Raw genomic sequence first — 54,883 nt, 5'->3', positions numbered from 1 at the left:
CCAGCGCGAAGACTTACACTCTCCGTAGCCCCGGAAAAACACCAGCTGCACATCCAGCGACCCAACACGCCCCGCTTCAATGAACATCTCCTCCTGCAGATGACAGGCCTGATCCCAGGTCGGCTGGCGACTCATTGTGGCGTCTAGAGCAAAGATCAAACGCCCTCTTTCGCTCCCCTCAGGCGCCGCAACGGCACCTTTGGCAGCCGCAAGAAAACTGGAAAGTTCGCTTTTGTCTTCCGCATGCTTATTCAGAAATCCGGTCTTTTTGGAAAGCTTGTCTGACATAGGCACACCTGTGTTCGCTTCACATAAGGTTATGAAGGCATATTATTCCAACAACTTAACAAATCTTGGGACAGATTATTTAATTCGCTCGCTAAAGACCAATACCCACTATTGGTGCAGTGAGAATAATCACAAAATCTGCTAAAACTGGTTATATCAGTTTCTGCTTGCAATTGGGTTCAACAGTTTCTGGGCAAACCCATTACCAACAACAGATAAGAACAGCTGCAAAGCCAAGAAATAACGGGATGTGTTCCCACATGGAGACGCCTATGAGAAATCTCCCAGACGTATACCGCGGTGTAGACGACCTGCGGGCTGCACTATTACCTCTGAGACGAGAAGGCAAAACAATCGCTCTGGTTCCAACCATGGGGGCTCTGCACGCAGGTCACCTGTCACTGGTCGAAAAGGCCCGGGAACTGGCAGACATCGTGATTGTTTCAATCTTTGTGAATCCTAAACAGTTCGCGCCGGGCGAAGATTTCGAAAGCTATCCAAGAACGGAAGCCTCCGATCTTCAGAAACTGGCGGAACATAATGTGTTTGGCGTCTTTGCTCCAAACGCAAAAGAAATGTATCCAAACGGCTTTGCCACATCCATTCAGATTGAAGGCCCGGCTCTGGGACTGGAAACAGATCACCGCCCGCATTTCTTCAACGGCGTAGCAACCGTGGTCGCCAAGCTTCTGCTGGCTGTCCTGCCAGATGTAGCTGTCTTCGGTGAAAAAGATTACCAGCAGCTGCGCGTCATCAAGCAGCTGGCAAGAGATCTGCACCTGCCGACTCAGATCGTTGGGGCACCTACCGTACGTGAAGACGACGGCCTCGCCATGTCCTCGCGCAACGAGTATCTGGATGACAAGGAACGCGAAACCGCGATCACCATCTCCCAGACGCTGACCACTGCACGCAACGCGCTTCACAACGGCGAAAACTGGATTGAAGTACGCAAGAAGGCTCTGGCGGTTCTGAAGCTTTCAGGCTTTGCCACAGACTACTTCGAGCTGCGCCACGCAAAACACTTGGGCACCCCGGTCGACGCCAAAGGCTCCCGCATCTTGGTCGCCGCCAAAGTCGGCGAAACCCGCCTGATCGATAATATCGAAGTTTAAAATTGCTTTCCGGGCAAGTGAACGCATTTGCCCGGAAGCCCACCCACTCTGAAACCTCCCAGCAGCTCTGCTAGAAATACCCGACATAGCTGAGATAAGCGCCCGTTGCGGTAAAGGCAGCACCAGTGGCAAGAACGCCCGTCTTCCCCATTTGCTGCGATTTTGTCATGTAATCAGGAATGACAATAAGGCTTGCCCCCTTCAGCGCAGCAGCGGCACCAACCAGAGTTACGAGTGCACCAGCCACGCTGGACACTGTGAAATGATTGGCAAGCACAACCATTCCAACCACAAAATGCACAGCACCGGATAAGTTGAGCAGAATCGGATTTGCATCTGATTGGGCAGCAATCATCCGCTGGTAAAAGCTGCTGGAAACAAAGAAACCAAGACCTGTCACGAAAAGATATGGCCCGGCAATCGACGCAATAAGCTCGGTCACAGCATGATCCCCCAGACAGACTACCGCCTGAAGAGTTTATCTCATCCAGCAATCACAGATGCAATCCGCAAAAGGGGAACGATTAAATCAGACAGAGTTCCTGCAGCTCGCGGCGCATCGCCTCTGGCATTTCGGCAAGTTGATCGCTGTCGAGCATAGGTCCGGTCACATCCGGCGGAGCATCTGACGCTTTCAGATAGCGCCAGCCCTGAAACGCACGACGTGGCTGGAGCTGCGTCTGATGTAGATACGGCTCCATCACAAGATCACAGCGCTTCTTGCCGGAATCATCTTTATGAACACGGATGTCGATCAGTTTCTGGCGGACCTGAACATTGCCTTTGATCACCCAGTACAGCGAACCACCATCCAGCAGCTCATCAATACGAGTCGGCACCATACGGGTCGTATGGATCTGCTCATCACTCAAACCGTGGGACAGCGCCAGAATCTGTCGCTGTTCAATGTAATTCCGCAGCTGGTCAACGCTTTCCACGCCAACACAGAGTTTCACCAGATGTAACGTCATAGCGCTCAAATAGCAGGTCACTCAGCCGATTGCCAGAGATAGCACAGCGCATACCTAACGCATTGCACAAACATATCGGTGATCACCACCTGCACATTCGCAATTGACTCGATAGAACGATCATTCTACCAATTTAGCATGACTGATCTGGAACACTCAATCTGCACGAAGCTGGAAGGCGTTTTTGCGGCCCGTGGCTTCACCGCACCCGGCGTTGCCGAACTGCGCAAAGGCGCTGATGTGAGCCTGCGCACGCTCTACAAATACTTCCCTTCTAAAGAAGACATGATCATCGGCGCGCTGGAAGTCCGCCACCGCCGATACCTGTCCCTGCTGACGGAAGCTGCAGAGACCGCACCACAGGACCGCCTCACAGCCATCCTCAGCACCATTGAACACTGGATGCAAACCAACGCCCCGCATGGCTGCATGGACAGAGCAGCGCTCTCAGCCTATCCGGAGAGCGAGCAGGTCTCTCAATGCGTCACCAGACACAAGCAAGAGACGCAGGATCAACTGGCAGCCTTATTGGGGCTTCAGCACAAAGCAGGAGAGCTTTTCCTTATCCACGAAGGCGCCGTCTCCACCTATCCCCTCAACGGCTCTGAGGTCTTCAGCTGGGCCAAGTCCGCAATTCTATCACTCACACAGGAGACCGCATCATGAGCCAGCTCCCCACCACCATGACCGCAGTCACACTCAATGGCCACGGCGGCCCGGAGATGCTGGAGCTGCGAACCGATCTCCCTCTCCCCAAGTTCGGACCTGAAGACGTGCTGGTGCAGGTTCTGGCAGCAGGCGTGAACAACACAGACATCAATACCCGCAAGGCGTGGTACTCAAAACAGGAGAGTGATGCAGAAGACGCCAGCTGGGCCGGGCAACCTCTCCACTTCCCCCGCATTCAAGGCGCCGACGTCTGTGGCCGGGTCATCGCTGTGGGGGAAAACGTCACTCAGGATCTGATCGGCCAACGCGTCCTTCTGGAACCCTGCCTGCAATACGCCCATGGCACCAAGCTGGAAGCACCGTGGTACTTGGGCTCAGAATGCGATGGAGGCTTTGCTGAATATGTTTCAGTCGATCACCACCACGTCTACCCAATCCAAAGCGCTCTGAGCGATCAGGAGCTCGCCTCGTTCCCCTGCTCCTACTCAACAGCAGAAAACATGCTCACCCGCGCCAATGTGCAATCCGGTGAACAGCTGCTCATCACAGGCGCCTCAGGCGGTGTCGGCTCTGCAGCAGTCCAGCTGGCCAAAGCACGCGGCGCCAACGTCGTCGCCGTCTCCTCCGCTTCCAAAGCCCCACTGCTGCTGGAGCTGGGCGCAGACCGTGTTCTGGATCGCAAGGACGACCTCACAGACAGCCTCGGAACCAACAGCATTGATGTGGTGATTGATCTGGTGGCCGGAGAGCAATGGCCGTCCTTCATGGAGGTACTCAAGCCCAAAGGCCGCTACACCGTTGCAGGCGCCATCGGCGGCCCACTGGTGGAGCTGGACGTCCGCACGCTCTATCTGAATGATCTGAGCTTCTTTGGCTGCACAATGCTGGAGCGCAAGTGTTCGGCAATCTCGTCAGCCATGTCGAAGCGGGCCGCATCAAACCACTGGTCTCACAAACCTTCCCCCTCTCTCAAATCAAAGAGGCACAGGAGGTGTTTGAGCAAAAGAAGCATCTTGGGAAGATCGTGCTGCAGGTCGCTAGCTAAGCCGCAAAAGCGAGCCAAACAAAAACTGCCCCAACGTACAGAGCGTGATCAGCAGCACAGTATCGATTTTTGATAGGGGGTAGGAACACTCAAAGAAAAAGGGATGCAGACGTCACATCTGCATCCCCGTCAAAATCCGCGTTTCAGGCAGTTGTCTTGGGATTAACTGCCGGCACCTGCAAATACGTAAAGCAGCGCCATAACGCCGCCGAGGGTTGCTACAGTCCACATAGTGAACCCCCAGCAGGACTTCTGAATTTCGTGATCCATAAAACACCGTTTAATGGTTGATAGATGCGCGCCGAGGAAACCTCGTCAGCACAGGGCGCACGGAATATTCCTTTTCCAATGAAAGCGCAACAGTAAAACGGCAAAATTTGGCTGGCCGCACCATCGCACCATGCTACGTAAAATTATCTACCTATTACCCAGTCAGATATACCTACCCAATAAAATCCCATAGCCCCAACAAGTTAGAGCTCTTTAGAACTGCTAAAATTATCGATAACCATAAAAAAATTCAGCCAAATTTTTTCGAGAAAAATTCGTTCAAAACTCGACTTTATTGAGAACCGGGTGCCGTATAGGACAACTCCAATTGTGTTTTTTGCGTACCTTGAGTCTGTTTTCGCTCGAAAATAGCTGGGCTCACACAGCTGCATGTGGCGCTCCGCCTCTAGCCCCTTCCCCCAAATCATGCCAAACATATAAAAACCCGCGCTCAAAACGCAGGCTGATTTCCGGACACAGGCTTAAAAACAGAAAGATCAATGCTTCAGATCCAGCTTTCCAACCTCATAGCCATCCTCTTTTTCGTCTTCTCATGGGGCTTGTACAGTTGGCTAGCCTATCGCAGCCCGTGGTCCAAACACACTCTCTCCCATGCCATGGACGCGCACCGCTACCGCTGGATGCGCGCTATGCTGAGACGGGAAGTCCGCATCGCAGACACCAACATCGCCTCCGGCCTGCAACAAGGCACCGCATTCTTCGCCTCTGCCTCCCTGCTCGCCATCGGTGGCACAGTCACGCTTTTAAGCGCCATGGATGAGGTCACGGCCCTCGCCCAGGCACTCAACTTGCCATTTTTGGACGATCCGCTTCAGAACGAAGCCAAGACGTTTGGCCTGATGGTAATCCTCGCCTACGCCTTCTTCAAGTTCGGCTGGGCATACCGCTTGTTCAACTACACCACCATCGTCATGGGCTCTATTCCCGACGATTGCCATGAGGATAATGAGGAAGCCGTAGATGCCTCCCTGCGCGCAGCACGGCTCGCAACCCTGGCGGGCCGCCACTTCAGCAGCGGCCAACAGGCGCTCTTCTTTGCTGTCGGATATCTGGGATGGTATGCAGGGCCGCTCATCTTTATCGGAACGACCCTGATGGTCACGCTGGTACTGCTGCGCCGTCAGTTCTTCTCAAAGGCAAGAAAAGCCGTATTGCCAGGTCCAAATGCACAGGATCTGGTCAATTCCGGCGCCTGATAAACCTTCACCGGTGTGGGGAAGCCCTTGAGCGGGTATGTCCCCACATAGGTATCTTCACAGCAGTTCAAAATTTCAGCCACGGACTGTGACACCAGCATTTCCTGATTAAGGCGCTTGGAAAGGTCTGCAATGCGCGCAGCCTCATTCACCACCGGACCAACAACCGTAAAGTCCAACCGCCTTTGACCACCCACATTGCCAAAGAACACGCGGCCTGAATGCACACCCATGCCCACATGGATGGCCGGCAGATCAGGAAACCCGCGCGCATTGGCGGCGGCCAGATCAGACATGCTCTCACGCAAGGCAGTCATGGCTTCAAACGCAGCAATCCTGGCGCTCTGTGCATCCGTATAAGGAAACACCGCCAGAACCTCATCACCAATAAACTTCAGAATCTCGCCGCCATGCTGCTCCACCCGTGAGGTGACAATGCCGAAATACTCATTCAGCAACTGCAGCAGCGCTGTGTCCGGCAGGTAATTGGAGAAGCCGGTGAAGTTGCGGATATCGCTGAAAGCCACCACCGCGTTGATATGCTCCCCATCACCCCGGCGGATCTCACCATTCATCACCCGCCGTCCGGCACGTGTGCAAGATAGGTGTTCAGAATGCTCTCAGAAGCCTGCCGCGAGTTGAACAGCTCACAGATCAGCGACAGCGGAGCGGAGATCTGATCAAACAGCGCCACATCTTCATCTTTAAAGCCATCCGGCGCACGGGAGGCAAACGCCAACCCATGCACTTCTCCATCTGAGAACGTCATGGGCACGGCCACATAGTCCGTGTATCCCTGATCCTTCAGCTCCTGAATGATCATCAGTTGATCAAACTCATCATGATGACCAAACTTATGCCGGATCGTTTGCCCGGTCTCAATGGATCGCTTCCAAAGGCTTTGGTTATAAGACTCGCTTGTATCAGGCGTGCGCTCAAAGTAACGCACCCGCGGGCCAACCCCACGTTCCCAGATCAAGCCCTCGCCGTGATAATTCGGATCCAGAATGGAGATACCGGTGGAGATCCGGTCCACCTCAATGCCCAGCGCCTGCAAATGCTCACCCAACACCGCAAAGATACGGCAGGGACGACCCAGCATTTTTGCGTCCTTGGAAAGCCACGCCATTAAATCGCAGAGGGAAAAAGACTCGCTATTAGACATTTACACCCCAGAGACGAGCGAAAAAGAAGACCACGTAAAATTACCCTGCCCGCAAGCAAACACGGTAAAAATTCCAATATTTCTCATCATTTACTTTTCAACTCAGACATTTACAGGAATACCCTCAAGAAACCCTCGCCTTTTTTGCTAGACTTTCTCCACAATTCAACACACGCAGGACGTGTAAATGCTTCAAATTTTAGAAATTTGTAGCCAACAACCTGCCCAACTCATATTTTCGCTCAAAAATATGAACGCAGCACGCATCTAGTGATGACCCATCCAGTCACTGCGCACTTAATCGAGAAACCCAGCAATGTTAGATCGCTTCTATCTGATCATCGATGGCACCCAGTGGCTGCCACGTGTCCTTCCTCTTGGTGTCAAATTTTGTCAGCTCCGTATCAAAGACAAGTCCGAGGATGAAATCCGATCTCAGGTCCGCGAAGCAAAGCAACTTTGCGACAAAGCCGGCGCAGTGCTTGTCGTCAACGATCACTGGCAGGCAGCGTATGACGCAAACGTGGGCTATGTGCATTTAGGACAAGAGGATCTGAAAACCGCTGATTTCCGCGCACTCCGTTCCGCGGGGATCTACTACGGCATTTCCACCCATGATGAAGCCGAGCTGGACACAGCTCTGGCATTAGATCCTGAATATGTGGCCCTTGGCCCGATTTACAATAGCACCTCAAAAGAAATGCACTGGCAGCCACAGGGTTTGGAAACTCTGAAGAAATGGCGCGAGCGCACCAACAAGCATCTAGTCGCAATCGGCGGCATCACTCTGGAACGTGCCAGCGACGTCTTCTCCGCCGGTGCCGACTCCATCGCCACCATCTCCGACGTCACCACCGCCACCAACCCCGAACACCGCACCGCCCAATGGCTCGAAGCTCCAAGAACTGGTAGCGGTAGGCATCCTCTTCCAAAACGCTCTTCCCTTTCCAAGAGAAAGAGCGCTTGCCCGTCGCTGATCCTGACCCGGGCAACAAAAAAGGCAGCCAACCGGCTGCCTTTTCTAATTCATGTAAGCCAGCTGTTAGCTAAGCTCGGAGACGTTGTTGATCACTTTGCCAACAAGACCGTACTCTATGCCCTCATCTGGGCTCATCCAGTAATCGCGGTCGGTGTCTTTTTCGATGCGCTCCAGCGGCTGGCCGGTTGCGTCTGCGAAAATCTGGTTCAGACGATCGCGCATCTTGAGGATTTCTTTGGCCTGAATTTCGATATCAGTTGCCATACCGCCAGCACCACCAGATGGTTGGTGAAGCAGGAAGCGGGTGTTCTGGGTGCAGAAACGACGTTCTTTAGGCACAGACACGTAAATCAGAGCACCAGCGCTCGCCACCCAGCCCATGCCGAGAATACGAACTTCCGGCTGGATGAACTTGATCATATCGTGGATCATGTCACCGGATTCTACGTGGCCACCCGGAGAAGAAACAATAACGGTAATCGGGTCATTGCTGACCTGGGAAAGTGCAAGCAGACGGGAACAGACATCCTGAGCCATCTCTTGTGTCACAGGTCCTGTAATCAGCACTGTCCGCGCATCAAAAAGATGCTTGTCCACCGGGATGGACTTTTCAGGATTCTTTGGCGCGTCCTCATCACCTTCAAGGCGAATTGACGTCGAAGCACAATAGTCCGTCATGCGAATGACATGCTCCCTTTTATTCGCTACCGCCCCACGCGGCAGACTCTGATCAAACATAACTAAAAGATACTGCGGCAGACCGCAAACACGCAAAGTCATAGCCTAACAGAAATTCCCTAGGAAAAAGAGGGTGTTCTCCCCTCACTTTTGGTAGGTCCTTCGCTAGACCGCCGTTTCTCCACCTCTAAATCAATGCATTTTGCACATTTTCAGTTCGTTTGTTCCAACTTAAAGGCAAAGGAATAACGTTTTAATAACCTTGCAACTCACATAATCGGTAAAAATAACGATCTACCTATAGCTGATATAGACATGCAGGGGATGGTGTCTAGTCCTAGGACACAGCACAAAGGGATTTTCAGGTTTGACTGGTTTTATTGAAACGCTGGATGCCAACGTCCTATATCACTCGCCTGTCCCAACAGAAGACCAACGCGCCTTCGCCCGTGTCGACGTCCCTATGTATATTGTCGACGTCTCCCAGACCAAACTCGTTTGGGCCAACGCCGCAGGTCTGACGTTCCTCGGTCTGTCTCTCAAGAATTGTATCGACCAGACCGGCGCCTTCAGAATTGAATTGCCTGCCCCTTTTGACGATCCCTCTTATGAGCGACAGCTGCAGTCTTATCTGACCCGCGTACGGGAAGAAGGCCGCATCACCGAATGCATCACCGTCATCCCAAACGCTCAGCCGGTCTCCGTCTACTGCTCCATATCCCCTCAGCCACTCGTCTCGGGCAATCCGGGCCTGCTGGTTCAGGTTATCTCTGAGGTCGGCAACGAGCCGGAACAGGTGCGCAGCGCGCAGGTACTGCTCTACACCACCTCCATGATCAGCATGTTTGATGAGAACGGCAAACTGATTTTTGAAAACCCGGCAAGCCGCCTCAACCGGCCTGATGGCTGCGAAGACCTGATCAACCGCATGTGCAACCGCCGCGATTTTGATGCGCTGCTGGATGAACTGCGCAAAACAGGCAAGGCAAACCTCGTCGCTCTCATGCACTCCTCTCAGGGAGAACGCTGGTTCGACCTGAACGCCCGCAGCGGATACGATCCGTTTTCCGGTTCCAGAGCAATCCTGCTCAGCGCCTCAGATGTCACCAAACGCCTGAAAGCAGAACACGAAGTCCGCTACCTGGCCCACCACGACACGCTGACCGGCCTTGCCAACAGAACATTTCTTGAGATTGAAGCCGAGCGCTATCTGGATGAGACCCGCATCACCGGCAACCCCGGTGCGCTCATCTTCATTGATCTCGACCGCTTTAAAACAATCAACGACACCCTCGGCCATCTGGTGGGCGACGACCTGCTCGTCGTCATCGCCAAGCGCCTGAAGGAAGTCGTCGAAGGCATCGGCTTTGTCGCCCGCCTTGGCGGGGATGAGTTCGTTGTGCTCATCGCCAACTTCGCAGATTAAGACCTGCTGGACGACATCAGCAGAGAAATCAGAACAGCCCTGTCCAAACCCTGTAAAGTGCGCGGGCACATGCTGCAGGTCACCCCATCCATTGGCGTGTGCACCTATCCGGAACACGGCGTTGATCTGGACACTCTCATGCGCAAGGCCGACCTTGCCATGTATAAAGCCAAGGATTTGGGCCGCGACCGCATCTGCTTCTTTGATATCTCCATGTCTCGGGAAGCGGAAGAACGCGTCAGCCTGGAAACTGCCCTGCGTCAGGCTCTGCGCAACAAAGAGCTCGCCGTTCACTATCAGCCACGCGTCTGCGTCGCCACCAACCGCATTGTGGGCGCAGAGGGCCTGCTGCGCTGGCATCATCCAACCCGCGGCCTCGTTTCAGCTGCAAGCTTCATTGAGATTGCAGAGGAAGCAGGCATGATCGATGAGATCGGTGATTGGGTTGCCCGCGAAGCCATGCTGCAGCAAAAGCAATGGGCACAGGCTGGCCATGACATCGCGATCTCCATCAACCTGTCCCCGGCCCAGTTCCGCCGTGGCCGCATATCCCAGCGCCTGCACCGCATTCTCATTGAGACTGGCGCGTCGGCCAGATCAATCCGACTGGAGATCACCGAAAGCGCCCTGCTCAGCGACGCCAATGAAACGCTGAAAGAACTCAACGCCCTGCGTGATCTTGGCTTTACGCTGGAAATCGACGATTTCGGCACAGGCTACTCAAACCTGGGCTACCTCCAGCGCTATCCGGTAACAGCCCTGAAGATCGACAGATCCTTCATCGCCGACACCAAACGCTGGCCAATTGTACAGATGATCGTCCAGATGGGCCGCCTGTTGAACCTCACTCTGGTGGCAGAGGGCATCGAGACCAAAGAACAGCTTCGCCAGATCCAGAAGTTGCAGTGCCACGAGTATCAGGGCTATCTGTATTCCCCAGCCGTCGCCCCCGAAACCTTCGAGTGCCTCCTAAACGGCCAGCAAACCATAGCCCCACCCCCAAGAACCCCAGCCTCCCAACTCGGCATCCTGGCCTAAGCCAACCCAGCCTTCGCAGAGCGGCTCAACTCTTCCAGCGCAGCCATCGCATCTTCCGCCTTCTCTTCCGGCACGAAGATGTGGTCATGGTAATAGGCTGCGACGACGTTGGCAGAGATACCGGCTTCGGCGAGGGCTTTGGAGAGGGCGGCGGTAAGGCCGACGGCTTCCAGAGAGCTGTGAACCGCAAGCGAGATACGGCGGAAGCAAGGTTCGGTTTCAACGCCAGCTTTACCTGCATTTTCAATGGAAAGGATCGCCGTCAGGCCTTCGTTTTCCCAGAACAGTCCAAGCGGGGAATGCTCTGCCAAAGCCTCAATGCTGCCATTGGGGAAAGTACAAAACACAAAGCTTTCTTCGGAAAGAGAAGCCTCCATGGACGCCAGCAGTTCCTGCAAATCCGTTCCACCACGCTCTGTCATCTGTAAAAAACCTCTCTCAGCACTCAAAACATTTCGTAGTAAATCCTAGCATATCCCAGTAAACACTCAGGGAAACAAGTAAGCGTAACTTCCAGCAATAAAAAGCCCCACGAAGTGCTCGTCGGGGCTAGTTAGATTTAGCTTCGCATCAAAGCCTTACACAAAGGCAAAATCATCCTCATATAGATTGGAATGGGTAACACCCTCGGCCGTGAGCGAAGTGTCAAAACTATCCCGCAACACACTATCGGAGACTGTGTTTTCTCCCTCTTCGATGGCTGCTTCGCCCCTGCCATTTACGGTCACATTAACCGTTTCTGTAGAGGTCGCGCCAGATTCGTCGGTGACCGTATAGGTGAAGCTATCAAACCCAAACTCACCTTGATCCAAATCGTCAAACTGCCCGTTTGGATCATAGATAAAGTTGCCATCCTCATTGACAGTCACGGTACCAAGTGTACCGTCCGTCTCAACGGTAATAGTGTGGCTGTCGTTGGTATCAGCATCACTAAAATGTGGCGAGATGACAACAGCAGCATCTTCAACGGTACCTGAGTACACGGAGGATGCCACTGGTCCGTCATTCTTGCCGATAATATTGATAGTTACCGTAGAGGTGTCGCTTGCCCCGTGTTGGTCAGTGATTGTGTAGGTAAAGCTGGTGGTGGCTGTTTCCCCTTCTGCGAGGTAATCAAACTCTGTACCGGGGTCGTACAAAAAAGCATCAAACAAACCTTGGTCAGTCAACGTCAACGTCCCTTTTAGACCCTCCGTGTTGAGAGAAGTCGTGTGCGTGTCGCCCCAATCTTGATCATGAAAGATCGCACGCCACACACCTGGTTGGTTTTCGTGTCTGGTAAATTCATAAGGGAAAGTAACTGGTGCGTTATTGGCCATGCTCTACACTCCAAGTATATAAAAACTACAACTACAGCCTATGAGTGTAATCTTATCTGAAGCTAACCACACCACATTCGTTTTCATACATATATCAGAACAAGTTAGGCGGGTTTAGGAGGCCGCGATCAAGCCTATTGTCATGACTTTGCAGATATGAGCGATACCACCGCCTCATACTCACTTCATAGCTCATATGGCGATAGTCTTAAGTTTTCGGCATTTGCAGCAATTGTTTATTGAGAAGTCACTCTAGAGGACAGTTCTGTAAAATTGAAAGACGTAAAACCCACGGGCCTGACTTAACCTATTTCTATTTATGATCTTGTACTCTTGACTAAAACTCTGTCTTTCGACAAAACCCTCACGCACCATTCTTAAAACTGGCACTACACAAAGAGCCTTCATCGCGGACAAAATCTTTTCAGCCAAGAGCGTAGGAAAGTATCGCCAGAAAGCGAGTTACGATTAATCCTGATAGTTCGGCCAGAGACCCGGTGTGGCCAGCTCCACCACATTGCCAAAGGGGTCATGAAAGAACAGGCTCACCCCGCCTTGCGGCCAACGAACTTCACTGCTGATCGGGATCTTTTTGTCTTCCAGATACTCCCGCCACTCAATCAAAGAACTGCGGGAAATGGCGAAGGCGAAATGCGAAGGCCCACTCGTGCTGTGTCCGGGAACCATACCGAAAGGGCTGTCTACATCATCACCACACACATCGCGCCGGAAGACCAGAAGCATCTGGTTGGGGCCCGCGTCATAGCCATGCATACGCTCCCCCTCAACGACACGGTTCAGCCCTAAAAGGTCGCCGTAGAACTGATGCGACTCGGCAAAATTATCAACATAAACAGCAGTTTCGACAATTCCATTGATACCCGGTGCATCCATTCTAACCTCCTGATTGGCTAAAACGGCAGACCGAACCACCATGCAGCCAGGAACAAAAATGTAAAGAAGCCAACAACGTCCGTTATGGTGGTCACAAAAACTGAAGAAGCAATGGCAGGATCCACTCCAATTTTCTCTAAGCCCATTGGAACCAGCAATCCAAACAAACCAGCGCAGATAGAGTTAATCAGAACTGCACTGCCAATAACCACCCCAAGTTCTGGGTTGAGGAACCAGCCCCCCGCAATAGCACCAATCAGTACTCCAAGGCCCACACCGTTGATGATGCCCACCAACAGCTCACGCCGTAAAACCCTGAGGATGTTACGCCTGTTCAGCTCCTGAGTGGCAATCGCGCGCACGGTAACGGCCATGGTCTGCGTTCCAGAGTTCCCTCCCATGGACGCCACAATCGGCATCAACACAGCCAGCGCCACCATCTGCTCAATGGTGGCCGAGAAAATAGAGATAACAAACGCAGCAAAAATGGCGGTGAACACATTCACCGAGAGCCAGGAAATGCGAGATCTGGCAATCTCCAGAACGCTGTCAGAGATCTCCTCATCACCCACACCAGCCATCGCCAACATGTCTTCCTCAGCCTCTTCTTGAATGACGTCAACGATGTCATCAACCGTCACAATACCAACCAAGCGCTCGGAGGTGTCGGTCACAGCAACAGAAACGAGGTTATAGCGCTCAAACAAGCGCGCCACATCTTCCTGATCATCAGTCACCAGAACAGAATGGCGGGTCTCCTCCATAATCTTGGAGATCTTCCTGGAGCGTTTGGTGCGCAGCAACCGGTCCAGCGCCACAGCACCCAACAGGCGGAACCCCGGATCAACCACATAAAGCTCATAGAAGCTGTCAGGCAGATCTTTGGAGCTGCGCAGATGGTCAATCACCTGCCCCACTGTCCAGAAGGGTGGCACCGCAATAAAGTCAGTCTGAACAATACGACCAGCAGAATCTTCAGGAAATTCAAGCGCCCGCTTAATCTGAACCTGATCCACATTGGGCAGCTGAGCAAGGATCTTCTCCTGCTCTTCCTGCTCCATGTCCTCAAGCAGATAAACCGCATCATCGGACTCAAGCTCGCCAATGCCCTCAACAACATCCCCATCCGGCAATGCATCCAAAACCTGCGCACGCACAGGCTCTTCGGTTTCGGTCAAAGCGGCGAAGTCAAACTCTTCACCCAGCAGCTGAATAAGAAGAACGCGATCATCCTCGCGCAGCATCTCCAGCAGGTCACCCATATCCGCTTCGTGCAGATTACCCGCCAGCTCGCGCACAACAGCAGCATCACGCGTATCAAGAGCTTCTTCAACGCGCGTTACAAAGTCCGTATCAAGGTGTCCACTGGCATCTCGAACATGTGGTGGAGGGGGCGCAGCATGAAGCGCACCGGGATTTTCCGATTGGGTCACGAGACCTCCACTGGTTGTTCAGTCAAATGCTTAACGTGAGCATCGTCCTTCAGTATTGCTGAAAATTGAAATGCCTCTGGTACCAAGGTCCCTGTGCACAGGTTTGTGTTTATAGCGACCTTCTCTGACCGTGCAATCCTTTTGCGAAGAATTCACGATTTACATCAAACTGCGTTCTTTTTGGGGTAGGCCCGTGCGCCCTTCAGGAAATCCAGAGGAAACATAAGAACGCACCCAAACCATAAAAAACGCAAGCAGACGCACAAAAACGCAAACCAACGCAAAACACATGATCCCTCGCCTGATAAAGCGATCCTGCATTTTTATATACTGAGAAAAAACAGAGGCTTAGATAGCAAAAAACCCCGGCTCTTAAAAGAGCTCGGGGCTTTTGGTGCGGCCGAGAAGACTCGAACTTCCACGGGAGTTACCCCACAGCGACCTCAACGCTGCGCGTCTACCAATTCCGCCACGGCCGCAAAACCTTGGCTTGCCGTTGGAGTGTCTGGCTTGTTTGCCTCGCCCCGTCGGCCGGTGAGCGGTGATATAGCCAACCCCTCGAACCTGCGCAAGTACCCTTTTTCAAAAATTCACAGTGCAGAGGAAAAAAATCGAAAAAACCTCTTTTGGACGGGGACTTATCCACTGCACGCGATATTTCAGATGCGATCTTCCATGTTTACGGGCCGCATTTCCACAGCACGCTGCAGAACCTTTGTAATAACAATGCCAACTTTATCGCCAACCACAGTCACCTGCCCTTCGGCCACTGGTGTATTGTTTGCCAAAATCGTCACATCATCCGCTTCATGGGTGTCCAGCTCAATCACCGCTCCACGTCCCATGCGCAACAACTGGTGCACTGGCATTTCAGATTTACCCAGCACCACCGAAATATCGACGGAGATATCATCGAACCTGTTCATCTCTGTCCTGCTCCATCAGAGGGAATAAAATGCACCAGTCCCTACTCTGTGAGTTGGTGCCCTGTTATTTTTAGTGTAGACGCTTACATCTCATTAGGGCAAACCAACTAACCGAAATCCGCAGATCATTTTGGGATAACAACATGGCTGATCGTCAAACCCTTAAAACAGACTTCTTCCCCTTAGAAGGATCTCCCCCTGTTGAATGGGTGATCGATGACGAGCTGATCCCCTATGAAGTTGCACAGAAAGAAATGGAAGAGCGCGTTGCCGCAATCGCCGCTGGCGAAGCCAACGAACGCGTCTGGCTTCTGGAGCATCCGCCTCTTTATACCGCTGGTACCAGCGCTGATCCTGTTGACCTGATCGCCAAAGATCGCTTCCCGGTTTATGAAACGGGCCGCGGAGGGCAGTATACTTATCACGGTCCGGGACAACGTGTTGCTTATGTTATGCTCGATTTGAAGCGCCGCCAGCAAGACGTGCGCGCGTTCGTAGCTGCCCTTGAACAGTGGCTCATCGACACCCTGTGGCAACACCACGTACGCGGGGAAAGACGGGAAGATCGCGTTGGCGTCTGGGTTCAGCGCCCGGAAAAGGGCAAGGATGTTGAAGACAAGATCGCAGCCATCGGCATCCGCCTGCGCAAGTGGGTAACATTCCACGGCATCTCTTTGAATGTAGACCCTGACCTGGAACACTTCACCGGCATTGTCCCCTGCGGCGTGCAAAAGCATGGCGTCACCAGCTTCGTTGATCTGGGCCTGCCGCTCACGATGCCTGAGGTGGATATCATTCTGCGTGAGCAGTTCGAAGAGATCTTCGGCCCTACGCATTCCATCGGTCCATCCGGTCTGGCGCAAAAGCCAGAGGGTGAATAACTAGTACTCGATGCGGAACGAGCCCTTCTCTTCCGGGGCTTCGCCCAAAAGTGTGACCGCTTCAACTTCTGCACCAACAGGGCCTTGCTGAACAGCCATCAGCAAGGCATCTACCTTTTCCGGATCACCGGTAACAACTGCCTCCACTGATCCGTCTTCATTGTTCTTGCACCAGCCCGAAACACCCAGCATCCCGGCCTTTTTATAAAGCCAGGCCCGATAGCCAACACCCTGCACCAATCCCGTGATGGAAAAGTGTGTGGTCTTCATTGCTATCTCCCGGTGCGCTTAAAGCCTTCACAAACAAAGCTTTTTCGTTTCAGACGATAAAACCGGCAACACTGCTCAGTCTCACCACAGCCTTAGATTGCAAGCCATAAAAAAAACATCAATTCCCATATCTAATAGGTAGACCTTTAGGAGAGATTTTTTGAATTTTCTCAAATCCCGCCTGACTGCACTTTCTTTATCCGCAGCCACAGTACTTCTACCGACGCAAGCCCTCTCACAGACTGATTATACCAGCGATTTCAATGCGATCATCGAGACAGCGGACTACCAGACCGGCATTGCCACATTCAGCAAAAACACTGCACAGAACCCTGAAAACAATCAGGCCAAACTCGCTTTAGGCGCCCTGCAATTTCTGAACGCCCTTCAAGGCCTGCAGCAGGATCTTTACAAATACGGTGCAGGAAATACCTCCCCGAACAGAAGCCTACGCGCATTCCTCCCGATTTTCCGCGTTCCAGTCGCTCCTAATCCAACCCCAGAGCCGGTTACCTATCAAAAAACGCGGGAGATGCTGGAACGGTTCGTCGCTCAGCTGAAAGAAGCCAACGACACTCTGGCAGGCATCTCTGATCAACCAGTCAAACTGCAAGTTGACCTTCTGAAGATCAATCTAGATGCTGACAACAGCGGCACCGTTGAACCCTACGAAAACCTCGCAGAAATCCTCTCAAGCCTTTCCAGAGGCAGCCCATTCACACTTGAGGATGATACAACAAGGTTTCCTATCACCTTTGATCGGGCAGACGCAAAGTGGCTGCAAGGCTACTCTAACCTCCTCATGTCAGTAGGCAATTTCCTGCTCGCATTCGATTATGAGAGCACCTATGACATGACGTTCCATAGCGTCTTTGGCCCAGACGCCACCACCTATGGCAAACAGCTGCAGGAAAAAGGAAAAGCAGGCGGTCCACGCGATTTGGGCGCACTCGCCACTCCAATCACCTTCCTGCACTCCATCAACTGGACTGTAGAGAACCCCGATCGCCTCAAAGCGACCCGTCAGAACCTTCTGCAGGTTATGCAACTGAACTATGAAACCTGGGAGCTCATTCAGAAGGAAACCGACAACGACCACGAATGGCTCCCCAACCCTAACCAGACCAGCCCGTTTCAGGCTCTCCCAGTCACACAGCAAACCATCGACAGCTGGCTGGAAGCAGTGAAAACCTCAGAAAAAGTGCTGAATGGTGAAGTGTTGATCCCTCACATGGTGTTTGACGGCGGGATCAATATGAAGTCGTTCTTTGACACAGCAGAGAGCTTCGACCTTGTTCTCTTCATCACCGGACCAAACGCCGTGAATTACATCGAGCAAGGTGAAGTCTGGGATGGTGACTTCATGCGCACCTTAAGCCGCCCTTTAAGCAGAAACTTCGGTGCGTTCGCTGTCTGGTTCAACTAGCTCATAAACAAAAGAAAAGCCCGGCAACTTGGCCGGGCTTTCTGATTAGTTTCGCTCGCGCTCCACATGCACAATGTACAGCGACGCGCCGATGATCAGCGCTGCTCCCAGCCACAAGTTGCCCGGAGGCACCCAGCTGAAGACGATGAAGCCACAAAGAACATTGAGCGGCAATTTCAGATGATCAAACGGCTGGAGGTAAGCCGCGTCCACCTTCTCATAGGCCATCGCCAGCGAGCCCTGTGCAATCGCACCCAGCAGCCCTGCCAGAATGATCAACCACCACATGTTCATGCCTTCAGGTATTGAGAGACCACCTGGAGCCAGCAGCGCCAGAACCAGATTAACTGGCGTCAGCAGCAGAAGCAGATAGAGCGTAACCGACTGAGGACTTTCACTTTCTTCCAGCTTTTTCATGCAGAGGATGGAAGAACCCCATAGCAGCGCGGCGATAATTGGCAGGAATGTAACCAGCTGGAACGCTTCATCCCACGGGCTGAGAATGATCATGCCGCCCACAAAGCCAACAGCCGTCGCAACCCAGCGCTGCCCGCTCGCTTTTTCACGCAAGAAAACAGCGGCACCAATCGTCACGAAGAACGGGGACGTCATCAAAAGTGCGATGCCCTGCCAGATCGGCACACCATTTGCCAAACCAGCAACCCAGAACTGCACGCCCAGCGCAGCCAGAAAAACGCGGAAGAGGTGAAGAGCCAGTTGCTCGGTGTGCAAGCCATCGACACCAATACGCCAGATCACCGGCACCATAGCAACAAGCGAAATCAGATACTGCCAGAAGGTTGCACTGGTGGAGCTCAGCCCCTGCACCATGGTTAGATACTGCATGGCAGAGTTGGTCACCGCAAACGCGGCACCAGCAAACACCATCCAGCTTGCGCCCACAACAGCAGCAGACGCACGTGTTGAACTGCGTGATGTACTCATACACGCACCTCGTAATCACTATTCAAAAACAGATTAAACATAAGAAATCTTTCTGATCCAAAGGACGGCAAACCGCCAAGTTTCATTGAATCAGGACGCGCAAGCAAACAGCGTTCATCAGAACACCCCTCACCTACATTCTCTTCCATCCGGACTATAACCGTCGGTCCCGGAATCTCACCGGACCTGCTGACCCTTCCCAATACAAAGAAGGCGCTCGCGGACTTATGCCCCTAAGGACAATCACCACCGGTAGGGAATTTCACCCCGCCCTGAGAATTATCTCCCAACTTTGGGAGACTTGTTTTCTAACAGATTCTCAGGAAATTGCGAGTTGTCTTTCAGTCTAACTGAAAACACATTTGTGAACGATCTGTCACCCACAAATGCCCCTTTTACAGTTTGCAAACTCTAGCGCAGATCCCACTTTCGCAGTTCATCACGATAAGTCTCTGGGAAATCCCAGTGCTCTGCTGCTTCCATCACACCTTCCCACGCTTTGGCGTGCGGCTTCCCAGTGTTGGCAGTCCGGCTCAGGTAGATGATCGCTGACTTGTTCTGCCCGCCACTGCGCACGGGAAGGAAGACTTTGTCGAGCCCTTTGCGGAAAAGCGCCTCAGCTCCATCAACAACGGTCACATCACCGATACGGCAATCCCACAAGACACCATGCACGCGCTTGCCTGGAGCCTTCACCATGGAAGGGACACCTTCAGTAGTGATGATAAAGCGATAGCCATCCATGGAAGCTGGCCCCAGCGGTTTGGCCTGCGGGCAGCGGCTTGCCATGATCTTCGGGTTCATCAGACGGCCATAAGCAAAGTAAATCGGCATCAGTTCAACTCATAACAAAAAAGATCAGGCAACAAGGGTGTCGGCAAGGTGAGCAGCCAACTCTTCACGAGAGGACACAACAGTGTCAGCACCGCAATCAGCCATCTCTTCTTCAGAACCATAGCCCCAGAGCACACCGATAGACTCCACACCATTTTCCTTCGCAGCAATAATATCATGCTTGCGATCACCAATCATAATGCAATGAGATGCATCCAGACTTTCCTGTTCCAGCAAGTAAGCAAGCAAATCCACTTTGTTGCCGCGGGTCATATCCAGCTCGCAGCCATAGGTCTTTTCAAACAGACCATCCATCTCAAAATGAGCAATGATCTTTTCAGCGTAAACCCAAGGCTTGGAAGTGCAAACGAACAGGCGATCTCCACGGTCTTTGGCAGCCTGAAGGAGTTCAATAATCCCCTCATAGCGCTCGTTTTCGTAAAGACCGACAGTCGTAAAACGCTCCCGATACAAGCGAATGCACTCAAGGATCAGCTCTTCATCTTCTGTATTCAGAAGCTGGCGGAACGTTTCTGTAAGAGGAGGGCCGATAATAAAGGCGAGGTCTTTAGCTGGAGGAACATCGCGGCCAAGCTTTTCAAGCGCATACTGAACGCTCGTTACAATGCCGACAAAAGGGTCTGTCAGCGTTCCATCCAGATCAAAAAGCAGAGTGCGCAAAGCCAAATCCTCAATATAGGAATTGGCTTCGCGCCAACTCCTTATTCAAATTCCATGATAACGGCATCAACCGCCAGACTGTCGCCCGGTGCAGCTTGATAGCGCTTACCACACAATCGCGTTCTGCCCGAAGCACATTTTCCATTTTCATGGCTTCAACAATCGCCAGCTGCTCACCAGCTTTCACTTCCTGCCCCTCTTCTACATGAAGCGAGACAACAAGACCCGGCATTGGGCAGAGCAGCAGGTTGGATGTATCCGGAGCAACCTTCTCAGGCATTAGAGAAGCAAGTTCAGCATTACGAGGTGTCATCACCTTGGCAACAACTGAATAGCCCTGCCAGTCCAGCTGGTAGCCGTTTTCAACCGGACGCACCTGAACACTCACATTGCGCTCACCAACCTGCCCTTTCCAGAGCATGTCACCAGGAACCCAGGAAGAAGCGATACGGGCACGTGGACTGCCTTCGACACAAACATCGATATCAAGCGGCGTAACAGCCATGCCTTCAATCAGCTCAGCGTCCAGCTTTTCACCATTGATCAGCACACCCCACTCACGGCGCACACCGCATGATGCGGACGCAGACGGCCCGGCAGATGATCCAGACGCTCACGCTCAATCAGATGCATGGAAAGCGCTACAGACGCCAACACACTGCGGGCTTCCGCATCTGGTGTTGCTGGCTCAAAACCATCCGGATATTCATCAGCAATAAAGCTCGTAGCCAGTTGGCCAGAACGCCAGCGTGGGTGCTTCATCAAGGATGCAAGGAACGGTACGTTGTGCTGAATGCCGTCCACCTGGAACTCATCAAGCGCAGTGCTCATTCCCTCAATGGCTTCTGCACGGGTCGGCGCATAAGTCACCAGTTTCGCGATCATAGGATCGTAGAACATGGAGATCTCGGAGCCTTCAACAACACCAGTGTCATTACGAACCACATAACCGTCATGCTCACCTTCAACAGGTGGACGATAACGTGTCAGACGACCAATAGACGGCAGGAAGTTACGGTAAGGATCTTCCGCATAAATGCGGCTTTCAACTGACCAACCGTTCAGCTTCACCTCATCTTGTTTGATGGAGAGCTCTTCCCCAGCAGCAACACGGATCATCTGCTCAACAAGATCTACGCCGGTGATCAGTTCTGTCACCGGATGCTCAACCTGCAGGCGGGTGTTCATTTCAAGGAAATAGAAGCTCTTGTCCTGCCCTGCCACAAACTCAACAGTACCAGCACTGTCGTAGTCTACAGCCTTGGCCAGAGCAACGGCCTGCTCACCCATCTTGCGACGAGTTTCCTCATCCAGCAACGGAGACGGCGCTTCTTCGATGACTTTCTGGTTACGGCGCTGAATAGAACATTCACGCTCGCCCAGATAGATCGCATTGCCATGCTTGTCGCCCATCACCTGAATTTCAATGTGGCGCGGGTTTTCGATGAACTTTTCAATAAAGATACGATCATCACCGAAGGAGCTGACAGCTTCTGACTTGGCGCGATCAAAGCCATCCATGGCTTCTTCATCGTTCCAGGCGATACGCATGCCTTTACCACCACCACCGGCGGAGGCTTGATCATCACCGGATATCCGATTTCAGAGGCAATGCGCTTGGCATCTTCCGGGGTTTCAATCAGGCCCATGTAGCCTGGCACGGTAGAAACATTAGCATCAGCGGCAAAGCGCTTAGAGGTGATTTTGTCTCCCATCACCTCAATTGCTTTCGGGTTTGGTCCGATAAAGACAATACCTTCCTGCTTCAAGCGCTCGCAAAACTCTGCGCGCTCGGAAAGGAAGCCATAGCCCGGATGAACAGCTTCAGCGCCGGTCTGTTTGCATGCATCAATAATTTTGTCGATTACGAGGTATGATTTGGCTGCAGCCGGCTCACCAATGTGAACAGCCTCATCAGCCATCTCCACATGAAGCGCATCCCGGTCCGCATCAGAGTAAACAGCAACCGTTTTGATCCCCATCGATCTCGCCGTTTTGATAACACGGCAAGCGATTTCCCCACGGTTTGCGATCAGAATCTTTGAAAACATGCCCATCCCACATACACACCTTCTTTATTTACAGTGCAGGGTTGTAGGCATCTCTACGCACTTCCGCAACCTCACAATAGGGCGAAGAACCATCGCACTTTCGTAGGGCAATAGATGCTATCAAATCGCAAATTGAACTGCTCTTTCATCTATATGCAGCGCATTTTCCAAGGAAAGGCGTTGTATTTCTGCGACAGCTCTGGCAACACAGATTCCCAACAGTAAAGATCCCCTCAGGAGCCAAACAATGAATGAAAACAAGATATTTCTGGAAGGCCTGTCATTCTTTGCATTCCACGGCCTGCATGATGAAGAAGCCAAGTTGGGTCAACGCTTTATCATCGACCTCACCTGTTGGGCAGACTTTGAAAACGCAACCGTTTCAGACGATTATGAAGACACCATCTGCTACGGCACACTGGCCAAAACAGTAGAGGATGTTGTGACCAACTCCCGCTTTAACCTGCTGGAACGCCTTGCAGGAGCCATTTGCGAAGCAGTGTTCGCTATGGATGTGCGAATCTCCAAAATCACTGTCAAAGTGAACAAGCCATCTGCTCCGGTGCCCGTTCATACCGGTGGCTTTGGTGTAGAAGTTACCCGCGCCCGCCCTGCCGCAAACGGTTAAATCAGTCATTTCTTCTTTAGAGCCGGCTAACCACGGCTCACCTTGATACTCGCAGTTTTGGGCTTTTGCCTGCAAAACGGATGGAACGCGGCTTGATTATCAGCCTCTCTTTATCTGCTTTGTAAGGCAAAAGACCCCATGCGAAATGCCTCCGCCACTATTATTGCCGGTAGCCTCATAACCCTGATGTGGGTAGGCTCAGCCAACGCACAGGCCAGACCGGATGCCCGCAACCTGACATGTGAACAAGCTAAACAGCTGGTCAACAGCCGAGGTGGCGTTGTCCTGACCACAGGGCCACGCACCTATGAGCGTTTTGTCAGTGACATCAGATACTGCCTACATAATGAAGTCCTGCGCCGGGAGTGGGCTCCGACCAAAGATAGCAACGCCTGCCAGATCGGTTATCGCTGTTCACCACGCACACGGCAGAACCAGTAAAGAAGGAGGAAGCTATGAGAACATCGACCCTACTCGTATTAACGAGCACTCTGGCCCTTATAGCTTCCACCACTGCATTTGCCCGCCCAGACACGCGCCAAATGTCCTGCCTGGAAGCCCGCTCAGTTGTTCAGCGAGCTGGCGGCATCGTATTAAGCACTGGTGCCCGAACTTACGATCGGTTTGTAGCAGGCTTACAATTCTGCCAACCCTATGAGCGCTTAATGAGCCGATGGGTTCCCACCAAGGATCAGAAACGCTGCTTCATCGGCTATTCATGTGAACCCGGCTACAACAGCGGTGAAGGCCCCTTCGGCTCCGACATCTTCGATTAAGAACGGCAAAACATCCGCACATGGAAAAGAGGCGGCTTTCCCGCCCCTCTTCTAATGCTGTCGAATCCATAATCCACATCCCCAAACTTGCCAGACACACCCCGCACGCCACCAACATGTGGTTGCGACAACTTTTTTGCACCACCCACAAGCAAAAGTGTGAGCTTGATCACAGACATGCAAGTAATCCCCAAGAACACGAAGACACGAATTCGTTACCGACCAAAATTCAAAGTTGCGAAAAGATAATTTTGTGTTTCAGAACACATCTTACTCAAAAAATTCCAGTAAACATACAATCATCAACGAACAACAACACACACCAAGCAAACGATTTAGAGTAAAAACTCAAAAATTAGCTTGATAAAGAGAACAACAACTAAAGACAGAAAGATGTAAGAGGGCAAGAAACTGCCTTCCATCAGTCTAAATTCAAAAGACGCGCCGAAATAATAATGAAGATCGGCAAAATCCCATCGGAAAGACTGCTCCTCCCAGTCTCTCCCTCTGAACAATGACCAAAACTGTATAAATTCGAAAGTAAAACAAATGAAAAAGATCGCTCTGACCCTTTCCGTACTCGGCCTCGTTTCTGCTGCTTCCATCGCTCAGGCAGCTCTGGTTAACACAGGTGACCTGACCACTTCTGAAGCAAAGGCACTCGTTCAGGACAAAGGCGCAATCGTGCTCGCAACCGGTCCAGGCCTCTACGACCGCTACGTCGCAAATGCTTCTTATTGTGCCTCCCACGAAGAAACACAGCGCGCTTACGTCGTAACCAAAGACTCCAACAGCTCCCTCATCGGCTACACCTGCGTAGTTGAAAACAGAGACAACTAAGCCTCTAACCCGCCTCAAGTTAGAGAGCTCCCCCATCCCCCCCTTGGGAAAGACTGTTCCTCCCCAGTCTTTCCCTCTCAAAAACAACTCATATTGTAAAAATAGAAAGTAATCCCAATGAAAAAGATCGCTCTGACCCTTTCCGTTCTCGGCCTCGTTTCCGCTGCTTCCATCGCTCAGGCAGCTCTGGTCAACACTGGTGACCTGACCGCTTCTGAAGCAAAGGCACTCGTTCAGGACAAAGGCGCAATCGTACTGTCAACTGGCCCTGGTCTCTATGATCGCTACGTTGCAAACGCCTCCTATTGCGCAACCCACGAAGAAACAGAACGCGCTTACGTCGTAACCAAAGACTCCAACCATTCCCTCATTGGTTACACCTGCGTGGTCGACAACAAAAACAGCTGATTTTCTAACTCGCCCCAAAGTTAGAAGCACGCCCATCACAAAGCCCCAGGGAAAGGCTGTGCCTCCGGCCTTTCCTCCCCAAGTTCCCATAAGAATTAAAAACCGAAAGCTAATACAATGAAAAAGATCGCACTAACCCTTTCCGTTCTCGGCCTCGTTTCTGCTGCTTCCGTTGCTCAGGCAATGAATGTTCCCCTCACAAGCACAACTGACCTCACAGGCTCCCAGGTAAAAGCTCTGGTTCAGGATAAAGGCGCAGTCGTTCTGGCAACCGGTCCAGGTCTTTACGATCGCTACGTTGCAAATGGCTCCTTCTGTGGCCCACACGAAGAAACACAGCGCGCCTACGTTGTGACCAAAGATTCCAACCATTCCCTCATCGGTTACACCTGTGTGGTTGAGAACGACGAAAACTAAGACCTAACTCGCCTCAAGTTAGTCCCCCTCTCCCCTATCAACAAAACCCCGACCTTTTCACGAAGGCCGGGGTTTTCATTTTTCAGAAATCACAAGCTCTGTCTTAGAGCGGAATATTGTCGTGCTTACGCCATGGCATCTGCTGGTTCTTGGTCCGCAGCATTGCCAGCGCACGAGAGATCCGCATCCGGGTAGACTGAGGCATGATCACCTCATCAATGTACCCACGCTCTGCAGCCACAAACGGGTTCGCGAACCGGTCTTCATAATCCTTTGTCCGCTCGGCAATCTTCTCAGGATCATCCAGTTCATTGCGATACAGGATCTCAACCGCACCTTTCGCGCCCATCACAGCGATCTCAGCAGATGGCCAAGCGTAGTTCACATCACCACGGATATGCTTGGAGCTCATCACGTCATAAGCACCACCGTAAGCCTTACGTGTGATCACAGTGATCTTCGGAACAGTCGCCTCACCATAAGCAAACAGCAGTTTCGCGCCATGCTTGATCAACCCGCCATATTCCTGCGCTGTACCCGGCAGGAAGCCCGGAACATCCACAAAGGTAACCAGCGGAATGTTGAAGCAGTCACAGAAGCGCACGAAACGCGCAGCTTTACGACTCGCATCACTGTCCAGAACGCCAGCAAGAACCATCGGCTGGTTGGCAACGATTCCAACGGTACGCCCTTCAACACGACCAAAGCCTGTGATGATGTTTCCAGCAAAGCTTTCCTGAATCTCGAAGAAATCCCGTTCATCCACGGTCTTCAGGATCAGTTCCCGCATGTCATACGGCTTGTTCGGATTATCCGGAACCAGCGTATTGAGGCTCTCATCCAATCGGGACGGATCGTCATAAACGGATAGCTCAGGCAATGGCGCCTGATTGTTCATCGGCAGATAATCCACCAGACGGCGGATCTGCAGCAGCGCTTCCACGTCGTTATCAAACGCACCATCCGCAATGGAGGACTTGGTGGTGTGAATGCTCGCACCGCCCAGCTCTTCAGCCGTCACAGTCTCATTGGTCACGGTCTTCACAACATCCGGACCAGTCACAAACATGTAGGAGGTATCGCGCACCATGAAGATGAAATCGGTCATCGCTGGGGAATACACATCACCACCAGCACATGGCCCCATGATCACGGAGATCTGCGGAATAACACCAGACGCCTGAATATTGCGCCAGAACACTTCGCCGTATCCACCAAGTGCCGCAACACCTTCCTGAATACGAGCACCACCTGCATCGAAAATACCAATGATCGGCGCGCGGTTCTGCAGCGCCATATCCTGGATCTTCATGATTTTCTCTGCGTGGGTCTCAGAAAGCGAGCCACCAAATACCGTGAAGTCTTTTGAGAAGAGGTAAACCGTACGGCCATTAACCGTACCCCAACCAGCAACAACACCATCACCCGGGAAGTGCGTCTCCTCCATACCAAACTCGGTACAGCGGTGCTGCTTGAACATATCGAATTCTTCGAAGGAACCTTCATCTAGCAGAATTTCAATGCGCTCTCGTGCGGTGAGTTTTCCGCGTTTATGCTGCGCATCAATTCGGCGCTGTCCCCCACCAAGCCGCGCTTCATCACGTCTTTTTTCTAATTCAGCTAGAACTTCCTTCATAAGATATCTCAGCTCCCAATCTAACTGAGTTATCTCCTAACACGCCCCTAAGCAAAAAAACTAGTAAGCCGTTGGATTGAGAAGCTTCTTACGATGCAACCACGAACCACCTCAACCCAACACGCCATAACCCTTGGGAAACCAAGCATTCTTTGCCGATAAATCAGCAAATCTCACTCGGCCTCATCCGCACTGCCCGCATTGAGCAATCCATATTTTTCTTCGCCTATTTGCTCAAGAAGCTCCAACTGAGTCTCAAGAAAATCGCAGTGTCCTTCTTCATCAGCCAGCAAACTGTCAAAAAGTGCCATGGTCACGAAGTCCCCTTGCTGCTCACAGAACACACGGGATTCGCTGTAATACTCAATCGCCTCACGCTCTCCAGCCAGATCAGCCTCCAGCACTTCTTTCACAGATGTGCCAATACGCAGCGGAGCAATGGTTTGCAGGTTCGGATGACCTTCCAAAAACACAATGCGCTCAACCAAACGGTCAGCATGCTGCATTTCTTCAATCGACTCGGCCCGCTCTTTCTTGCCAAGCTTTGTGTAGCCCCAATCTTCAAGAAGCCGGAAATGCACCCAGTATTGATTGACAGCCCCGAGCTCCATGGAAAGGGCTTTGTTCAAACGTTCAATGACACCGTCTTTTGCTTTCATGAGATCTCAGTGCGCGCACTGCTCCTTTGGGAATGCAGATGAAAATGCAACTCGTTCAGAACCGTCCCCCAAACGAGTATTGACCCCATAAACATAGTTCAGCCCAACACACCGCCAACCCAAATCCCCGATCGTTCCTAATGAAGCCTAAAGCATGCCGCATTCATTTAAATTCACGCGCCAAGCTTTAAACTATTGCTTTACGCGTATTCTGATTGGAAACTGGGAGCGCTTTTCGGCAGTTCGCTCGAAAACACCTATAGCACCGCGCTGGTAACAGGCGGTGTTGGAGAGTTAGAGTTCCCGCTAAAACGGGTGGAGCAAGGCGAACAGGCTCTGCCTGCGCTACTTGTTAGAAATGTTTCTTCGGCATTGGCTGTTCGCCTCGCCCAGGCCTTTTCTCATGAACACGCGGGCTCCCTCTCGAACAGACGCGACAGGCACATCTGCGCATCTTTGATACGCTTTTGTACCATCGGCAGTTTCCTGCCACCACCGGACGCCCTTCGGAACGACCCCAAGCTCCCTACTACCACTGTGGTCTCAATAGGGTATGGCGCTTCACCGGACCTCCCGACACGATACGTTACCTCATGCGGTAGCCCAACCCCGCCCACGCCACGGAATGGGCGGTCCACTCCTGCCCGAATGCGTGGGCACGAGAGTTAGGATAGGGTAGATTTTGGGAAGGGGGATAAGTTTTTTGCGAGTTCTTGCTGGAAAAACAACTCTAACCCAACAAAAAAGAGCCACCCAATGGGCAGCTCTTTCAAATCAAAACAATCGGTTAGCGCGATTATTCGCTCGCATCAGCCGAGTTAGCATTCAGCGCACCGTAGTGCTGCTCGCCAATCTTCTCAAGAAGCTCAAGCTGTGTTTCAAGGAAGTCGATATGCCCTTCCTCATCTGCCAGCAGATCATCAAACAGCTTCATGGAAACATAGTCGCCTTCGGCGTCACAGATCTCGCGGCTCTTCTTATAAGATTCACGCGCTTCATGTTCACCAGCCAGATCAGCTTCCAGAACTTCTTTCAGGTTTGTGCCGATCTTAAGCGCACCAACTGTCTGCATGTTTGGGTGACCACCAAGGAAGAGGATGCGCTCAATCAGCTTGTCCGCATGTTCCATCTCTTCAACGGATTCCTCACGCTCCTTTTGCGCCAGTTTGCCAAAGCCCCAGTCATCCAGCAGGCGGTAATGCAGCCAGTACTGATTGACGGCACCAAGCTCAAGCTTCAGAGCCTCGTTAAGCCGCTCAATAACTTTCTCATTATGTTTCATCGGCGGAGTTCCTCAATTTTTGTGATTATGACCGTGTTTGGCGATGTGTCGTTTTAAACATTATTCTTATGCCGGATGGCTGCAGCACACAGTTGAACAGATTCGACAGTAACACGGCAATTAAAATCCCATTACCCACATACTACAAACTATTGATTTCTTTCTACGATAAGTAGAAGCCACCCAACAAAAAAGCGCAGCCACTGACTGCGCTTTTAGAGTTCAGATCTCAATCAGAAACCACTTAGCTTTCTTCTGGTGCTCCCACCAGAATAAGAGCAGCAGCATTGAACTCATCATTCTTGAACCGACGAATGCGGGCAGCCTCTTCGTCCTGTCCCCACTGCTCGATGTTCCAATCTTCATCCACGTGAGCAGCTGACCAGACAGCATCTGCATCAAACTCTTTTTCGGCCAGAGCCAATGCCAGAAGAGCAGAGCCGCAAATGGATGTCACCGTATGGATCGCAGCCAACTGCAGTGCGTCATACTTGTCCAGCTCAGCACGATAAGCTGCCGTCACAGCTTCATCCTGCGCAACATGCATGATCCCTTCAACCAACTTGAAGCGACCACCAAGCAACTTCTCTGCCCAACTCAGAACAGGATCCCACTGCGCAGTCTGACGACCAACAAGTTCAGCAGGAGAGTCAGCACGGTAACAGAGATGGTCATTCCCGGCATAACGGGTGATCTCATCTGCAACCTCGGCAAATTTTTCTTCAACGGCATCAATCGCGGAATGGGCAATGCGGGTTAGCGGCATTGTACCCGGATCAATCTCTTCTTCCTGCAGCTCCCATTCAGCAGCCACACCTTCCGCAATCACTTCATCTTTGAACACCAGAGCATTTCGGCCAGGCGTTTTGATGGAACGACCATCCAGCAAAACAGCAAAAACATCGTCTTTCAACTCAACACTGACGCGCTCATAAAACCGCTTCGGCAGGTTCCGCTTTGTGTGTTCACGTGCAGCCTGAACAGCATCAACAGGCCCTTTTGCAATGTCATCTGCAATCTGCTCAAAAATGTCACGCATTATGCGATTTCCTTATTCCACTTAAAGTGCTCACTCAGCACCGGAATGAGTTCCTTAAAGTGATTGATGACATAGGTTGCCCCAGCGCTCTTCACATCCTCAGCACTGTGGTAACCCCATGTGACCCCAACAGATTTAACGCCTGCATTGCGGGCCATCTGCATATCGAAGGTCGTATCACCAATCATAATCGTGTTTTCAAGATCGACGCCGGTTTCGCTCATCGCCTGAAAAATCATGCCTGGGTTCGGCTTGGACGGCGCAACATCCGCGGTCTGCATCGTGGTGAAGACACCTTCCAGCTCATGCAAACTGATCAGATGCTTCATTCCGCGGGAATGCTTGCCAGTCGCGATACCAAGAAGCACGTCTTCCCGGTCCGCCAGTTCCCTCAAAGCCTCAATTGCGCCCTCATAGAGCGGATCATAATCCCGGCCCTTGGAGCGCATTTCCCAAACAACCTGCTGGTATCCTTTGACCATTCTGTCGATCAGCTCAGGATCTTTCCGGCCCAACAGCTTTTCAAAGGCGACATGCAGCGTCAGACCAACCGTTTCAAGAATCTCATCACGCGATGGCAGCGGCAGATCGACAGAGCGATATGCTGCGGTAAAACCAATCATGATATTGTCCTGGCTATCCGCGAGCGTGCCGTCGCAGTCGAACACAATGAGATACATGAAGATCAGCCCGTTATTTTGCTATTGCTTATTCTGGTTCATTCACTTCAGGATCATAGTCCTTCACATCCATACCAAGCAAGTTCCAGGTCTGCTGCATATGCGGTGGCAAAGGCGCAGAAACATCAATCACACCATTGCCTGATGGATGCGGAATAACAATCCGGCGTGCCAGCAAGTGCAGCTTGTTCTGAATGCCGCCCGGCAGCTCCCAGTTCTGAATGTTGAAGTATTTTGGATCACCAATGATCGGATGACCAATATGAGCTGAATGCGCGCGCAGCTGGTGCGTACGACCTGTCACGGGCTTCAGGGTCACCCATGAAAGCTTCTGACCGGACTGCTCAACCACGTTGTAAAGGCTGACTGCGTGTTGCGCCTCATCATCCCCATGACGGACAACGCGCATACGCTCTTCACCTTCGTCACGTGCCAGATAAGTCGAGATGCGGCCCTGACGAGGCTTCGGCACACCAGCAACCATCGCCCAGTAGATCTTGCGTGTGTTGCGGTGACGGAATGCTTTCGTCAGCTCCTGCGCCGCACGGCGGGTCTTCGCAACCAGCAGAATACCAGAGGTTTCACGGTCCAGACGGTGAACCAGACGTGGCTTATCACCTTTCTGGTTGGTGAAGGCGTCCAGCATGCCATCCACGTGACGCTTAAGACCGGAGCCACCCTGCACGGCCAGGCCAGCAGGCTTGTTCAGCACCATGACGTGAGAATCTTCAAAGAGCATCATCTGCTCAATGGCTTCACGATCACTGTCAACCAGCTTACGGGCACGTGGCTTTGCGTTCTTGCGGTCATCCGCAGCAAGCTCAACACCAAGAGGTGGAATGCGGATTTCCTGACCAGCTTCCAAACGAGTGGAAGCTTCAGCACGTTTGCCATCAACACGAACCTGTTTTGTCCGCAGCAATTTCTGCAAACGGCCAAAGCCAAGTTCAGGGAAATTTTCTTTGAACCAACGGTCCAGACGGATGCCTGCGTCGTCTTCATCAACGCGGCGCATCTCAATCTTGACGGGGCTGCCACCCTTGTTCTGAGGCGCTGCTTTTTTCTGGGAGCCACTCATGAGTGAAGGTCCTGACCTTTATCGCGGCGGCAGCACAAAGGGTGCGCCAGCCGTTCCTATTAAATCTGTTGGCGCTCATTTGGCAGGTGCCGCCCAAACATGCAAGCCTTTCACGCTGTTTCAGCGCGTCAAAAACGAAAAACCATCAAGTTTCTATGAGTTTTTGCCGCCAACTTGCAAAATCAGGCGAGAACCTGCCGCGTGATGTAAAGACCAGCAAACAAGGCCGAGACAGACAGGATCACCGAAACCAGCACATACGCAACAGTCGCAATCGGCTCGCCCCGCTCCCACAACACCGCCACATCCAGCGAGAACGTTGAGAAAGTGGTGAAGCCTCCAAGGAAACCCGTGGCAATCAGATAACGCAGTCAGAAGAAGCATTCAGACGCTGTGCGAGAACCTCAACAAAGATCCCCATCAGCAAAGAACCAAGAATGTTTACGGTGACAGTGCCCCAAGGAAAAGAAGGCCCCAGAAGACGTAGGCCGGCCATTGAAACCAGATGCCGGCAAACCGCTCCTGCCCCGCCGCCAAGTGCAATCAGGATGAGATTTTTCATGCCTCTTCCCTATCGGATTTTGGTGAGTGTGTCTTGTACAAAGTGCTGTGTAGCTAACATCCCTTAGAGAAGACCTCGTCAACCTTGTCACGGCATGCCTGCACCAGCTCCGCATGATCCTCCAGATGTCCCTCTTCCTCCTCAAGGATATCAAGAAAGATCGCCCGCAGGTTCATATCATCCCCCGGAGCGATGGGACGCTGAACCGTGGCACTGCTGATAAACATCACGCAGCAACCGCACCAGACGCTCAGCGGCATTCAGTCGGCCCCACAGATAGTCATGCTCACGCCACCCCCGATTGAAGAACGCGCCAAACATCTGCAGCTGCGCCCCTTTCAGATCGATACCACCCGGGCTCAACAGCTGCGCATCCTTAGGGCTGATCCGCCCCACTTCAATCTTCCGCAGCTCAAACGCATCAAGCGCCTGTTGAACCGGGAACATGCTGGTATCGAAGAAGGGGAAACCGATATACCCTTCCAAAATTCCTTGCGCGGCTTTCAGATCCCCAAGCTTGCCAACGCCTTCAAACACAATGGAATCTGTCAGCTTGTCCAGATCAGAGAGCCCCATACGCAAGCTGAGCACACCTAACACCTTGCGCACAGTCTCCAACTGTGGAGACGGCTCTTTGAGCAGTGTGGCCAGATGAATGGTCTCAGTGCCATAAAACTCCTCTGACCACCGGTTCCGTAAGTTGGCAATCTGCCCATACAGCTCGCGTTTAAATACATCCAGATGGCGGGCAAACTCAACAGAACCCGCAATCTCTTCATGATGATAGAATTTGTTAATCTGCTCAATCAGGAAGCGAAGCTGACGAATACGATAGTCAACATCGAGGCTCTTCAGCTCATTGAGGATCTTGGCCTGATCTCGCTGCGCTTCCCCGTCTTCCTCCTTGGAAAAGGTCAGCGCATTGACCACAACCTCTTCCACACTCTCCCAGGACCATTGAACGACCTCCGCCCCTTTCTCAACACAGCCTTCCTGCTGCACTCCAGAAAGGTTGGAGATCAAAGAAACAACACGATGCGCAAGATGCCCCAGTCGCAGCTGCAAATATCCCGCATTGGCAAAACCAGACTGCTCCATCGCACTCAGCTCAGCCCCTTGTCGCACAACAGAAAAATCGCCCTCTGTTTCAGGCAAGCTGCCGTGCTTTTCAAGCAGCCTCTGTACTTCTCGGCGCACCATAGGCAGAGCTGCATCAGCCACTTCCTGAATGCGCCGCACCTTCATGTTGATCTGCTCAATCTCCTGCAGTTCATCACCAATCGGCTCATTGCGTGGAATATGTGCAAGTGAAGCAAAGATACTCTTGAAGAACCCCGGAGGTTCAGGATCAGTAGGAACATCACGATGAGAGAACGGTAACGGATCCAGATAAAGCAGTCGCCGCACCACCTCACGCGCTGCCGGTCGCTGTGCGATAGATTCAATCAGAGGCTCAAAAGGCTTGTTCATCACCAGAGAGCCATCAATAAAAATTCGCTCCCCTTCCGCATCACAATTGGCATGAAGCACATTCTTCATGAATGCCTCCCGCCCACTCCATTCCAGCCCCTGACGTTCCAACACTCCATCCATCTCCGCCGCACTCATGGGCGGGAAAGCACCGGGAAAGCTGGAGGTCGCCCGTGCAGCAAACACCAGATCAGGAATAAACTCCGCACTCATCTGGCTGTGCAACCCGCTGGACACGCGATGGATGGCATTGAAGTTCACGATCCGGCGGTGATCCAGCTCCTCAATGAACTCAGGATCATGCAGCGCAATCCGGCGCAACACACCGTGAAAATCCGTCAGCGTTACAAACAGCTCCAACCGCTGACCGAATGGGATCAACGTCTCACCGCGATCGTACTCATCCATGGCACGGCAAGCATCCACCAGCCAACCGGAGTAACGTTCCCCTGAAAACGGAGGCGTAAACCAGCGGGAGCTGATGAAATCCCGCAGCTTGGTGCGTGTCTCTTTGTTGTGCGGAACATCCGTACCAAGAAACACCAGCAGCTTATCCAGAATAGGCGCCAGCACACGTTTGGCATGCTTGCTTACCCCGGAGGTTTCATTGGCCAGCTTGTCCACATCGGCAAGCGACAGCCACAAATCGCTATGGTGCTTGAGTGGAAGATCATGCGCCAGCGCCCGCGCCAGCATGATGGCATTGACACCACCAGCAGAAGCACCCGAGATAGCATCAATCACAACCCGCAGATCCAGCTGCGGGCCAAAACTCTCCAGAAGATCGAAGTAGGATTTCGCGGAGCCTTCCAGCTCAACGTCGCTCTCCACACCGCGCTCACGGTCACGGCGAAACTGGTGCAAAGCATGGGAGGCACGTTGCAAGTTGAGCAGCTCACGAGTAACGCCGTGCATGTAAATGGCAAGCGAAACCCCGCCATACAGCACCAGTCCAAGTCTCAGTTCAAGCTGCCTCATTCCACACACCAGATTCTCTTTCATGTCAGTGTGCGAAGAAGGATGCCCGATTGCAAACGGGAAACCCAAACAAAGTTACGTGTAGTTTATGTGTTTGCCTGCAAAGTGCTTTTGGCCCTCGCTAAAACAAGGGGCCAGCCTTACTGGTTGCCGCGTTCTTTTCTCAATCGATCCCAATAGCTCAAGCGTTTCTGGATATCACGCTCAAACCCACGGGCATTCGGCTCATAGTACTTCTGCCGGCCCATCTTCTCAGGGAAATAGTCCTGACCAGAGAACGCATCCGGCTCATCATGGTCATACCGATAACTCGCACCGTATCCCATCTTCTTCATCATGGTCGTTGGCGCATTGAGAATGTGCTTTGGCGGCACCAGAGATCCATGCTCCCGCGCATCCATCCGCGCGGCTTTATAGGCCAGATAAGACGCATTGGATTTGGGAGCTGTCGCCAGATAAACCGCAGCCTGCGCAAGCGCATACTCTCCTTCCGGAGAGCCGACCAGCTGATAGGCATGACGCGCAGCATTCACCTGCACCAACGCATTCGGATCAGCCATGCCAATGTCTTCAGAGGCCATCACTGTCAGACGGCGGATGATGTAAAGCGGATCTTCCCCGCCCTCCAGCATACGGCACATCCAGTAAAGCGCGGCATCCGGATCAGACCCGCGAATGGATTTATGCAGCGCAGAAATGAGATTGTAGTGACCATCCTTGGTCTTGTCGTAGATCGGCGCCCGGCGCTGAACCACTTCGGCAAGACGTTCAGTATCAAACACCTCATCATCACCAGCTGTCCGCCAGACATCTTCGGCCAATGTCAGCGCAGAACGACCATCCCCATCGGCCATACGAACAAGTGAAAGACGCGCTTCTTCATCCAGAGGCAACTCACGGCCCATCTCCTCTTCAGCCCGCTTGAGTAGGTCAATCAAGGCATCTTCATTGAGGGATTGGAAGGTGAGCACATGAGAGCGTGAGAGCAACGCTGCGTTCAGCTCAAAGCTCGGGTTCTCGGTAGTCGCCCCAACCAGTGTGATGGTGCCGTCTTCCATCACAGGCAAAAAGCTATCCAGCTGAGCACGGTTGAAGCGATGGATCTCGTCTACAAACAACAATGTCCGCTTGCCAGAGATCCGCCGCCCTTTGGCGCGTTCAAAGCATTTCTTCAGATCCGCAACACCGGAGAAGATCGCAGAGATCTGTTCAAACTCCAGATCCGTTGCATCAGCAAGCAATCGGGCCACCGTGGTCTTACCAGTCCCCGGAGGCCCCAGAAGATGAGAGACCCAAGAGAGCCGGAACGCAGCATACGGCTTAAAATACCATCTTCACCCAGCAGGTGGCCTTGCCCGACAACATCCTCCAGAACACGAGGCCGCATGCGGTCAGCAAGCGGCCTGTCTTCCAGTTGATCCATCCCATTGGCGGAAAACAGATCACTCATGGTCTCTCAATATTCCTCTGCGCAAGCCTTGAAGCTAACGATGCTTCAGGACTGCATTATCGCAAACTTACCTGCCGCAGCTGACCATCACGCTTGAAGGTGATGTTCCACGTACGCTGACGCTTGGCTGTCAGCTTGGAAAGGTCTTTGGTGCTTGTCACTTCTGCACCATTGATCTCAACCACGATATCACCGGGTTTAAAGCCGACATAGGCAGCATTACTACGCGCCTGAATATCAGCAATCACCACACCAGAGAACTCGTTGTACATACGCAGCTCTTCAGCCACCGCTGGAGAAAGATTCATAACCCGAACACCCGTAAATGGCGAGTTCCCTTTGATCTCCCGTGTGTCTCTTGCCACAGTTTCCGGCGCACGCTCCAGGCTGATTTCAACCATGAACGGCTCACCACCGCGCATCACCTCAAATTTGGTGGTGCCGCCAACCTTCTTGGTGGCAAGGCGATAGCATAAGCATCCGGATCATCAACCTCAGTGCCGCCGACAGAAAGGATCAGATCACCAACGCGAATCCCAGCACGGTCAGCCGGGCTACCATCCTGAATACGCGTCACAAGCACACCGCTCGGACGCTCCAGACCTAAGCTTGCCGCAATATCGGAGCTGACAGGCTGCACGCTGGTGCCAACCCACGGGCGCCGCACGATACCGCCATCATCCGCAGCAGAGGCAACCACTTCCACCATGTTAGCTGGGATCGCAAAGCCGATACCGTTAGAGCCACCGGAGCGAGAGAAGATTGCTGTGTTCACACCAACCAGACGCCCTTTCAGATCAACCAGTGCACCACCGGAGTTACCTGGGTTGATAGCAGCGTCGGTCTGAATGAAGAACTGATAGTCAGAGACACCCACCTGATTGCGTGCCACGGCAGAAACAATGCCTTGCGTCACAGTCTGACCAACCCCAAACGGGTTACCAATGGCAAGCACAAGATCACCAACCTCAAGGCCATCAGAATCAGCGAATGGGACAACCGGGAAGGCACCATCAGGATCTCGCACCTTGAGCACAGCAAGGTCAGTGCGCTCATCCATGAGGATGATGTCCGCATCAAACTCACGGCGATCAGAAAGCGCGACACGAACCTCATCAGCGCCCGCAATCACGTGATGGTTGGTGATGATCGTTCCATCCTCAGAAACGATTACACCGGATCCCAGAGAGCTCTGAACACGGCTGCGGGAACGCGGGGCAAAGCGATCTGACTGTTCCCCAAAGAAACGGCGGAAGAACGGGTCATCAAAGAACGGAGAAACTCTGCGACGTTCCTGAACAGTGCGGCTGGCATAAACGTTCACCACTGCCGGTGCCACTTTCTTCACAACTGGGGCGAAGGAAAGCGAAATCTCAGCTTGTGATGTGGGAACAGTCTTCTCATTGGCCAGTGCGCCTGCACCTTGCGACGCAACCACGCCAGATGCACCAAGAACCGCACAAAGAACCAAGTGAGCAGCAGACTTCCTGATTTGACCCATTCTTAAATCCCTTCGGCAAGAGCCCCCACGTCAAAATGATTTTCTTTCAAAAAATTCGGGAGCAGCAGGTTACAGATAAGTCTGCAATATGGAAATGAAAAGGCCAATCTGTCGGTTTTAGGCAGCCAGCTCGTATCCCCGAAAACTCCATGTGGATTTACGGCTTATGGCATTTTGCTTGGCACCAATCACCCATGCCTCCATAAACGCAAAACGCCGGGTCTCCCCGGCGCTTCACTAATCTTCATCAGAACTGGCAGGTGTTACGCTGCTCTGATGTTCTCAAGGTACTCTTCAACCATCACCTTCAGCTCTTCAGACTGATGAGTCAGCTGGTTTGCAGCACCAAGAACATTCTCCGCTTCATGACCAGCATCACTTGCGATCATGCTCACACGGGTGATGGCCTGAGCCACTTCAGAACTACCAGAAGTCACCTGCTGAATGTTGCTGGAGATATCAGTTGCAGTCACTGCCTGCTCCTGAACAGCACCAGCAATCGCGGTCGCCGCTTCATTCACATCAGCAATAACGGTGCTGATTTCCTTGATGGCTTCAACAGCCTTCTCAGTTTCAGCCTGAACAGACTGGATCTGAACACTGATCTCGCCAGTCGCCTGACCAGTCTGGTTCGCAAGTCCCTTAACTTCAGATGCAACAACCGCAAAGCCCTTACCAGCTTCACCAGCACGTGCAGCCTCAATGGTCGCGTTCAGTGCCAGCAGGTTGGTCTGATCTGCAATGTCATTGATCAGGGAAACAACTTCACCAATACGCTGAGCAGCTTCCATCAGACCGTTAACAGAGACCTCAGCCGCAGCAGCCTTCTCAGCCGCCTGCTTGGACACATCAGCGGAACGACGAACCTCACGGTCAATCTCACCAACCGTTGCAGAAAGCTCTTCAGCCGCGCCAGCAACAGCCTGAAGGTTCATCAGAGACTGCTCAGAAGCAGAAGACACGGTCTGCGCTTCAGTGTTGGTCTGCTCAGAGATGCTTGCCATGCTCTTCGCAGTGCTTTCCAGATTGCCACCAGCATCAGTCACAGTGGTCAGGATATCACGAACGCCCACATCGAAGCTCTCATTGAGAGCATCAACACGCTTCACACGTTCTTCCTGTTCCTGCTGTTCCCTCTCCTGCTTCTCATCCAGCTCTTTTGCACGAACCAGACCAGCCTGGAAGGATTTCACTGCACGGCCAATATCACCAATCTCATCCTTGCGCTGAGCAGAGATGATCTCAACATCCAGATTACCGTTAGCGATCTGCTTCAGGTTGAAAGACAGACGATTGAGCGGAGTAGACAGGCTACGTGCCATGAAGATGCCGATCGCAGCAACAACAGCCAGAACGATCAGGCCACTGATGATGATCTCTTTGGCAAGTGCATGAACCACAGCCAGCGCTTCGCTCACGCTTGTCTTTGCAACAATAACGGTTGGCAGTTTCTCGAAGCCAAGTGGCAGCGCCAGAACGAACTGCTCCTGAACTTCAGCAAAGCCCACATTGGTTTCTGGGTTCGCACGCAGATCTGCCACAACCTTCTCAACAACTTCAGGGTCGTCTTTCTTCACCAACGCAGTTGGAACATCAGAAAGAGCCTGGTTGGAAAGGATGGTGCCATCGATGCGCGCCAGATAGGTCTGACCAGTCTCACCCATGTTCTCACGATTTTGCAGAACGCTATCGAAGAACGAGGAGTCCAGACGAACAGTGATCACGCCTTTGAAGACCACCTGACTGAAGTCTTCGACAAACACTGGTGCAGAGATCAGAAGGGAAGCAGCATTTCCATCCGGCTCATACTGAGCAATCTCGGAATAGATCACATCCCCTTCAGATGCTTTCGCCGCCTTGTTGAACTCCTGGCTCAGCAGAGACCCAGAAAGCTTTCCTTCTTTCACACTCTCAAGAAACTCTGAGGACTTGGTCGCGGAATAGATCACCAGACCATTTGCGTCCATGATCAGAATATCCGCATACCCGCCACCGGTAACACTGGCAACGAAGTCTGGGTGAACCACCGCATGACGCCATGAGTAAAGCGTCTTGTTACCGTTGCCGGTCAACTGCAAACGCTCAGCTGCTGAAGACCCACTCTTCTGGAAGTAGCCAAGGATGTCTTCCTTGTCAGCACTCAGAGAGTCCATGGATGCCAGTAGGTCCGTCATCGCAACGCGCATGGCGTTACTCTTAACCAGACGCTTGATATCACTATCAACACGCTCAAGCTTCTCATCGAGTGTATCCCGACGAGCCTGAGCCACAAGAACCAGCTGTTTCTTGCTTGCTTCAGTCAGCGCGCTTTCCGCACGCGTATACCCAAGGAATGCCACGACGGCACTCGCAATAATTGCAAGTCCAACCATGATGAATGGAAGACGAACAGCAATACGATTAAAATAATTTTTGACTCTTGGTGAGGATACAGAGCCGCTCTCATCAGATTTAGAACGCATATTAGCCCCCGAGTAATACGTTGAGCATAGTCAGGCCATAGTGTTAATCTCTGCTTAAAACAAATATTTAAAATGCTTTTCAAATCGAAGAAATCTTAAAATACCAAAGCCATTTAGCCGAATTTCTTCACGCAACTAGTCTCTTTCCCTACCAGCCTAAGTTGCAATGCCTAGCGCACAGTGTGCACCACATGCTGATCCCGTTCCACCTGATAAAACTGCCCTAACGCGACCCTGTGATCCCTTCAGGATTCTCGATTTCAGCCGTCCTCAAGGTGAAATTCGTTCAGGCAATAAAAAAGGGTGCCCGGAGGCACCCTTTTTAAAATCGCTTATGCGAAAAGCTTATGCAGCAGCTTCAGTTGCTTCCGCAGCTTCTTCTGCTTCAACGCGTGCACGGTCTGCAGCGCCTTTAGCTTCTACGTCGCGGTCAACCAGCTCGATAACAGCCATTGGTGCGTTGTCACCATGACGGAAGCCAGCTTTCAGTACGCGAGCGTAACCACCCTGACGGTCCGCATAACGCTCTGCGAGGGTATCAAACAGCTTGGATACCATTGCAGTGTCGCGGATCTGGGAAATTGCTTGACGACGTGCATGCAGGTCGCCGCGCTTGCCCAGAGTGATGAGCTTTTCGATGATTGGACGCATCTCTTTTGCTTTCGGAAGCGTCGTTACAATCTGCTCATGCTGGATGAGCGAAGCTGCCATGTTAGCGAACATCGCTTTACGGTGGCTTGACGTCCGATTGAGCTTGCGGCCGGATTTACCGTGGCGCATGGCCCTCTCCTTTGTTAAGTCAATTGCGATCTGCTTCAGACCGCCGGAACCTCATGCAAAGCACTCGGCTCCTGTTCCTTTAATATTGGTGGTCTTCGTAGCGCTTAGCGAGCTCATCGATATTTTCTGGTGGCCAGTTTGCCACTTCCATACCGAGATGCAGGCCCATCTGCGCCAGAACTTCTTTGATCTCGTTGAGAGACTTACGACCGAAGTTCGGTGTGCGAAGCATTTCTGCTTCTGTCTTCTGAATGAGATCGCCAATATATACGATATTGTCGTTCTTCAGGCAGTTTGCCGAACGTACAGACAACTCGAGCTCATCAACCTTCTTCAGCAGTGCTGGGTTGAACGCAAGTTCTGCAACTGTGTCTTCCTGAACTTCACGCTGTGGCTCTTCGAAGTTCACGAAGATAGACAGCTGATCCTGCAGGATACGAGCAGCAAATGCTACTGCATCTTCAGGGATCACAGATCCGTCAGTTTCAACAGTCAAAGTCAGCTTATCATAGTCAAGAACCTGACCTTCACGGGTGTTCTCAACCTTGTAAGAAACCTTCTTAACCGGAGAATACAGGCTGTCAACCGGAATCAGGCCGATTGGAGCGTCTTCTGGGCGGTTAGCGGCAGCAGGAACATAACCCTTGCCGGTGTTAACAGTGAATTCGATGCGAACTTCCGCACCTTCATCAAGGTTACACAGCAGCAGACCTGGGTTAAGAACCTCAATGTCACCTACAGTTTCAATGTCACCAGCGTAGACCGCACCTGGACCCTGCTTACGCAGAACCATACGTTTTGGTCCCTCGCCTTCCATGCGAAGCGCTACTTCCTTGATGTTCAGGATGATGTCGGTCACATCTTCACGAACGCCAGGAATAGATGAGAACTCATGGAGAACGCCATCGATCTGAACAGCGGTCACTGCAGCACCCTGAAGGGAGCTCAGCAGAACGCGGCGCAGTGCGTTGCCAAGAGTAAGGCCGTAGCCACGCTCAAGCGGTTCTGCAATCACAGAAGCTTTGAAGCGTGCATCATCGCCAGCACGAATGTCGAGTTTGGTTGGCTTGATAAGCTCTTGCCAGTTTTTCTGAATTGTCACGTTTAAATACCCTCTGGCTATCCCGTAGCCTAATGGCCAACAATTCCTTGCCTGGGTGGAAAACTTGCCTAACGAACTGTTAGACGCGGCGACGCTTGCGTGGACGGCAACCGTTGTGCGGGATCGGAGTTACATCACGGATAGATGTAATAACGAAACCTGCAGCCTGAAGCGCACGCAGAGCGGATTCACGTCCAGAACCTGGACCACGTACTTCTACTTCGAGAGTACGCATGCCGTGTTCAGCAGCCTTACGACCAGCGTCTTCGGCAGCGACCTGTGCAGCATAAGGGGTAGACTTACGAGAACCCTTAAAGCCGAGCGCGCCGGCAGACGACCAAGAGATCGCGTTGCCCTGAGCATCGGTGATGGTGATCATGGTGTTGTTGAACGTAGAGTTCACATGCGCGACACCAGAAGAAATGTTCTTCCGTTCGCGACGACGCACACGCGTCGAATCTTTAGCCATTCTATTTCCTAACTTCGATATCTTCACCGCCGTAGTGCGGCGGCTCCACCGGATAACCGGCTAATTACTTCTTCTTACCAGCGATCGCTTTTGCAGGACCCTTACGGGTACGAGCGTTGGTATGAGTGCGCTGACCACGAACAGGAAGACCACGACGGTGGCGAAGGCCACGGTAGCAACCAAGGTCCATGAGACGCTTAATGTTCATTGCAGTTTCACGACGAAGATCACCTTCTACGGTGTACTCAGCGTCGATTGCTTCACGGATTTTCAGAACTTCTGCGTCAGAAAGTTCGTTAACACGACGTTCAGCAGCAATACCAACTTTGTCGGTGATTTCCTGCGCAAACTTCGCGCCAATGCCATGAATGTACTGCAGCGCGATAACTACGCGCTTATTCGTCGGAAGGTTGACGCCAGCAATACGTGCCACGTTTATTTTCTCCAATTACGAGGGAACGGTTGTCCCCTCTCCCATTTTTTGCCGATAACACACCAACAACCTGGCAGGTTGAAGGCGCACCATCACACAGCAAAAAGATCAGCCTCGGTTTCCCAAGGAAAACCGGCGCCAATCGATTATGGTGTCGATGTGCGCCGGCTATACTTTATTATAAAGGCAAGCGCAAGCGCCTGCCTTCAAAAAGCACGGATTAAACCGTGCTCAAAATTGTATCGATCTCTGCAGCGACTTCGTCAACGGACTTCATGCCATCAACGGTCATCAGCATGTTCCGCTCACCGTAGTACTGAATGAGAGGAGCTGTTTGCTCGTTGTACACTGCAAGACGCTTCTTCAAAGACTCCGCATTGTCATCGGAACGTACTTCAGCACTCTCACGAGCACGGGTTTCGATACGTTCAAGAAGGATACCTTCATCAACTTTCAGCTGAACAACAGCATCAAGTCTCTGGTTCTTCTTCTCAAGCAGTTCGCCGAGAGCGTCAGCCTGAGCAATGGTGCGTGGGAAACCGTCAAGGATAAAACCTTTTGCGCAATCAGCCTGATCAATACGATCAGAAATGATGGAGCAAATCAGGTCATCAGATACCAGTTCGCCACGTGTCAGAACATCTTTGACCTTCAAGCCGACTTCGGTTTCAGCCGCTACAGCTGCACGAAGCATGTCGCCAGTGGAAAGCTGAACAATACCATGCGCCGCAACAAGTCGACCTGCCTGAGTGCCTTTACCAGCACCAGGAGGGCCAAGAAGAATCAATCTCATCTACGTTTCCCCCTCAACTTCGTCTTCTTCACCAAGCCCTCGTACTGATGAGCAAGAAGGTGTCCCTGGATCTGAGAAACGGTATCCATGGTGACGCTAACAACAATGAGCAGAGACGTACCACCGAAGTAGAACGGCACACCCGTTGCTGAGATCAGGAACTCTGGCAACAAACAAATGAGAGTAATGTATATTGCACCGACAACCGTAATGCGAGTTAGCACATGGTCAATGTACTGCGCAGTACGTTCGCCTGGACGGATCCCTGGAATGAAGCCACCATGCTTCTTGAGGTTGTCTGCAGTCTCCGACGGATTGAAAACAATCGCAGTGTAGAAGAAGCAGAAAAAGATGATTAGTGCTGCATAAAGAACCATGTAGGCTGGTTGACCGTGACCCAGCAACGCAGTGACAGTCGTCAACCACGCCATAGAACCAGTGGAATCACCGGTCTGGAAACTGGAAACAGTCGCTGGTACCAGCAACAAGGAGCTTGCAAAAATCGGTGGAATAACACCTGCCGTATTGAGTTTGAGTGGCAGGAACGAAGTGTTCCCCTCAAACATCTTATTGCCTTGCTGACGACGTGGATACTGAATCAGCAAACGACGCTGTGCACGTTCCATGAATACGATAACGCCGATAACCACGACTGACAGAATAACAACTGCCAGAATGATCGGAGTTGCAAGAGCGCCCTGACGACCAAGTTCCAAAGTGGAAGCAATCGCAGAAGGAAGCCCGGCAACAATACCGGCGAAAATGATCAAAGAAATGCCGTTACCAATGCCGCGAGAGGTGATTTGCTCACCCAGCCACATCAGGAACATAGTACCACCAACAAGGGTAAGAACTGTTGCAATACGGAAGAACCAGCCCGGATCGATTACAATGTTCGTGCCGGCTTCAAGACCAACGGAAATACCGTAAGCCTGGAAGGTCGCCAGAATCACTGTACCAAAACGTGTGTACTGGTTGATTTTTTTCCGGCCCTGCTCACCCTCTTTCTTCAGCTGTTCCAGTGTAGGAACAACGGAAGTCATAAGCTGGATGATAATCGACGCAGAAATGTAAGGCATGATGCCGAGGGCAAAAATAGCCATACGCTCGACAGCACCACCGGAGAACATATTAAACAGGCCAACAATGCCAGTCTGTACGTTTCCGAAGGCCTGTGCGAGCGCGTCAGGATTAATTCCAGGCAGAGGGATATAGGTTCCGAATCGATAAACCAAAAGCGCGCCTAGCGTGAACCAGATTCGCTTCTTCAGTTCCTCGGCTTTAGCAAAGGCAGAAAAGTTAAGGTTTGAAGCAAGTTGCTCGGCTGCAGAAGCCATTCCGCGCTCCGGTCAGTTTGGATACACCCCGAAAAAAAGACAAGGCTGTTAAGCCTTGCCTTCCTTGATTACGACCTTGCCGCCTGCTTTTTCAACTGCTGCAACAGCAGTTTTGGAAGCGCCAGCAATTTCGAATGTTACAGCGGTTTTCAGTTCACCGTCGGACAGCAGACGAACGCCATCCAGAACGCGGCGAACAACGCCAGCTGCTACAAGTGCTTCAACAGTAACCGGTGCGGAAGCGTCAAGCTTGCCTGCATCGATAGCTGTCTGAACACGACCCAAGGACACAATGTTCAGGTCCTTAGCAAAGATGTTGGTGAAGCCGCGCTTAGGAAGACGACGATGCAATGGCATCTGGCCGCCTTCAAAGCCCTTGATAGCAACACCCGAACGGGACTTCTGACCTTTGACACCACGGCCACCGGTCTTGCCCTTACCAGAACCGATACCGCGACCTACGCGGGTACGATCCTGACTTGCACCCGGGTTATCCCGGAGTTCGTTGAGCTTCATGATAGTTCTCCCGGTCCGCTTATGCTTCGTCTACAACGCGAACCAGATGCTGAACCTTGCGGATCATGCCACGTACTTCTGGAGTGTCCTTCAGAGTACGACGACGATGCATCTTGTTCAGGCCCAGACCAACCAGCGTTGCGCGCTGATCAGCAGGACGGCGAAGCGGGCTACCGATCTGTTCGACTGTTACAGTCTTTTCAGTATTAGCCATGACACTAACCCTTGTTCTTCAGTCAGCAAAGCTAAGGCTTACGCCTCAGCCTTTACTGGTGCCGCATCATCGTTGTCACGACGACGAGCCTGCAAGGAAGATACCTTGAGACCACGACGTGCTGCAACAGAACGCGGGCTGTCTTCTTTTTTCAGCGCATCGAAGGTTGCACGAACCATGTTGTACGGGTTGGAAGTACCGAGGGACTTCGCAACAACGTCCTGAACACCAAGTGTTTCGAACACCGCACGCATTGGACCACCAGCAATGATACCGGTACCAGCAGGAGCTGCACGAAGTACAACTTTACCTGCGCCGTGACGGCCTTCAACATCGTGGTGAAGAGTACGACCTTCACGAAGTGGTACACGAACCATAGTACGCTTAGCAGCTTCAGTTGCTTTGCGGATGGCTTCAGGCACTTCGCGAGCCTTACCGTGACCAAAGCCTACACGGCCCTTCTGGTCACCTACTACTACAAGAGCAGCGAAGCCGAAGCGACGGCCACCCTTAACTACTTTAGCGACGCGGTTGATGTGAACAAGCTTATCGACAAATTCGCTGTCGCGCTCTTCACGATCCCGATTATCCTGTCTCGCCATAATAATGTTTCCCGTTCTCTAGGAGCACCTACAGGCGCCGATCAGAAGTTCAGACCGCCTTCACGTGCTGCATCTGCCAGGGCCTTTACACGGCCATGATAGATGTAACCACCACGATCAAACACGACTTCTTTAATGCCAGCAGCAATAGCGCGTTCAGCAATCAGCTTACCAACTACAGCAGCAGCATCTTTGTTGCCGCCGTATTCTACTTTTACGTCTTTCTCAATGGTAGACGCAGAAGCAAGGGTCACACCCTTGGAATCGTCGATGATCTGAGCGTAAATCTGCTTGGATGAGCGGAAAACGGACAGTCGAGGACGACCATTCGCTACCTTTTGGATCGAACGGCGCACACGGGCGCGACGACGTTCGAAAGAATTTCCATTCGCCATGGTCCGTACCGTTACTTCTTCTTGCCTTCTTTACGAACGATGAACTCGTCCGCATAACGAATACCCTTGCCTTTGTATGGCTCAGGTGGGCGATATTCACGAATGTTCGCGGCTACCTGCCCAATCTGCTGCTTGTTAATGCCGTTGATGACAATTTCTGTCGGCTTCGGGCATTTGATTTCTACACCCTCAGGAATGTCGAACTTGACATCGTGAGAGAAACCAAGAGCAAGATTAAGAGTTTTGCCTTGAACCTGTGCACGGTAACCAACACCGGTAATCGCCAGCTGCTTTTCGAAGCCGGAGGTCACACCTGTGATGAGGTTAGCGACCATGGTGCGGGACATACCCCACATAGAACGCGCAGTCTTGGACTGGTTGCGCGGATCAAGACGGATACCATCATCCGTCATTTCGACCGAAACGAGATCGTTGACCACGAAGGAGAGTTCCCCCTTCGGGCCTTTTACGATAACATCCTGGCCGTTGATCGTTGCCGTTACCCCGCTAGGCACAGGGACTGGCTTCTTGCCAATTCGAGACATAAGATCAACCTGTCTGTTATTTTGTTAAATCGTGCAATGCCGCGTCAGAAGACGCGGCAGAGTACTTCACCACCCACATTTTTCTCACGTGCATCGTGGTCTGCCATAACGCCCTGAGGAGTTGACAGAATAGATACACCCAAGCCGTTTGCAACGTGTGGGATGTTCTTGACTGAAGAGTACACGCGACGACCAGGCTTAGATACGCGCTCAATGGTGCGGATCACTGGTTCGCCATCAAAGTACTTCAGTTCAATTTCAAGTTCGGACTTGCCTGCGCCGAAGTCAACAGCGGTGTAACCGCGGATGTAACCTTCAGAAATCAGAACGTCCAGGATGCGAGCGCGCAACTTAGAAGCAGGTGTGCTTACTTTAGATTTGCGACGCATCTGCGCATTACGGATGCGCGTGATCATATCCCCGACTGGATCGGAAATCGACATAGCAGTAACTCCTTACCAGCTCGACTTCACGAGACCCGGGATCTTGCCCAGGGAACCCAACTCACGAAGCGCAATACGCGACATCTTAAGCTTGCGGTAGTAACCGCGTGGGCGACCTGTGACTTCACACCGGTTGCGTACCCGTGTAGGCGCGGAATTGCGCGGCAGCTTAGCAAGCTTAAGCCGTGCATTGAAACGCTCCTCAAGGGACAAGCTCTCGTCTTTGGCCATGGCCTTCAGGGCAGCACGCTTGTCAGCAAATTTGCTAACAAGAGCTACGCGCCGCTTGTTTTTCTCGACCGCGCTTTTCTTCGCCATCGTCTGTCCTCGTTCCTTTCCCGTATACCGCTATTATTTGCGGAACGGGAAGTTGAACGCGCGCAGCAGTTCACGCGCTTCGTCATCGGTTTTCGCTGTGGTACAAACAACAATGTCCATACCCCACATCTGATCTACTTTATCGTAGTCAATCTCTGGGAAGACAATGTGTTCTTTAAGGCCCATAGCGTAGTTGCCACGTCCGTCGAAGCTCTTCGGATTCAGGCCGCGGAAGTCACGTACGCGCGGAAGCGCGATGGTGATCAAACGATCCATGAATTCGAACATCTGGTTACGACGAAGTGTAACTTTAGTACCCAGTGGCATATCTTCACGAACCTTAAAGGTCGCGATAGATTTTCTAGCACGGGTAATAACCGCCTTTTGACCAGCAATCAAGCTCAGATCTTCAGCAGCGATACGAGCCTTCTTGCTGTCACCAACAGCTTCACCAACACCCATGTTCAAAACGATCTTTTCGACCGAAGGGATCATCATTGGGTTGGTGTAGTTAAACTTCTCCTGAAGCTGGCCACGCACTACATCATTGTAGTGCGCTTTCAGCCGTGGAGTGTAAGTAGCGTCAGCCATCAATCACGTCTCCTGAACGCTTGGCAACGCGTACAGTGTTGCCTGCTTCATTAGTCGTGAAACCGACGCGGGTCGGCTTGCCATCCTTAGGATCAGCAATGGCAATATTGGAAAGCTGAATTGGAGCTTCCTTTGTGATGATGCCACCCTCGCTCTGCTGGGTCTGGCGCTGGTGACGTTTCACCATGTTTACGCCACGCACGACAGCGCGGTTTTCGGATGGGATCATCTGGAGAACTTCCCCAGTCTTTCCTTTGTCACGACCGGCAATTACGACGACCTTGTCGCCCTTTTTGATCTTCGCGGGCATCAGAGCACCTCCGGCGCAAGCGAAATGATCTTCATGTGATTCTTGCCACGCAGTTCACGAGGAACTGGGCCAAAAATACGTGTTCCGATCGGTTCTTTGTTGTTGTTGATCAGCACAGCCGCGTTGCGGTCGAAGCGGATCACACTGCCGTCTGCACGACGGATGTCTTTAGCCGTGCGCACGACGACCGCTTTCATCACGTCGCCCTTTTTAACACGACCCCGCGGAATTGCTTCTTTGACGGAGACAACAATGATGTCGCCAACGCCAGCATACTTCCGTTTGGAGCCGCCGAGCACTTTGATGCACATGACACGACGCGCACCGCTGTTATCGGCAACGTCGAGGTTTGTTTGCATCTGAATCATGACTCGTCGCCTTGTTCTTTCTCAGCAATCTAAAAATTAGAAATGCTGGATGCGTTCACTAGCTCGCTGCTTCCGAAGAAACAACGGTCCATTTCTTATTCTTAGAGATTGGAGCACACTCTTCAATCTGAACTGTGTCGCCAACCTTGTAAGAATTATTTTCGTCATGTGCACGATACTTCTTCGTACGGCGCACAACTTTTTTCAGCAATGGGTGGGTAAAGCGACGCTCTACCTTAACCGTTACTGTCTTTTCGTTCGCATCGCTAACAACGACACCCTGCAAAATACGCTTTGGCATCATTAGCTCCTTATGCGTTGTCAGACACGCGCTTCTCGCGCAGTACTGTCTGGATCCGCGCGATGTCCCGGCGAACCTGACGAACACGAGCGGTGTTTTCGAGCTGACCGGTGGCCCGCTGGAAACGCAGGTTGAACTGTTCTTTTTTCAGTTCTTCCAGGTTTGCCTTGAGCTCATCAGAGGTCTTAGCTCTTACATCGGTAGCCTTCATGGCCTTTTCCTTTCGATGTCCGATTACTCGCCAATGCGCTGGACGAACCGGCACTTAATTGGGAGTTTTGCAGCGGCCAGACGCATTGCTTCACGAGCAATTTCTTCAGACACACCGTCCATTTCGAACATGATGCGACCAGGTTTAACCCGGCACGCCCAGTACTCAGGAGAACCTTTACCCTTACCCATACGGACTTCAGCCGGCTTGGAGGATACAGGAACATCCGGGAAGATTCTGATCCACACGCGACCCGCACGCTTCATGTAACGGGTCATTGCACGACGGGCAGCCTCAATCTGACGAGCGGTGATACGCTCTGGCTCCATGGCCTTAAGGCCGTAGGCGCCGAAATTGAGGTCCGTACCACCCTTGGCGTTGCCATGGATGCGGCCCTTGTGCTGCTTGCGGAACTTAGTACGCTTTGGTTGCAGCATAGCTTTTCTCTCGCTTAACTAGTTTAGCCGTTGGAGGCGCAGCTTATGCTGCGCGCTCACGACGACCGCCACCTTGGCGTTCGCTCTTGCCACCACCTTCGGTCGCACGACGTTCGGAAGCCATTGGATCATGCTCAAGGATTTCGCCCTTGAAGATCCAGACTTTCACGCCGCAAGCACCGTAAGCGGTGTGTGCAGTCGCGGTACCATAGTCGATGTCTGCACGAAGAGTGTGCAGTGGCACGCGACCTTCACGGTACCATTCGATACGTGCGATTTCCGCACCGCCCAGACGACCACCGCAGTTAATACGGATGCCCTGAGCGCCAAGACGCATTGCAGACTGAACTGCACGCTTCATGGCACGACGGAATGCTACACGACGCTCGAGCTGCTGAGCGATAGATGCTGCAACAAGCGCTGCATCTGTTTCCGGCTTGCGCACTTCAACGATGTTGAGGTGTACTTCGGAGTTAGTCATCGCGGACAGCTTCTTACGAAGACGCTCGATGTCTGCACCTTTTTTACCGATAACAACACCTGGACGACCAGAGTGGATAGTTACGCGGCACTTTTTGTGCGGACGTTCGATGACAACCTTAGAAACAGCAGCCTGCTTCAGTTCTTTGAGCAGGTATTCGCGAATGCGGAAATCTTCATGAAGAAGATCGCCATATTCGTTCTTGCTCGCGAACCAGCGGGAATCCCAGGTCCGGTTGATGCCAAGACGAAGGCCGATTGGATTAATCTTCTGACCCATCAGGCTGCCTCCTCAACTTCACGAACCACGATGGTCAGGTTGGAGAACGGCTTCAGAATCCGTCCAACACGACCACGGGCACGTGGCTGGAAACGCTTCATTACAAGCGCCTTGCCAACGAATGCCTCGGCGACGACAAGGTTGTCGACGTCGAGATCATGGTTGTTTTCAGCGTTTGCAATAGCAGACATCAGGCATTTCTTGACATCGCCAGAGATACGCTTGCGTGAGAAGGTCAGGTCAGCAAGAGCAGTACCAACCTTCTTACCGCGGATCGATGCAGCAACGAGATTGAGTTTCTGTGGAGAAACGCGCAGCATACGAGCTACTGCTTTAGCCTCATTGTCGGCGAGCGTCCGCTCATGCTTCTGCTTGCCCATCTTTATTTCCTCTTCGCCTTTTTGTCAGCGCCATGACCGTAGTAGGTGCGGCTTGGAGCGAATTCGCCCAGCTTGTGACCTACCATGTCTTCGCTGATCAAAACAGGAATGTGCTTTTGACCGTTGTAGACGCCAAAAGTCAACCCCACAAAGTGCGGAAGAATGGTGGAGCGGCGGCTCCAGGTCTTGATGACCTCGTTACGGCCGGACTCGCGAACCTTTTCCGCTTTCTTCAGGAGGTAACCGTCAATGAACGGCCCTTTCCAGATCGAACGTGCCACGATCCGTTCCCCTTACTTCTTCCGCGCATGACGTGAGCGTACGATAAACTTATCGCTAGCTTTATTACGTCGTGTGCGCTTACCTTTGGTCGGTTTACCCCAAGGAGTAACCGGATGACGTCCACCGGAAGTACGACCTTCACCACCACCGTGCGGGTGGTCGATCGGGTTCATAGCAACACCGCGAACGTGTGGGCGACGGCCCAGCCAACGAGAACGACCTGCTTTACCCAGGTTGATGTTAGCGTGATCCTGGTTTGATACTGCACCAACTGTGGCCATGCAGGTGCCGAGTACACGGCGCTGCTCACCAGACAGAAGACGGATTACAGTGTAACCAGCGTCACGACCAACGATCTGAGCGTAAGCACCAGCGGAGCGAGCGATCTGCGCGCCTTTACCTGGCTTCATCTCGATGTTGTGAATGATCGTACCGACTGGGATAGAAGCCAGTGGCATAGCGTTGCCCGGCTTGATGTCCACAGCTTCACCAGCAATGATCTTGTCGCCAGCAGCAAGACGCTGTGGAGCCAGGATGTATGCCTGCTCACCATCATCATAAGTGATGAGAGCGATGAAAGCGGTACGGTTTGGATCGTATTCCAGACGCTCAACAGTACCGACAACGTCGAATTTACGACGCTTGAAGTCGATCAGGCGGTAGGTACGCTTGTGACCACCACCAATGTTGTTTGCAGTCTTACGACCGTAGTTGTTACGACCACCGGACTTGGACAGACCTTCAGTCAATTTCTTGACTGGCTTGCCTTTCCAAAGATCAGAACGGTCTACCTGGACCAGCTGACGACGGCCAGGAGATGTCGGATTAAATGTCTTAAGTGCCATTTTGTCCTACCCCTTAAAGACCGGTCGTCACGTCGATGGACTGACCATCTTCCAGAGTGACCACAGCTTTTTTGAAGTCGTTCTGCTTGCCGACAACACCTTTGAAGCGCTTGGTTTTACCCTTGCGAACCAGTGTGTTGACTGCTTTGACTTTAACGCCAAACAGAGATTCAACAGCTGCTTTGATTTCCGGTTTAGTTGCGGTGAGAGCAACTTTGAAAACAACCTTGTTCTCTTCAGAAGCAAAAGTAGCTTTCTCAGTGATCACCGGAGATACGATTTTGTCGTAGTGAACGAGCTTGCTCATTAGAAGCGCTCCTCCAAAGCTGCAACTGCCGCTTTGGTCAGGACAAGCGTATCACGACGAAGAATGTCGTAAACGTTGATACCCTGAACTGGCAGTACATCTACGAGTGGAATGTTGCGGGTAGCCAAACCGAAGTTTGCATCTACTTCTGCACCGTCCACGAACAACGCACTGGTCAAACCGAGAGAACCGAGCTGTTCTTTCAGAGCCTTGGTTTTGGCTTCTGCTGCTTTTGCATCTTCAACAATATAGAGATTGCCGGAAGCTGCTTTTGCAGACAGGGCATGTTTCAGACCCAGAGCACGAACCTTCTTAGGAAGATCGTGAGCGTGTTCACGCACAACTGGACCAAATGCCTTACCACCACCACGGAACTGAGGAGCTTTACGGTTACCGTGACGTGCGCCGCCAGAGCCTTTCTGGCGTACGAATTTTTTGGTGGTACCGTTTACCTCTGAGCGACCCAGAGATTTATGAGTACCAGCCTGGCGCTTTGCAAGCTGCCAGCGAACAACGCGCTGGATCAGGTCAATACGTGGCTCGAGACCAAAGATCTCGTCAGACACTGTGATCGAACCCGCAGCTTTGCCGCCGAGGGTTTTAACCTCGAGTTCCATCACTCACCTTCCTTCCCAGCTTCAGCCGCTGCAACAGCAGAGTTCTGACGGAATGCACCTGGTACAGGAGCGTTCTCTGGCAGAGACTTCTTAATTGCATCACGAACCAGGATCCAACCGCCTTTAGAACCAGGAACGGAACCTTCAACCATGATCAGACCACGTTCTACGTCAGTACGTACAACTTTCAGGTTCTGAGTGGTGACGCGTTCTGCACCAAGGTGACCGGCCATTTTCTTGCCTTTGAACACCTTACCTGGATCCTGACACTGACCGGTAGAACCGTGCGCACGGTGTGAGATAGACACACCATGAGAAGCGCGACCACCACCGAAGTTGTGACGCTTCATCGCACCAGCAAAGCCCTTACCGATAGAGGTGCCGGTTACATCCACAAACTGACCGTTAAGGAAGTGGTCAGCAGTAAGCTCAGCACCAACTTCGATCATGTTTTCTTCAGAAACACGGAACTCAGCGAGTTTGCGCTTAGGCTCAACCTTTGCAACTGCAAAGTGGCCACGCATTGCGCGGTTCGTGTTCTTAACTTTTGCTGCACCTACGCCCAACTGAAGCGCAGTGTAGCCGTTCTTTTCTGCCGTCCGGTGAGCAACAACCTGACAGTTGTCTAGACGCAGTACTGTAACGGGCACGTGTTCACCTGCCTCGTTATAGATACGGGTCATACCCACCTTCTGTGCGATCACTCCAGAACGCATTACTGTGTCCCCTTGCCGCACTTAGAGCTTGATCTCGACGTCAACGCCAGCAGCCAGGTCGAGCTTCATCAAAGCATCTACTGTCTGTGGTGTTGGATCGACGATGTCGAGAAGGCGCTTATGAGTGCGCATTTCGAACTGATCGCGGCTCTTTTTATCAACATGCGGTCCGCGAAGTACGGTGTACTTCTCAATCCGCGTCGGCAACGGAACTGGCCCACGCACTTGCGCGCCGGTCCGTTTCGCCGTGTTCACGATTTCCTTAGTGGAAGCGTCAAGAACACGGTGATCAAACGCCTTCAGGCGGATCCGAATATTCTGACCGTTCATGACTAATCCTTAACTGAGTAAGGCGACTGCGGTTCAACATAAAGTCGAACCGCAGCCCAAACTCAATTCTTATTCGATGATTTCAGCTACAACG

The 54,883-nt window shown here is 52.2% G+C and carries 64 protein-coding genes, 1 tRNA gene, 6 pseudogenes and 1 riboswitch (1 of these 72 cut by a window edge); of the genes and pseudogenes, 15 read left to right on the top strand and 56 right to left on the bottom strand.

All coding sequences use genetic code 11. The annotated features are described in order from the left end of the window. Positions 1-288: the 5' portion of a vWA domain-containing protein gene (locus JCM12308_RS19405; protein ID WP_054784796.1), read on the bottom strand. The gene continues 435 nt to the left of window position 1, outside the view; only the first 288 of its 723 coding nucleotides appear in the window; the start codon lies at positions 286-288; its stop codon lies beyond the left edge, outside the window. A 272-nt stretch (positions 289-560) separates the two neighbouring features. Between JCM12308_RS19405 and panC the strand changes: the two genes are divergently transcribed. Next, positions 561-1,403 (top strand): pantoate--beta-alanine ligase, encoded by an 843-nt coding sequence (gene panC / locus JCM12308_RS19400; RefSeq protein WP_054784795.1) that lies wholly within the window; start codon positions 561-563, stop codon positions 1,401-1,403. A gap of 70 nt (positions 1,404-1,473) precedes the next feature. Here the strand turns inward: panC and JCM12308_RS19395 are convergent, their stop codons facing one another. Both JCM12308_RS19395 and JCM12308_RS19390 read right to left on the bottom strand, forming a co-directional pair. Continuing rightward, positions 1,474-1,845, bottom strand: coding sequence for a hypothetical protein (locus JCM12308_RS19395; protein ID WP_054784794.1), 372 nt, complete (start codon positions 1,843-1,845; stop codon positions 1,474-1,476). An 82-nt stretch (positions 1,846-1,927) separates the two neighbouring features. Then, on the bottom strand, positions 1,928-2,374 hold the full coding sequence (locus JCM12308_RS19390; RefSeq protein WP_054784793.1) for a DUF1489 family protein: 447 nt from the start codon (positions 2,372-2,374) through the stop codon (positions 1,928-1,930). A 138-nt stretch (positions 2,375-2,512) separates the two neighbouring features. Here JCM12308_RS19390 and JCM12308_RS19385 point away from each other — a divergent pair, with 138 nt between their 5' ends. The 3 genes from JCM12308_RS19385 (at position 2,513) to JCM12308_RS19370 (ending at position 5,575) form a co-directional block, all read left to right on the top strand. Continuing rightward, a complete protein-coding gene (locus tag JCM12308_RS19385) occupies positions 2,513-3,040 on the top strand; it encodes a TetR/AcrR family transcriptional regulator (protein ID WP_054784792.1) in 528 nt (175 codons plus the stop codon). Then, the gene (locus JCM12308_RS19380; RefSeq protein WP_444544401.1) at positions 3,037-4,161 is read left to right on the top strand and encodes a zinc-binding dehydrogenase; all 1,125 of its coding nucleotides are present in this window, start codon (positions 3,037-3,039) and stop codon (positions 4,159-4,161) included. The genes JCM12308_RS19385 and JCM12308_RS19380 overlap by 4 nt, the downstream gene beginning before the upstream one ends. A gap of 697 nt (positions 4,162-4,858) precedes the next feature. Further along, the gene (locus JCM12308_RS19370; protein ID WP_054784791.1) at positions 4,859-5,575 is read left to right on the top strand and encodes a DUF599 domain-containing protein; all 717 of its coding nucleotides are present in this window, start codon (positions 4,859-4,861) and stop codon (positions 5,573-5,575) included. Here JCM12308_RS19370 and JCM12308_RS19365 read toward each other — a convergent pair. Together JCM12308_RS19365 and JCM12308_RS19360 are read right to left on the bottom strand one after the other, a co-directional pair. Continuing rightward, the gene (locus JCM12308_RS19365) at positions 5,500-6,150 is read right to left on the bottom strand and encodes an adenylate/guanylate cyclase domain-containing protein (RefSeq protein ID WP_054784790.1); all 651 of its coding nucleotides are present in this window, start codon (positions 6,148-6,150) and stop codon (positions 5,500-5,502) included. The genes JCM12308_RS19370 and JCM12308_RS19365 overlap by 76 nt on opposite strands. Continuing rightward, a complete protein-coding gene (locus JCM12308_RS19360; protein ID WP_164845336.1) occupies positions 6,150-6,677 on the bottom strand; it encodes a GAF domain-containing protein in 528 nt (175 codons plus the stop codon). The genes JCM12308_RS19365 and JCM12308_RS19360 overlap by 1 nt, the downstream gene beginning before the upstream one ends. A gap of 379 nt (positions 6,678-7,056) precedes the next feature. On the opposite strand from JCM12308_RS19360, the pseudogene JCM12308_RS27910 reads away from it, so the two are divergent. Continuing rightward, a pseudogene (locus JCM12308_RS27910) lies at positions 7,057-7,632 on the top strand (thiamine phosphate synthase); the annotation flags it as partial. Positions 7,633-7,782: 150 nt separating this feature from the next. Here JCM12308_RS27910 and JCM12308_RS19350 read toward each other — a convergent pair. Continuing rightward, the gene (locus JCM12308_RS19350) at positions 7,783-8,397 is read right to left on the bottom strand and encodes an ATP-dependent Clp protease proteolytic subunit (protein WP_054784831.1); all 615 of its coding nucleotides are present in this window, start codon (positions 8,395-8,397) and stop codon (positions 7,783-7,785) included. A gap of 463 nt (positions 8,398-8,860) precedes the next feature. Between JCM12308_RS19350 and JCM12308_RS32815 the strand changes: the two are divergent. Then, positions 8,861-10,003 (top strand): annotated as a pseudogene (locus JCM12308_RS32815) (diguanylate cyclase domain-containing protein); the annotation flags it as partial. Next, positions 9,983-10,861 carry a putative bifunctional diguanylate cyclase/phosphodiesterase gene (locus JCM12308_RS30535; protein WP_306303360.1) on the top strand — a complete coding sequence of 293 codons (879 nt, stop codon included), beginning with the start codon at positions 9,983-9,985 and terminating at the stop codon, positions 10,859-10,861. The pseudogene JCM12308_RS32815 and the gene JCM12308_RS30535, both read left to right, overlap by 21 nt. Here the strand turns inward: JCM12308_RS30535 and JCM12308_RS19340 are convergent. The 6 genes from JCM12308_RS19340 to JCM12308_RS19315 form a co-directional block, all read right to left on the bottom strand. After that, entirely contained in the window at positions 10,858-11,283 is a 426-nt protein-coding gene (locus JCM12308_RS19340; protein WP_054784787.1) for an ACT domain-containing protein, read from the bottom strand. The genes JCM12308_RS30535 and JCM12308_RS19340 overlap by 4 nt on opposite strands. A gap of 156 nt (positions 11,284-11,439) precedes the next feature. Then, complete coding sequence (locus tag JCM12308_RS19335) at positions 11,440-12,180, bottom strand: cadherin-like domain-containing protein (protein ID WP_054784786.1); 741 nt, start codon at positions 12,178-12,180, stop codon at positions 11,440-11,442. 468 nt (positions 12,181-12,648) lie between these two features. Next, complete coding sequence (locus tag JCM12308_RS19330; protein WP_008547383.1) at positions 12,649-13,074, bottom strand: VOC family protein; 426 nt, start codon at positions 13,072-13,074, stop codon at positions 12,649-12,651. Between the two features lie 17 nt (positions 13,075-13,091). Beyond that, positions 13,092-14,507 (bottom strand): magnesium transporter, encoded by a 1,416-nt coding sequence (mgtE, locus tag JCM12308_RS19325; RefSeq protein WP_054784785.1) that lies wholly within the window; start codon positions 14,505-14,507, stop codon positions 13,092-13,094. 392 nt (positions 14,508-14,899) lie between these two features. Continuing rightward, positions 14,900-14,986, bottom strand: a tRNA-Leu gene (locus JCM12308_RS19320). A gap of 180 nt (positions 14,987-15,166) precedes the next feature. Then, positions 15,167-15,433 carry a FliM/FliN family flagellar motor switch protein gene (locus JCM12308_RS19315; protein ID WP_008547981.1) on the bottom strand — a complete coding sequence of 89 codons (267 nt, stop codon included), beginning with the start codon at positions 15,431-15,433 and terminating at the stop codon, positions 15,167-15,169. A 143-nt stretch (positions 15,434-15,576) separates the two neighbouring features. On the opposite strand from JCM12308_RS19315, the gene lipB reads away from it, so the two are divergent. Next, a complete protein-coding gene (gene lipB / locus JCM12308_RS19310) occupies positions 15,577-16,314 on the top strand; it encodes a lipoyl(octanoyl) transferase LipB (RefSeq protein WP_054784784.1) in 738 nt (245 codons plus the stop codon). Here the strand turns inward: lipB and JCM12308_RS19305 are convergent, their stop codons facing one another. Continuing rightward, positions 16,315-16,584: an acylphosphatase gene (locus JCM12308_RS19305; RefSeq protein ID WP_014286274.1), complete on the bottom strand. Its 270-nt coding sequence runs from the start codon at positions 16,582-16,584 to the stop codon at positions 16,315-16,317. Between the two features lie 160 nt (positions 16,585-16,744). Between JCM12308_RS19305 and JCM12308_RS19300 the strand changes: the two genes are divergently transcribed. Further along, positions 16,745-18,010: a hypothetical protein gene (locus JCM12308_RS19300; protein WP_054784783.1), complete on the top strand. Its 1,266-nt coding sequence runs from the start codon at positions 16,745-16,747 to the stop codon at positions 18,008-18,010. A gap of 45 nt (positions 18,011-18,055) precedes the next feature. Here JCM12308_RS19300 and JCM12308_RS19295 read toward each other — a convergent pair whose 3' ends face one another. The 4 genes and pseudogenes from JCM12308_RS19295 to JCM12308_RS19280 form a co-directional block, all read right to left on the bottom strand. Then, positions 18,056-18,955, bottom strand: coding sequence for a DMT family transporter (locus JCM12308_RS19295; RefSeq protein ID WP_054784782.1), 900 nt, complete (start codon positions 18,953-18,955; stop codon positions 18,056-18,058). 133 nt (positions 18,956-19,088) lie between these two features. Continuing rightward, a riboswitch (FMN riboswitch) is annotated at positions 19,089-19,239 on the bottom strand. Between the two features lie 127 nt (positions 19,240-19,366). Further along, positions 19,367-19,789, bottom strand: coding sequence for a gamma-glutamylcyclotransferase family protein (locus JCM12308_RS19290; RefSeq protein WP_054784781.1), 423 nt, complete (start codon positions 19,787-19,789; stop codon positions 19,367-19,369). Positions 19,790-19,813: 24 nt separating this feature from the next. After that, positions 19,814-20,470, bottom strand: a complete 657-nt coding sequence (locus tag JCM12308_RS19285) for an HAD hydrolase-like protein (RefSeq protein WP_174519204.1) — start codon at positions 20,468-20,470, stop codon at positions 19,814-19,816. Positions 20,471-20,511: 41 nt separating this feature from the next. Continuing rightward, a pseudogene (locus JCM12308_RS19280) lies at positions 20,512-22,521 on the bottom strand (acetyl-CoA carboxylase biotin carboxylase subunit). Between the two features lie 247 nt (positions 22,522-22,768). On the opposite strand from JCM12308_RS19280, the gene folB reads away from it, so the two are divergent. The 6 genes from folB (at position 22,769) to JCM12308_RS19250 (ending at position 25,590) form a co-directional block, all read left to right on the top strand. Further along, positions 22,769-23,149: a dihydroneopterin aldolase gene (folB, locus tag JCM12308_RS19275; RefSeq protein ID WP_054784779.1), complete on the top strand. Its 381-nt coding sequence runs from the start codon at positions 22,769-22,771 to the stop codon at positions 23,147-23,149. A 138-nt stretch (positions 23,150-23,287) separates the two neighbouring features. Next, positions 23,288-23,590, top strand: a complete 303-nt coding sequence (locus JCM12308_RS19270; protein ID WP_008547936.1) for a hypothetical protein — start codon at positions 23,288-23,290, stop codon at positions 23,588-23,590. Positions 23,591-23,604: 14 nt separating this feature from the next. Then, on the top strand, positions 23,605-23,925 hold the full coding sequence (locus JCM12308_RS27905; protein WP_128647440.1) for a hypothetical protein: 321 nt from the start codon (positions 23,605-23,607) through the stop codon (positions 23,923-23,925). Positions 23,926-24,474: 549 nt separating this feature from the next. After that, positions 24,475-24,765, top strand: a complete 291-nt coding sequence (locus JCM12308_RS19260) for a hypothetical protein (RefSeq protein ID WP_054784777.1) — start codon at positions 24,475-24,477, stop codon at positions 24,763-24,765. A 117-nt stretch (positions 24,766-24,882) separates the two neighbouring features. Beyond that, entirely contained in the window at positions 24,883-25,173 is a 291-nt protein-coding gene (locus JCM12308_RS19255) for a hypothetical protein (RefSeq protein ID WP_008547387.1), read from the top strand. A 117-nt stretch (positions 25,174-25,290) separates the two neighbouring features. Beyond that, positions 25,291-25,590: a hypothetical protein gene (locus JCM12308_RS19250; protein WP_014286284.1), complete on the top strand. Its 300-nt coding sequence runs from the start codon at positions 25,291-25,293 to the stop codon at positions 25,588-25,590. A gap of 103 nt (positions 25,591-25,693) precedes the next feature. Here JCM12308_RS19250 and JCM12308_RS19245 read toward each other — a convergent pair whose 3' ends face one another. From JCM12308_RS19245 to rpsJ, 39 genes and pseudogenes are all read right to left on the bottom strand, one after another. Next, positions 25,694-27,226, bottom strand: a complete 1,533-nt coding sequence (locus tag JCM12308_RS19245; RefSeq protein WP_054784776.1) for an acyl-CoA carboxylase subunit beta — start codon at positions 27,224-27,226, stop codon at positions 25,694-25,696. A gap of 173 nt (positions 27,227-27,399) precedes the next feature. Continuing rightward, positions 27,400-27,885 (bottom strand): bacterioferritin, encoded by a 486-nt coding sequence (gene bfr, locus JCM12308_RS19240; RefSeq protein ID WP_008547984.1) that lies wholly within the window; start codon positions 27,883-27,885, stop codon positions 27,400-27,402. Between the two features lie 796 nt (positions 27,886-28,681). Next, positions 28,682-29,167 carry a bacterioferritin gene (gene bfr, locus JCM12308_RS19235; RefSeq protein ID WP_008548065.1) on the bottom strand — a complete coding sequence of 162 codons (486 nt, stop codon included), beginning with the start codon at positions 29,165-29,167 and terminating at the stop codon, positions 28,682-28,684. Positions 29,168-29,411: 244 nt separating this feature from the next. Further along, complete coding sequence (locus tag JCM12308_RS19230; RefSeq protein ID WP_054784775.1) at positions 29,412-30,206, bottom strand: ATP12 family chaperone protein; 795 nt, start codon at positions 30,204-30,206, stop codon at positions 29,412-29,414. Beyond that, positions 30,206-30,886 (bottom strand): HAD-IA family hydrolase, encoded by a 681-nt coding sequence (locus tag JCM12308_RS19225; RefSeq protein ID WP_054784774.1) that lies wholly within the window; start codon positions 30,884-30,886, stop codon positions 30,206-30,208. The genes JCM12308_RS19230 and JCM12308_RS19225 overlap by 1 nt, the downstream gene beginning before the upstream one ends. Before the next feature lie 28 nt (positions 30,887-30,914). After that, the gene (locus JCM12308_RS19220) at positions 30,915-31,964 is read right to left on the bottom strand and encodes an RluA family pseudouridine synthase (RefSeq protein ID WP_054784773.1); all 1,050 of its coding nucleotides are present in this window, start codon (positions 31,962-31,964) and stop codon (positions 30,915-30,917) included. Positions 31,965-32,146: 182 nt separating this feature from the next. Then, positions 32,147-32,526: pseudogene (gene crcB, locus JCM12308_RS19210) on the bottom strand (fluoride efflux transporter CrcB). A gap of 53 nt (positions 32,527-32,579) precedes the next feature. Next, positions 32,580-32,702, bottom strand: a complete 123-nt coding sequence (locus tag JCM12308_RS32480) for a hypothetical protein (protein ID WP_280138404.1) — start codon at positions 32,700-32,702, stop codon at positions 32,580-32,582. Between the two features lies 1 nt (position 32,703). Then, the gene (locus JCM12308_RS19205; RefSeq protein ID WP_208978774.1) at positions 32,704-34,974 is read right to left on the bottom strand and encodes a patatin-like protein; all 2,271 of its coding nucleotides are present in this window, start codon (positions 34,972-34,974) and stop codon (positions 32,704-32,706) included. Positions 34,975-35,114: 140 nt separating this feature from the next. Further along, positions 35,115-36,424 (bottom strand): annotated as a pseudogene (locus tag JCM12308_RS19200) (replication-associated recombination protein A). 56 nt (positions 36,425-36,480) lie between these two features. Continuing rightward, positions 36,481-37,925: pseudogene (locus JCM12308_RS19195) on the bottom strand (Do family serine endopeptidase). A 263-nt stretch (positions 37,926-38,188) separates the two neighbouring features. After that, positions 38,189-40,387 (bottom strand): methyl-accepting chemotaxis protein, encoded by a 2,199-nt coding sequence (locus tag JCM12308_RS19190; protein WP_054784771.1) that lies wholly within the window; start codon positions 40,385-40,387, stop codon positions 38,189-38,191. A 345-nt stretch (positions 40,388-40,732) separates the two neighbouring features. Next, positions 40,733-41,167 carry a 50S ribosomal protein L17 gene (gene rplQ / locus JCM12308_RS19185; protein ID WP_037036236.1) on the bottom strand — a complete coding sequence of 145 codons (435 nt, stop codon included), beginning with the start codon at positions 41,165-41,167 and terminating at the stop codon, positions 40,733-40,735. A gap of 79 nt (positions 41,168-41,246) precedes the next feature. After that, positions 41,247-42,269, bottom strand: a complete 1,023-nt coding sequence (locus JCM12308_RS19180; RefSeq protein WP_008547854.1) for a DNA-directed RNA polymerase subunit alpha — start codon at positions 42,267-42,269, stop codon at positions 41,247-41,249. Positions 42,270-42,348: 79 nt separating this feature from the next. Then, positions 42,349-42,738, bottom strand: coding sequence for a 30S ribosomal protein S11 (gene rpsK / locus JCM12308_RS19175; protein ID WP_037036234.1), 390 nt, complete (start codon positions 42,736-42,738; stop codon positions 42,349-42,351). Between the two features lie 64 nt (positions 42,739-42,802). Beyond that, positions 42,803-43,171: a 30S ribosomal protein S13 gene (gene rpsM / locus JCM12308_RS19170; RefSeq protein ID WP_008547985.1), complete on the bottom strand. Its 369-nt coding sequence runs from the start codon at positions 43,169-43,171 to the stop codon at positions 42,803-42,805. 220 nt (positions 43,172-43,391) lie between these two features. Next, complete coding sequence (locus tag JCM12308_RS19165; protein ID WP_008547880.1) at positions 43,392-43,964, bottom strand: adenylate kinase; 573 nt, start codon at positions 43,962-43,964, stop codon at positions 43,392-43,394. After that, positions 43,961-45,301, bottom strand: a complete 1,341-nt coding sequence (secY, locus tag JCM12308_RS19160; protein WP_008547409.1) for a preprotein translocase subunit SecY — start codon at positions 45,299-45,301, stop codon at positions 43,961-43,963. The genes JCM12308_RS19165 and secY overlap by 4 nt, the downstream gene beginning before the upstream one ends. Positions 45,302-45,349: 48 nt before the next feature. After that, entirely contained in the window at positions 45,350-45,817 is a 468-nt protein-coding gene (gene rplO, locus JCM12308_RS19155) for a 50S ribosomal protein L15 (protein ID WP_008547624.1), read from the bottom strand. A 19-nt stretch (positions 45,818-45,836) separates the two neighbouring features. Beyond that, the gene (gene rpmD, locus JCM12308_RS19150) at positions 45,837-46,031 is read right to left on the bottom strand and encodes a 50S ribosomal protein L30 (protein ID WP_008548093.1); all 195 of its coding nucleotides are present in this window, start codon (positions 46,029-46,031) and stop codon (positions 45,837-45,839) included. Between the two features lie 38 nt (positions 46,032-46,069). Next, the gene (gene rpsE, locus JCM12308_RS19145; RefSeq protein ID WP_008548041.1) at positions 46,070-46,633 is read right to left on the bottom strand and encodes a 30S ribosomal protein S5; all 564 of its coding nucleotides are present in this window, start codon (positions 46,631-46,633) and stop codon (positions 46,070-46,072) included. 41 nt (positions 46,634-46,674) lie between these two features. Further along, the gene (gene rplR / locus JCM12308_RS19140) at positions 46,675-47,028 is read right to left on the bottom strand and encodes a 50S ribosomal protein L18 (protein WP_008547748.1); all 354 of its coding nucleotides are present in this window, start codon (positions 47,026-47,028) and stop codon (positions 46,675-46,677) included. Between the two features lie 11 nt (positions 47,029-47,039). After that, the gene (rplF, locus tag JCM12308_RS19135; RefSeq protein ID WP_008547719.1) at positions 47,040-47,573 is read right to left on the bottom strand and encodes a 50S ribosomal protein L6; all 534 of its coding nucleotides are present in this window, start codon (positions 47,571-47,573) and stop codon (positions 47,040-47,042) included. A gap of 44 nt (positions 47,574-47,617) precedes the next feature. Next, positions 47,618-48,016 (bottom strand): 30S ribosomal protein S8, encoded by a 399-nt coding sequence (gene rpsH / locus JCM12308_RS19130; RefSeq protein WP_008548012.1) that lies wholly within the window; start codon positions 48,014-48,016, stop codon positions 47,618-47,620. Between the two features lie 12 nt (positions 48,017-48,028). Next, positions 48,029-48,334 (bottom strand): 30S ribosomal protein S14, encoded by a 306-nt coding sequence (gene rpsN, locus JCM12308_RS19125; RefSeq protein ID WP_008547545.1) that lies wholly within the window; start codon positions 48,332-48,334, stop codon positions 48,029-48,031. A gap of 33 nt (positions 48,335-48,367) precedes the next feature. Further along, positions 48,368-48,925: a 50S ribosomal protein L5 gene (gene rplE, locus JCM12308_RS19120; protein WP_008547749.1), complete on the bottom strand. Its 558-nt coding sequence runs from the start codon at positions 48,923-48,925 to the stop codon at positions 48,368-48,370. Further along, positions 48,918-49,235: a 50S ribosomal protein L24 gene (rplX, locus tag JCM12308_RS19115; protein ID WP_008547821.1), complete on the bottom strand. Its 318-nt coding sequence runs from the start codon at positions 49,233-49,235 to the stop codon at positions 48,918-48,920. The genes rplE and rplX overlap by 8 nt, the downstream gene beginning before the upstream one ends. Next, positions 49,235-49,603: a 50S ribosomal protein L14 gene (gene rplN, locus JCM12308_RS19110; RefSeq protein ID WP_008547447.1), complete on the bottom strand. Its 369-nt coding sequence runs from the start codon at positions 49,601-49,603 to the stop codon at positions 49,235-49,237. Before rplN ends, rplX begins: the two co-directional genes overlap by 1 nt. A 58-nt stretch (positions 49,604-49,661) precedes the next feature. Next, on the bottom strand, positions 49,662-49,904 hold the full coding sequence (rpsQ, locus tag JCM12308_RS19105) for a 30S ribosomal protein S17 (protein ID WP_037036314.1): 243 nt from the start codon (positions 49,902-49,904) through the stop codon (positions 49,662-49,664). 10 nt (positions 49,905-49,914) lie between these two features. Further along, entirely contained in the window at positions 49,915-50,115 is a 201-nt protein-coding gene (gene rpmC / locus JCM12308_RS19100; protein WP_008547599.1) for a 50S ribosomal protein L29, read from the bottom strand. A 23-nt stretch (positions 50,116-50,138) separates the two neighbouring features. Continuing rightward, on the bottom strand, positions 50,139-50,552 hold the full coding sequence (rplP, locus tag JCM12308_RS19095; protein WP_008547866.1) for a 50S ribosomal protein L16: 414 nt from the start codon (positions 50,550-50,552) through the stop codon (positions 50,139-50,141). A gap of 43 nt (positions 50,553-50,595) precedes the next feature. Further along, a complete protein-coding gene (rpsC, locus tag JCM12308_RS19090) occupies positions 50,596-51,312 on the bottom strand; it encodes a 30S ribosomal protein S3 (RefSeq protein WP_008548029.1) in 717 nt (238 codons plus the stop codon). Further along, the gene (gene rplV / locus JCM12308_RS19085) at positions 51,312-51,692 is read right to left on the bottom strand and encodes a 50S ribosomal protein L22 (protein WP_008547759.1); all 381 of its coding nucleotides are present in this window, start codon (positions 51,690-51,692) and stop codon (positions 51,312-51,314) included. The genes rpsC and rplV overlap by 1 nt, the downstream gene beginning before the upstream one ends. Before the next feature lie 2 nt (positions 51,693-51,694). Beyond that, on the bottom strand, positions 51,695-51,973 hold the full coding sequence (gene rpsS / locus JCM12308_RS19080; RefSeq protein ID WP_008547370.1) for a 30S ribosomal protein S19: 279 nt from the start codon (positions 51,971-51,973) through the stop codon (positions 51,695-51,697). A gap of 12 nt (positions 51,974-51,985) precedes the next feature. Next, positions 51,986-52,819, bottom strand: coding sequence for a 50S ribosomal protein L2 (rplB, locus tag JCM12308_RS19075; protein ID WP_008547462.1), 834 nt, complete (start codon positions 52,817-52,819; stop codon positions 51,986-51,988). A 13-nt stretch (positions 52,820-52,832) separates the two neighbouring features. After that, positions 52,833-53,126 carry a 50S ribosomal protein L23 gene (locus JCM12308_RS19070; protein ID WP_008547868.1) on the bottom strand — a complete coding sequence of 98 codons (294 nt, stop codon included), beginning with the start codon at positions 53,124-53,126 and terminating at the stop codon, positions 52,833-52,835. After that, complete coding sequence (gene rplD / locus JCM12308_RS19065) at positions 53,126-53,743, bottom strand: 50S ribosomal protein L4 (protein WP_008547526.1); 618 nt, start codon at positions 53,741-53,743, stop codon at positions 53,126-53,128. Before rplD ends, JCM12308_RS19070 begins: the two co-directional genes overlap by 1 nt. After that, entirely contained in the window at positions 53,743-54,459 is a 717-nt protein-coding gene (gene rplC, locus JCM12308_RS19060) for a 50S ribosomal protein L3 (protein WP_014286298.1), read from the bottom strand. The genes rplD and rplC overlap by 1 nt, the downstream gene beginning before the upstream one ends. 21 nt (positions 54,460-54,480) lie before the next feature. Beyond that, positions 54,481-54,789, bottom strand: coding sequence for a 30S ribosomal protein S10 (rpsJ, locus tag JCM12308_RS19055; RefSeq protein WP_008547405.1), 309 nt, complete (start codon positions 54,787-54,789; stop codon positions 54,481-54,483). Between the last annotated feature and the right edge of the window lie 94 nt (positions 54,790-54,883).

It is taken from the genome of Pseudovibrio denitrificans JCM 12308 (assembly GCF_001310815.1).
Lineage (GTDB): Bacteria > Pseudomonadota > Alphaproteobacteria > Rhizobiales > Stappiaceae > Pseudovibrio > Pseudovibrio denitrificans.
The sequence above is the reverse complement of the archived record's forward strand: the minus strand, read 5'-3'. Positions and strand labels throughout refer to the sequence as shown.

Coding starts and splice junctions, on each gene's coding strand:
- panC (WP_054784795.1), top strand. CDS start 561: ATGAGAAATCTCCCAGACGTATACCGCGGTGTAGACGACCTGCGGGCT.
- JCM12308_RS19390 (WP_054784793.1), bottom strand. CDS start 2,374: ATGACGTTACATCTGGTGAAACTCTGTGTTGGCGTGGAAAGCGTTGAC.
- JCM12308_RS19385 (WP_054784792.1), top strand. CDS start 2,513: ATGACTGATCTGGAACACTCAATCTGCACGAAGCTGGAAGGCGTTTTT.
- JCM12308_RS19380 (WP_444544401.1), top strand. CDS start 3,037: ATGAGCCAGCTCCCCACCACCATGACCGCAGTCACACTCAATGGCCAC.
- JCM12308_RS19370 (WP_054784791.1), top strand. CDS start 4,859: ATGCTTCAGATCCAGCTTTCCAACCTCATAGCCATCCTCTTTTTCGTC.
- JCM12308_RS19365 (WP_054784790.1), bottom strand. CDS start 6,150: ATGAATGGTGAGATCCGCCGGGGTGATGGGGAGCATATCAACGCGGTG.
- JCM12308_RS19360 (WP_164845336.1), bottom strand. CDS start 6,677: ATGCTGGGTCGTCCCTGCCGTATCTTTGCGGTGTTGGGTGAGCATTTG.
- JCM12308_RS19350 (WP_054784831.1), bottom strand. CDS start 8,397: ATGACGGACTATTGTGCTTCGACGTCAATTCGCCTTGAAGGTGATGAG.
- JCM12308_RS30535 (WP_306303360.1), top strand. CDS start 9,983: ATGTATAAAGCCAAGGATTTGGGCCGCGACCGCATCTGCTTCTTTGAT.
- JCM12308_RS19340 (WP_054784787.1), bottom strand. CDS start 11,283: ATGACAGAGCGTGGTGGAACGGATTTGCAGGAACTGCTGGCGTCCATG.
- JCM12308_RS19335 (WP_054784786.1), bottom strand. CDS start 12,180: ATGGCCAATAACGCACCAGTTACTTTCCCTTATGAATTTACCAGACAC.
- JCM12308_RS19330 (WP_008547383.1), bottom strand. CDS start 13,074: ATGGATGCACCGGGTATCAATGGAATTGTCGAAACTGCTGTTTATGTT.
- JCM12308_RS19315 (WP_008547981.1), bottom strand. CDS start 15,433: ATGAACAGGTTCGATGATATCTCCGTCGATATTTCGGTGGTGCTGGGT.
- lipB (WP_054784784.1), top strand. CDS start 15,577: ATGGCTGATCGTCAAACCCTTAAAACAGACTTCTTCCCCTTAGAAGGA.
- JCM12308_RS19305 (WP_014286274.1), bottom strand. CDS start 16,584: ATGAAGACCACACACTTTTCCATCACGGGATTGGTGCAGGGTGTTGGC.
- JCM12308_RS19295 (WP_054784782.1), bottom strand. CDS start 18,955: ATGAGTACATCACGCAGTTCAACACGTGCGTCTGCTGCTGTTGTGGGC.
- JCM12308_RS19290 (WP_054784781.1), bottom strand. CDS start 19,789: ATGCCGATTTACTTTGCTTATGGCCGTCTGATGAACCCGAAGATCATG.
- folB (WP_054784779.1), top strand. CDS start 22,769: ATGAATGAAAACAAGATATTTCTGGAAGGCCTGTCATTCTTTGCATTC.
- JCM12308_RS19270 (WP_008547936.1), top strand. CDS start 23,288: ATGCGAAATGCCTCCGCCACTATTATTGCCGGTAGCCTCATAACCCTG.
- JCM12308_RS27905 (WP_128647440.1), top strand. CDS start 23,605: ATGAGAACATCGACCCTACTCGTATTAACGAGCACTCTGGCCCTTATA.
- JCM12308_RS19260 (WP_054784777.1), top strand. CDS start 24,475: ATGAAAAAGATCGCTCTGACCCTTTCCGTACTCGGCCTCGTTTCTGCT.
- JCM12308_RS19255 (WP_008547387.1), top strand. CDS start 24,883: ATGAAAAAGATCGCTCTGACCCTTTCCGTTCTCGGCCTCGTTTCCGCT.
- JCM12308_RS19250 (WP_014286284.1), top strand. CDS start 25,291: ATGAAAAAGATCGCACTAACCCTTTCCGTTCTCGGCCTCGTTTCTGCT.
- JCM12308_RS19245 (WP_054784776.1), bottom strand. CDS start 27,226: ATGAAGGAAGTTCTAGCTGAATTAGAAAAAAGACGTGATGAAGCGCGG.
- bfr (WP_008547984.1), bottom strand. CDS start 27,885: ATGAAAGCAAAAGACGGTGTCATTGAACGTTTGAACAAAGCCCTTTCC.
- bfr (WP_008548065.1), bottom strand. CDS start 29,167: ATGAAACATAATGAGAAAGTTATTGAGCGGCTTAACGAGGCTCTGAAG.
- JCM12308_RS19230 (WP_054784775.1), bottom strand. CDS start 30,206: ATGCGTGACATTTTTGAGCAGATTGCAGATGACATTGCAAAAGGGCCT.
- JCM12308_RS19225 (WP_054784774.1), bottom strand. CDS start 30,886: ATGTATCTCATTGTGTTCGACTGCGACGGCACGCTCGCGGATAGCCAG.
- JCM12308_RS19220 (WP_054784773.1), bottom strand. CDS start 31,964: ATGAGTGGCTCCCAGAAAAAAGCAGCGCCTCAGAACAAGGGTGGCAGC.
- JCM12308_RS32480 (WP_280138404.1), bottom strand. CDS start 32,702: ATGAACCTGCGGGCGATCTTTCTTGATATCCTTGAGGAGGAAGAGGGA.
- JCM12308_RS19205 (WP_208978774.1), bottom strand. CDS start 34,974: ATGAGGCAGCTTGAACTGAGACTTGGACTGGTGCTGTATGGCGGGGTT.
- JCM12308_RS19190 (WP_054784771.1), bottom strand. CDS start 40,387: ATGCGTTCTAAATCTGATGAGAGCGGCTCTGTATCCTCACCAAGAGTC.
- rplQ (WP_037036236.1), bottom strand. CDS start 41,167: ATGCGCCACGGTAAATCCGGCCGCAAGCTCAATCGGACGTCAAGCCAC.
- rpsK (WP_037036234.1), bottom strand. CDS start 42,738: ATGGCTAAAGATTCGACGCGTGTGCGTCGTCGCGAACGGAAGAACATT.
- JCM12308_RS19165 (WP_008547880.1), bottom strand. CDS start 43,964: ATGAGATTGATTCTTCTTGGCCCTCCTGGTGCTGGTAAAGGCACTCAG.
- secY (WP_008547409.1), bottom strand. CDS start 45,301: ATGGCTTCTGCAGCCGAGCAACTTGCTTCAAACCTTAACTTTTCTGCC.
- rplO (WP_008547624.1), bottom strand. CDS start 45,817: ATGAAGCTCAACGAACTCCGGGATAACCCGGGTGCAAGTCAGGATCGT.
- rpmD (WP_008548093.1), bottom strand. CDS start 46,031: ATGGCTAATACTGAAAAGACTGTAACAGTCGAACAGATCGGTAGCCCG.
- rpsE (WP_008548041.1), bottom strand. CDS start 46,633: ATGGCGAGACAGGATAATCGGGATCGTGAAGAGCGCGACAGCGAATTT.
- rplR (WP_008547748.1), bottom strand. CDS start 47,028: ATGGCGAATGGAAATTCTTTCGAACGTCGTCGCGCCCGTGTGCGCCGT.
- rplF (WP_008547719.1), bottom strand. CDS start 47,573: ATGTCTCGAATTGGCAAGAAGCCAGTCCCTGTGCCTAGCGGGGTAACG.
- rpsH (WP_008548012.1), bottom strand. CDS start 48,016: ATGTCGATTTCCGATCCAGTCGGGGATATGATCACGCGCATCCGTAAT.
- rpsN (WP_008547545.1), bottom strand. CDS start 48,334: ATGGCGAAGAAAAGCGCGGTCGAGAAAAACAAGCGGCGCGTAGCTCTT.
- rplE (WP_008547749.1), bottom strand. CDS start 48,925: ATGGCTGACGCTACTTACACTCCACGGCTGAAAGCGCACTACAATGAT.
- rplX (WP_008547821.1), bottom strand. CDS start 49,235: ATGCCCGCGAAGATCAAAAAGGGCGACAAGGTCGTCGTAATTGCCGGT.
- rplN (WP_008547447.1), bottom strand. CDS start 49,603: ATGATTCAGATGCAAACAAACCTCGACGTTGCCGATAACAGCGGTGCG.
- rpsQ (WP_037036314.1), bottom strand. CDS start 49,904: ATGCCAAAGCGTATTTTGCAGGGTGTCGTTGTTAGCGATGCGAACGAA.
- rpmC (WP_008547599.1), bottom strand. CDS start 50,115: ATGAAGGCTACCGATGTAAGAGCTAAGACCTCTGATGAGCTCAAGGCA.
- rplP (WP_008547866.1), bottom strand. CDS start 50,552: ATGCTGCAACCAAAGCGTACTAAGTTCCGCAAGCAGCACAAGGGCCGC.
- rpsC (WP_008548029.1), bottom strand. CDS start 51,312: ATGGGTCAGAAGATTAATCCAATCGGCCTTCGTCTTGGCATCAACCGG.
- rplV (WP_008547759.1), bottom strand. CDS start 51,692: ATGGGCAAGCAGAAGCATGAGCGGACGCTCGCCGACAATGAGGCTAAA.
- rplB (WP_008547462.1), bottom strand. CDS start 52,819: ATGGCACTTAAGACATTTAATCCGACATCTCCTGGCCGTCGTCAGCTG.
- JCM12308_RS19070 (WP_008547868.1), bottom strand. CDS start 53,126: ATGAGCAAGCTCGTTCACTACGACAAAATCGTATCTCCGGTGATCACT.
- rplD (WP_008547526.1), bottom strand. CDS start 53,743: ATGGAACTCGAGGTTAAAACCCTCGGCGGCAAAGCTGCGGGTTCGATC.
- rplC (WP_014286298.1), bottom strand. CDS start 54,459: ATGCGTTCTGGAGTGATCGCACAGAAGGTGGGTATGACCCGTATCTAT.
- rpsJ (WP_008547405.1), bottom strand. CDS start 54,789: ATGAACGGTCAGAATATTCGGATCCGCCTGAAGGCGTTTGATCACCGT.